Annotated in this window: 38 protein-coding genes and 1 tRNA gene; 18 read left to right on the top strand and 21 right to left on the bottom strand. The window is 65.6% G+C overall.

Annotated features, from left to right (window positions below; genetic code table 11):
- Nucleotides 1-1,556 (bottom strand): ATP-binding protein (locus V7Q53_RS13840; protein ID WP_333829187.1); only part of this gene is annotated, 1,556 nt, incomplete at its 3' end.
- Between the two features lie 164 nt (nucleotides 1,557-1,720).
- Here V7Q53_RS13840 and V7Q53_RS13835 point away from each other — a divergent pair.
- Nucleotides 1,721-4,093 (top strand): penicillin acylase family protein, encoded by a 2,373-nt coding sequence (locus tag V7Q53_RS13835; protein ID WP_333829186.1) that lies wholly within the window; start codon nucleotides 1,721-1,723, stop codon nucleotides 4,091-4,093.
- Between the two features lie 62 nt (nucleotides 4,094-4,155).
- Here V7Q53_RS13835 and V7Q53_RS13830 read toward each other — a convergent pair whose 3' ends face one another.
- From V7Q53_RS13830 to V7Q53_RS13810, 5 genes are all read right to left on the bottom strand, one after another.
- A complete protein-coding gene (locus V7Q53_RS13830) occupies nucleotides 4,156-6,264 on the bottom strand; it encodes a TonB-dependent receptor domain-containing protein (protein ID WP_333829184.1) in 2,109 nt (702 codons plus the stop codon).
- A gap of 72 nt (nucleotides 6,265-6,336) precedes the next feature.
- Complete coding sequence (locus tag V7Q53_RS13825) at nucleotides 6,337-7,119, bottom strand: heme ABC transporter ATP-binding protein (RefSeq protein WP_333829183.1); 783 nt, start codon at nucleotides 7,117-7,119, stop codon at nucleotides 6,337-6,339.
- 1 nt (nucleotide 7,120) lies between these two features.
- The gene (locus V7Q53_RS13820; RefSeq protein WP_333829181.1) at nucleotides 7,121-8,191 is read right to left on the bottom strand and encodes a FecCD family ABC transporter permease; all 1,071 of its coding nucleotides are present in this window, start codon (nucleotides 8,189-8,191) and stop codon (nucleotides 7,121-7,123) included.
- A gap of 5 nt (nucleotides 8,192-8,196) precedes the next feature.
- The gene (locus V7Q53_RS13815; protein WP_333829179.1) at nucleotides 8,197-9,048 is read right to left on the bottom strand and encodes a heme/hemin ABC transporter substrate-binding protein; all 852 of its coding nucleotides are present in this window, start codon (nucleotides 9,046-9,048) and stop codon (nucleotides 8,197-8,199) included.
- A 3-nt stretch (nucleotides 9,049-9,051) separates the two neighbouring features.
- Nucleotides 9,052-10,092: a hemin-degrading factor gene (locus V7Q53_RS13810; protein WP_333829178.1), complete on the bottom strand. Its 1,041-nt coding sequence runs from the start codon at nucleotides 10,090-10,092 to the stop codon at nucleotides 9,052-9,054.
- A gap of 362 nt (nucleotides 10,093-10,454) precedes the next feature.
- Between V7Q53_RS13810 and V7Q53_RS13805 the strand changes: the two genes are divergently transcribed.
- From V7Q53_RS13805 to V7Q53_RS13760, 10 genes are all read left to right on the top strand, one after another.
- Complete coding sequence (locus tag V7Q53_RS13805; protein WP_333829177.1) at nucleotides 10,455-10,934, top strand: hypothetical protein; 480 nt, start codon at nucleotides 10,455-10,457, stop codon at nucleotides 10,932-10,934.
- On the top strand, nucleotides 10,934-11,614 hold the full coding sequence (locus tag V7Q53_RS13800) for a MotA/TolQ/ExbB proton channel family protein (protein ID WP_333829176.1): 681 nt from the start codon (nucleotides 10,934-10,936) through the stop codon (nucleotides 11,612-11,614). The genes V7Q53_RS13805 and V7Q53_RS13800 overlap by 1 nt, the downstream gene beginning before the upstream one ends.
- Nucleotides 11,607-12,017, top strand: a complete 411-nt coding sequence (locus tag V7Q53_RS13795; RefSeq protein ID WP_333829175.1) for a biopolymer transporter ExbD — start codon at nucleotides 11,607-11,609, stop codon at nucleotides 12,015-12,017. The genes V7Q53_RS13800 and V7Q53_RS13795 overlap by 8 nt, the downstream gene beginning before the upstream one ends.
- Nucleotides 12,014-12,397, top strand: coding sequence for an ExbD/TolR family protein (locus V7Q53_RS13790; protein ID WP_333829174.1), 384 nt, complete (start codon nucleotides 12,014-12,016; stop codon nucleotides 12,395-12,397). Before V7Q53_RS13795 ends, V7Q53_RS13790 begins: the two co-directional genes overlap by 4 nt.
- 32 nt (nucleotides 12,398-12,429) lie before the next feature.
- Nucleotides 12,430-13,584 (top strand): energy transducer TonB family protein, encoded by a 1,155-nt coding sequence (locus V7Q53_RS13785; RefSeq protein WP_333829173.1) that lies wholly within the window; start codon nucleotides 12,430-12,432, stop codon nucleotides 13,582-13,584.
- 256 nt (nucleotides 13,585-13,840) lie between these two features.
- Nucleotides 13,841-14,788 carry a phosphate/phosphite/phosphonate ABC transporter substrate-binding protein gene (phnD, locus tag V7Q53_RS13780; protein WP_333829172.1) on the top strand — a complete coding sequence of 316 codons (948 nt, stop codon included), beginning with the start codon at nucleotides 13,841-13,843 and terminating at the stop codon, nucleotides 14,786-14,788.
- 58 nt (nucleotides 14,789-14,846) lie between these two features.
- Nucleotides 14,847-15,674, top strand: a complete 828-nt coding sequence (phnC, locus tag V7Q53_RS13775) for a phosphonate ABC transporter ATP-binding protein (RefSeq protein WP_333829171.1) — start codon at nucleotides 14,847-14,849, stop codon at nucleotides 15,672-15,674.
- 53 nt (nucleotides 15,675-15,727) lie between these two features.
- Complete coding sequence (phnE, locus tag V7Q53_RS13770) at nucleotides 15,728-16,489, top strand: phosphonate ABC transporter, permease protein PhnE (protein WP_333829191.1); 762 nt, start codon at nucleotides 15,728-15,730, stop codon at nucleotides 16,487-16,489.
- The gene (phnE, locus tag V7Q53_RS13765; protein WP_442954434.1) at nucleotides 16,486-17,292 is read left to right on the top strand and encodes a phosphonate ABC transporter, permease protein PhnE; all 807 of its coding nucleotides are present in this window, start codon (nucleotides 16,486-16,488) and stop codon (nucleotides 17,290-17,292) included. Before phnE (V7Q53_RS13770) ends, phnE (V7Q53_RS13765) begins: the two co-directional genes overlap by 4 nt.
- A gap of 236 nt (nucleotides 17,293-17,528) precedes the next feature.
- Nucleotides 17,529-18,059 carry a hypothetical protein gene (locus tag V7Q53_RS13760; RefSeq protein WP_333829170.1) on the top strand — a complete coding sequence of 177 codons (531 nt, stop codon included), beginning with the start codon at nucleotides 17,529-17,531 and terminating at the stop codon, nucleotides 18,057-18,059.
- A 556-nt stretch (nucleotides 18,060-18,615) separates the two neighbouring features.
- Here the strand turns inward: V7Q53_RS13760 and V7Q53_RS13755 are convergent.
- Nucleotides 18,616-18,690: transfer RNA gene (locus tag V7Q53_RS13755), tRNA-Gln, on the bottom strand.
- A 138-nt stretch (nucleotides 18,691-18,828) separates the two neighbouring features.
- Between V7Q53_RS13755 and V7Q53_RS13750 the strand changes: the two genes are divergently transcribed.
- Nucleotides 18,829-20,004: an NAD(P)/FAD-dependent oxidoreductase gene (locus V7Q53_RS13750; protein WP_333829169.1), complete on the top strand. Its 1,176-nt coding sequence runs from the start codon at nucleotides 18,829-18,831 to the stop codon at nucleotides 20,002-20,004.
- A 328-nt stretch (nucleotides 20,005-20,332) separates the two neighbouring features.
- On the opposite strand, the gene V7Q53_RS13745 is transcribed toward V7Q53_RS13750, so the two are convergent.
- The 8 genes from V7Q53_RS13745 to V7Q53_RS13710 all read right to left on the bottom strand — a co-directional run bounded on the left by V7Q53_RS13745 (nucleotide 20,333) and on the right by V7Q53_RS13710 (nucleotide 27,574).
- On the bottom strand, nucleotides 20,333-20,947 hold the full coding sequence (locus V7Q53_RS13745) for a nucleotidyltransferase family protein (protein ID WP_333829168.1): 615 nt from the start codon (nucleotides 20,945-20,947) through the stop codon (nucleotides 20,333-20,335).
- 1 nt (nucleotide 20,948) lies between these two features.
- On the bottom strand, nucleotides 20,949-22,253 hold the full coding sequence (locus V7Q53_RS13740) for a branched-chain amino acid ABC transporter permease (RefSeq protein WP_333829167.1): 1,305 nt from the start codon (nucleotides 22,251-22,253) through the stop codon (nucleotides 20,949-20,951).
- On the bottom strand, nucleotides 22,250-23,260 hold the full coding sequence (locus V7Q53_RS13735; RefSeq protein WP_333829166.1) for a branched-chain amino acid ABC transporter permease: 1,011 nt from the start codon (nucleotides 23,258-23,260) through the stop codon (nucleotides 22,250-22,252). Before V7Q53_RS13735 ends, V7Q53_RS13740 begins: the two co-directional genes overlap by 4 nt.
- Nucleotides 23,260-23,460: a hypothetical protein gene (locus tag V7Q53_RS13730; RefSeq protein WP_333829165.1), complete on the bottom strand. Its 201-nt coding sequence runs from the start codon at nucleotides 23,458-23,460 to the stop codon at nucleotides 23,260-23,262. The genes V7Q53_RS13735 and V7Q53_RS13730 overlap by 1 nt, the downstream gene beginning before the upstream one ends.
- Nucleotide 23,461: 1 nt before the next feature.
- Nucleotides 23,462-24,172, bottom strand: coding sequence for an ABC transporter ATP-binding protein (locus tag V7Q53_RS13725; RefSeq protein WP_333829164.1), 711 nt, complete (start codon nucleotides 24,170-24,172; stop codon nucleotides 23,462-23,464).
- Between the two features lie 72 nt (nucleotides 24,173-24,244).
- On the bottom strand, nucleotides 24,245-25,036 hold the full coding sequence (locus V7Q53_RS13720) for an ABC transporter ATP-binding protein (RefSeq protein ID WP_333829163.1): 792 nt from the start codon (nucleotides 25,034-25,036) through the stop codon (nucleotides 24,245-24,247).
- Nucleotides 25,037-25,150: 114 nt separating this feature from the next.
- Nucleotides 25,151-26,332, bottom strand: a complete 1,182-nt coding sequence (locus V7Q53_RS13715; RefSeq protein ID WP_333829162.1) for an ABC transporter substrate-binding protein — start codon at nucleotides 26,330-26,332, stop codon at nucleotides 25,151-25,153.
- 111 nt (nucleotides 26,333-26,443) lie between these two features.
- Nucleotides 26,444-27,574 carry a GlxA family transcriptional regulator gene (locus V7Q53_RS13710; RefSeq protein WP_442954433.1) on the bottom strand — a complete coding sequence of 377 codons (1,131 nt, stop codon included), beginning with the start codon at nucleotides 27,572-27,574 and terminating at the stop codon, nucleotides 26,444-26,446.
- A gap of 570 nt (nucleotides 27,575-28,144) precedes the next feature.
- Here V7Q53_RS13710 and V7Q53_RS13705 point away from each other — a divergent pair.
- A complete protein-coding gene (locus V7Q53_RS13705; protein ID WP_333829161.1) occupies nucleotides 28,145-29,518 on the top strand; it encodes a class II 3-deoxy-7-phosphoheptulonate synthase in 1,374 nt (457 codons plus the stop codon).
- Between the two features lie 33 nt (nucleotides 29,519-29,551).
- Here V7Q53_RS13705 and V7Q53_RS13700 read toward each other — a convergent pair whose 3' ends face one another.
- On the bottom strand, nucleotides 29,552-30,148 hold the full coding sequence (locus V7Q53_RS13700; RefSeq protein ID WP_333829160.1) for a hypothetical protein: 597 nt from the start codon (nucleotides 30,146-30,148) through the stop codon (nucleotides 29,552-29,554).
- A 175-nt stretch (nucleotides 30,149-30,323) separates the two neighbouring features.
- Between V7Q53_RS13700 and recA the strand changes: the two genes are divergently transcribed.
- The 5 genes from recA (at nucleotide 30,324) to V7Q53_RS13675 (ending at nucleotide 36,147) form a co-directional block, all read left to right on the top strand.
- Nucleotides 30,324-31,391: a recombinase RecA gene (recA, locus tag V7Q53_RS13695; RefSeq protein ID WP_333829159.1), complete on the top strand. Its 1,068-nt coding sequence runs from the start codon at nucleotides 30,324-30,326 to the stop codon at nucleotides 31,389-31,391.
- Between the two features lie 5 nt (nucleotides 31,392-31,396).
- A complete protein-coding gene (locus tag V7Q53_RS13690; protein WP_333829157.1) occupies nucleotides 31,397-31,954 on the top strand; it encodes a hypothetical protein in 558 nt (185 codons plus the stop codon).
- Nucleotides 31,955-32,150: 196 nt separating this feature from the next.
- Nucleotides 32,151-34,808 (top strand): alanine--tRNA ligase, encoded by a 2,658-nt coding sequence (gene alaS / locus V7Q53_RS13685; RefSeq protein WP_333829156.1) that lies wholly within the window; start codon nucleotides 32,151-32,153, stop codon nucleotides 34,806-34,808.
- Nucleotides 34,808-35,095, top strand: a complete 288-nt coding sequence (locus tag V7Q53_RS13680) for a DUF1330 domain-containing protein (RefSeq protein WP_333829188.1) — start codon at nucleotides 34,808-34,810, stop codon at nucleotides 35,093-35,095. Before alaS ends, V7Q53_RS13680 begins: the two co-directional genes overlap by 1 nt.
- 257 nt (nucleotides 35,096-35,352) lie before the next feature.
- Complete coding sequence (locus V7Q53_RS13675) at nucleotides 35,353-36,147, top strand: class II glutamine amidotransferase (protein WP_333829155.1); 795 nt, start codon at nucleotides 35,353-35,355, stop codon at nucleotides 36,145-36,147.
- A gap of 764 nt (nucleotides 36,148-36,911) precedes the next feature.
- On the opposite strand, the gene V7Q53_RS13670 is transcribed toward V7Q53_RS13675, so the two are convergent.
- From V7Q53_RS13670 to V7Q53_RS13650, 5 genes are all read right to left on the bottom strand, one after another.
- Nucleotides 36,912-37,286, bottom strand: coding sequence for a DUF4168 domain-containing protein (locus V7Q53_RS13670; protein WP_333829154.1), 375 nt, complete (start codon nucleotides 37,284-37,286; stop codon nucleotides 36,912-36,914).
- A 184-nt stretch (nucleotides 37,287-37,470) separates the two neighbouring features.
- Complete coding sequence (typA, locus tag V7Q53_RS13665) at nucleotides 37,471-39,291, bottom strand: translational GTPase TypA (RefSeq protein ID WP_333829153.1); 1,821 nt, start codon at nucleotides 39,289-39,291, stop codon at nucleotides 37,471-37,473.
- Nucleotides 39,292-39,502: 211 nt separating this feature from the next.
- Nucleotides 39,503-40,093, bottom strand: a complete 591-nt coding sequence (locus V7Q53_RS13660) for a YitT family protein (RefSeq protein ID WP_333829152.1) — start codon at nucleotides 40,091-40,093, stop codon at nucleotides 39,503-39,505.
- Nucleotides 40,094-40,110: 17 nt separating this feature from the next.
- Nucleotides 40,111-40,440 (bottom strand): DMT family transporter, encoded by a 330-nt coding sequence (locus V7Q53_RS13655; protein ID WP_333829151.1) that lies wholly within the window; start codon nucleotides 40,438-40,440, stop codon nucleotides 40,111-40,113.
- A 240-nt stretch (nucleotides 40,441-40,680) separates the two neighbouring features.
- A complete protein-coding gene (locus V7Q53_RS13650; RefSeq protein WP_333829150.1) occupies nucleotides 40,681-41,895 on the bottom strand; it encodes an NADP-dependent isocitrate dehydrogenase in 1,215 nt (404 codons plus the stop codon).
- Nucleotides 41,896-42,231: the final 336 nt, after the last annotated feature.

Here is a 42,231-nt window from a genome sequence, read left to right as displayed (position 1 = left end):
AGGATATCCCAGATCCGGCTGAGGACCAGCGACAGCTTGGTGCGGTCATCAGCCTGACGCGAGGCCACCTCGACCAGCGCCGCCACCCCGTCTGCGCTGACCGGGCGCAGCGCTTCCCGGCTGGCCACCCCGGCCACCAGCCGCGCAAACAGTGCCACGCTGCCGCCGTCGCGCGCGATATCGTCGCCGAATTCGGCCGAGACCGTGAAAAGCTGGCCGAAGGCCGGGTCATAGGCCTCCAGCAACCGGTGCAGCATCCGGTCCCCCACCAGCGCCACCCGCAGGTTGAGGGGGATCGGGTCAGGCTCCAGCGTGGTGGTGGCGCCAAGGCCCATCCGCTCCCCCGCGCCCATGATACGGACCTCGCCGGTTTCAAGGCAGCGCTTCAGCGCGTCCCAGGCGAAGGGTTCGGACAGAACCTGCGCGGCATCCAGCACCAGAAACCCGCCATTCGCCCGATGCAGCGCGCCCGGCCTGATCAGCGTGACATCGGTCACCAGCGCGCCCATCTGTTGCAGATATTCGATACGCCCGGTCAGATTGGCGAGTGTGGGCAGGCTTTCGTAGATCACCGGCGCCCCGCCGGTCGCATCAGCCTCGGGCGACACCATCACATTCACCCCGTAGCGGTGAAAGGCGGGCTGATCGTGCAGGCGCGTGGGGGTGATCGCAAAGGGGCCGTCACCGCCTGCGCTGCCCGCTTTCAGGAAAAGCTCGGCATTGTTGATCAGGTCGGTGCGCAGCGCGGTGAAATAGGCCTCCAGCGCGTCGATCCCGGCGAAGGCCTTGCGCAGATCGGTCAGGTTCAGATCGACCTGCTGCTCGGCCATCTCGCGGTGCAGCGCCCCCAGCGCCGCGCGGTGTTCCTTTTCGATGCGCGGCAGCGATTCCAGAAACTCGGCCAGTTCGGACTGGCTTTCGCTGATATGGCTGCGGATCGCCGCGCGCTCGGCCTCGGGCAGCTTGTCAATGACATCGGGCTTCTGCACCTCGCCATCCTTCACCGGCGCCAGTGCAAAGCCCATCGGCGTGCGCATGATGGCCACACCGCGTTCGCGCGCGCGGCCGGCCAGCGCCGTAAAGGCCTTTTCGCTGCGCCCGCCGTATTCCTCCTCAATCGCGGCGCGGCGGGACTGGTATTCTTCCGATTCAAACAGCGCCGGAATGCCCTGCGCCAGATCATCGACCAGTTCGGCCATTGCGCTGCGCAGCACCGGCCCCATGCCGCGCGGCAGTGACAGGGCGCGGGGTTTTTCGGGCATGTCGAAATTATGGACATAGACCCAGTCCGGCGGGGCAGGGCGCGTGGCGGCCTCGGCGTGCAGGATCGACAGGACAGCGGTATGCCTGCCGGTGCCCTCAGGCCCATGGACAAAGAGGTTGAACCGGCTGCTGCGGATACCCGCCGCCAGCCCGATCGCCTCGATCGCGCGGTCCTGACCCAGCAGATGCTCCAGCGGCTCCAGGTCAGTGGTGGAGGTGAAGCCCAGTTGGGCAGGGTCAAGGCTGTGGCGCAGCTCGGAGATGCCCAGTTCGGTGATCTGTCTGGAGTCCATTGTCGGTTTTCCGTTCCTGCCCGTTCCTGCCAGCCAACCATGGCACGCGCCCGCGCCAAGGTGAAGCCCGGCGCGGGTGTGGCGGGTAGTCGCTTGATCCTGCGGGCGGTTGGCGACATGATCGCCCTGGCCCCGACCGGGCAGAACCAGAACAGGAATGCCTCATGCCCTCAGATCAGGCCGCCGCTTCGCCCCTCCGTCACCGCCTTGCCGGGCTGACCGCTCCGGTCGAGATTGCGGTGGACCGCTTCGGGCTGGCCCATATCCGCGCTGAAAACCGCGATGATCTGTTCTTCGCACAGGGGTTCAACGCGGCGCGTGACCGGCTGTGGCAGATTGATCTGTGGCGCAAGCGCGGGCTGGGCCTGCTGGCGGCAGATTTCGGGCCGGGCTATCTGGCGCAGGATCACGCGGCGCGGCTGATGCTGTATCGCGGCGATATGGCTCCGGAATGGGCTGCCTATGCGCCCGATGCCGAGGAGATCTGCACCGCCTTCGCCGCCGGGATCAACGCCTATATCACCGAGGTGGAGGCCGGGCGCGCGCCCCTGCCGCTGGAGTTCGCGCGCATGGACACCCGCCCCGCGCGCTGGCAGGCCGCCGATGTGGTCCGCATCCGCAGCCATTGCCTGACCCGCAACGCTTTGTCCGAGGTGATCCGCGCGCGCATCCTTGGCCATGGTGGCGCGCAGGCGGCAAAGCTGGATGCCCTGCGCATGCAGGTTCTGCCGCCCGTGGACCCCGTCGGCGCGCCCGATCTGGATCTGGCCAGCATCCCGCTGGAGGTGCTGGAAACCTTCCGGCTGGCCACCGCCCCGGTCTCGTTCTCGCCTGAGCGGCTGGCGGCAAGGCTGGAGGATGCCGGGCGCTGGCGTGGCTTTGATGCGTTGGGCGATGTGGTGCAGCTGGCGCAGGCCGAGGGGTCCAACAACTGGGCGATTGGCCCGGAACGCAGCGCCACCGGCAGGGCGATCATGGCGCTGGACCCGCACCGCGTGCATGCGCTGCCCTCGGTGCGCTACCTCGTGCATCTGTCGATGCCCGGTTTCGATGCGATCGGCGCCGGCGAGGCGGCGGTGCCCGGCATCTCCATGGGTCATAACGGAAATATCGCCTTTTCGCTGACCATCTTCGGCGCTGATCAGGAGGATGTGCATGTCCATGACACCGCCCCCGATGACCCGCTGCGCTACCGCTTCGGTGAGGGCTGGCGCGAAATGACGGTGGTGGAAGAGCGCTTCAGGGTGCGCGGCTGCCCCGATCAGGTGGGTGAACTGCATTTCACCCATCTTGGCCCGGTCCTGCACCGCGATCCGGGGAACCAGCGCGCCTATGCTTTGCGCACCGTCTGGTCCGATCCGGGTGCCGCGCCCTATATGGCCAGCCTCTCGGTCATGCGCGCGCAGAACCACGATGACTACCGTGAGGCGCTGCGCGGCTGGGGCACACCCTCGATCAACCATGTCTATGCCGATACCTCGGGCAGCATCGCCTGGCAGGCGGTGGGGGCGACGCCGCTCAGGCACAACTGGAACGGGCTGGTGCCGGTGCCGGGCGACGGCCGCTATGAATGGGCGGGCTATCGCAGCCTTGAGGAACTGCCCGCCTCGGTGAACCCCGAAAGCGGTTTTGTCGCCACTGCCAACGAGATGAACCTGCCGCAGGGCTGGAACCATGACACGCCGGGCATCGGCTATGAATGGATCGATCACAGCCGCGCCGGGCGGATCAAGGCAGTGCTGGGGGCGGGGGAAAAGCTGGGGTTGCAGGATTGCTGTGCGCTGCAAAATGACCTTCATTCGCGCACGGCGGCGCGGGGATGCGCGGTGCTGGCCCGCTTGGCGCTGACCAGCCCGCAGGCGCGCGCAGCGCAGGCGCATCTGGCGGGCTGGGACCATGTGCTGGCGCCCGGCTCTTCCCCCGCCGCACTGCATGAGGTCTGGGTGACGCGGCACCTGTTCCCGGCGCTGGCAAAGGCGTTTGGGGCCAAGGGGGCATTTGCGGCGCTGCTGCTGCCCGGCGATGTTCAGTCGGTGACCGATGTGCTGGAACGGCCTGAGGCGTGGTTTGACAGCGATCCGCAGGCGCAGCTTGCCACGCTCATTGACCAGACGTTGGCGGCGGCATGGGAAGATTGCCGCGCCCGGCTGGGGGATGATCCGGCGGGCTGGGAATGGGGGGCGGTGCACAAGCTGGCCCTGACCCATCCGCTGGCCGCCGTCTGCCCCGATGTGCCCGCCTTCCGCCCCGCGCCGCTGGCGCTGGGTGGCAGTGGCTCAACGGTGGCGCTGGCGGCCTACCGCCCGTCAGATTTCGCGGCGGTGGTCGGCCCTTCGGTGCGGATGGTGATTGATGTGGGCGCGTGGGACAGCAGCCTTTTTGTCAACACGCCGGGCCAGTCGGGTGATCCGGAATCCAGCCATTACAACGACTTGCAGCAGGACTGGCTGAACGGCGGCTACAAGCCGCTGAGCTACAGCCGCGCGGCGGTCGATGCGGTGACCGAAACGCTGATCGTGCTCGAACCCGCCGCCTGACACATGCAAAAACCCCGCAGGAATAAACCTGCGGGGTGCATTTCCGACGCAAGGGCGCGGGGTTACCAGGTAAACGTCCGGCCTACCGTGATGCGCAGATCGCGCCCGCGCCGGGGCTCGGCCGTGGCCAGCGATCCGTCGAGGATGTTGTAATACTGCCGGTCAAAGACGTTGTTGACCGAAAGCTGCAGGGTCGCCCCGGCCAGCACACCCTGATCCGGCGTCCAGGCGACAAACAGGTCGTGCAGCCCGTAGCCCCCGAAGCGGTCGCCATTGGCGCGGGTGGCGCCATCCGCGAAGGTGCCGCGCCAGCCTGCCTCAAGCCCGTATTGCTGGAACCGGCGGCCATATTCCACCACCAGTTCATGCGCCGGGACCGAATCCAGCCGCGCGCCGGTGTTGGTATTCGTCCCCTCCATCGCGCTCAGCGCCACGCGGCCAAAGGCGGTTGCGCTGTCATACGAGGCTTCCAGTTCCACCCCCCGGATGCGCGCCCGCGCGATATTGCCGAACGAGGGCTGGCCGGCCACCATGATCCGCTCGATCCGGTCGCGGAAGCGGTTGTCAAAGCCGGTCAGTTTGACATCAAGCGAGTCGCCGCTGCTGACCAGTCCGGTCATCGAATAGGACAGGCCGATTTCGCGGGTGATCGCGGTTTCCGGGCGCAGGTCCAGCGATACCGTGCCGCCCTGGAAGCCGCTTTCAAAGATCTCGTCCAGCGTCGGCAGGCGCACGGTCCGCGCCACCGAGCCGAACACCGCCCAGTTGTCATTCAGCCGGTAATGCGCCGAGAGCGAGCCTGCGGTGCCCTGATGCGTGCGCGCCTGCATCGCGCTTGCGGGCACACCGGCGGTGGGGTTCAGCTCGGTCCGGTCAAAGCGCAGCCCGCCGATCAGCGTGAGGCTCTGGTTATAGATGAACTCGTTTTGCGCATAGAGGCCGAAGCGTGTGCTGGTCCCTTCCGGGTGCGCCAGACGCGAGCCGCCGCCTGCGCGGTGCGTGCGCTCCTGCCGCGAGGCCTGCGCGCCGAAGGTCAGGTGGTTATCCCAGTTCCCGCCCTGTGCGGTGATGGTGTTGCGCGCGTTGATCGACACGGTGCGGTAGCCGTAAACGCTGTCGGCAAAGAGATCGCTGGGGATTGTCGCGGTGCTGTTGCGCTGATCAACCTCGGTATCCGACACCGACAATTGTATCCGCGTATCCAGCCAGGGGTTGTCAGGCGCCGGGTTTTCCCAGGTGATCTGGGCGGTGTCATCGGTGATGGTGCGGTCGATCAGGCCAAAGACCGGGGCGTTGATATCGGCCGCGTAATTGGCGTCATCCTGATCGCTGTGCCAGCGGGTGAAGGAGAAGCGCAGGCGCTGGTCGCTGTTTTCCACCGGCCGCCATGTCGCGCTCAGCATCCCCGAGGCGGCATCCATCCCTGAACCCTGGACCACGCTGCCGTCGCCCGCGCGGAAATCGCCGTCGTGGCGGTAGGTGAGCGCGCCAAGCGCCTCGAACCGTTCCGAGAAGCGATGCGCCAGAATGGCTGAGCCCAGATAGCCGCCGCCGTTGCTGTTGAAGCCCGCCCGCAGGCGCAGCGCGGTATTCTCGCTTCCGGTCAGGAAATCGCTCGCCTCGCGGGTTTCAAACGCCACCACGCCGCCGATCGCGCCCGAACCATAGAGGATGGAAGAGCCCGGGCCGCGCAGCACCTCGACCCGGCGAAACAACTCAGGCTCCCCGAAGAACGATCCCATGCGGTATTGTTCGGCGTATTTCGGCACCCCGTCGATCGAGACGATGATGCGGTTTTCATCCGACGAGCTGCCGGTGCCGACGCCGCGCAGGTTGAAGAACTGCCCGGTCATCCGCCCGCTGCCATAGCCGGTGGCACCTGGCACCGTGCGCAGGAAATCACCGGGCACCCCGGCCTGTTCGCGGTCAAGGTCTTCTTCCTCAAGCGCGGTCACCGCCTGCGGCGTGTCGATGGCAACCCGCGCGCGGCCCGCGCCCAGAATGATGCGGCCCAGCAGGGTGAAGCCGCCTTCGCGCCCCGTATCAGCGGTGGTCTGGGCGAGAACGGGCGCGGTGGTGGCGGCCAGCGCCGCCAGCGCGAGGCCCGGGAAGGTGAGGCCCGAAAGGTTCAGTCCGGAAAGGGCGCCGGCGCGCCTTGGCAGTTCAGTCATGGTGTCCCCTATGCATCGGTTTGTTTCGGGGCTGGCTGTACTGCTGGCGTCCGTTTTGTGGTGGTTCGTCCGTCAGGCCACGGCCTGCGGCAGAATGAAGACCCCGCCGCCCGGCGGCGGGGTGCTGACACTGAGGTCGCAGTCATAGGCGGCGCTGAGCGTGGCGCTGGTGAAGACCTGGGCCACCGGCCCGGCGGCCAGCACCTGCCCGCCCATCATCAGTGTGACGGAATGCGCGAACATGGCGGTCAGGTTCAGATCATGCATGACCGCAATCACCCCGCCGCCCGCCTGCGCGAAACCGGCGGCAAGGCGCATGACCTGCAGCTGATGGCCGATATCAAGGCTGGCCACGGGTTCATCCAGAAACAGCCAGCGCGCGCGCCCCTCCATCACCGGCTGCCAGACCTGCACCAGCACGCGGGCCAGTTGCACGCGCTGCTGCTCGCCGCCCGACAGCTCCTGAAAGAAGCGCCCGCCAAAACCCTCAAGCCCGACGCGGTGCAGCGCGCGCTCAGGCAGGGTGTCGGCCCCCGGCAGGAGCGCGCTGTGCCCGGTCAGGCCCAGCCGCACAACCTCATGCACGGTGAACGGAAAGGCGAGTGTCGTGGCCTGCGCCAGCACGGCGCGCCGCGCGGCCAGCCGGGCAGGGGGCAGGGAGCGCAGGTCGTCACCATCCAGCGTGATCTGCCCGCGATACGCGATCTCGCCGGTCATGGCGCGCAGAAGCGTGGTCTTGCCTGAGCCGTTATGCCCCACAATCGCCGTCACTTCGCCGGGCCGGGCGGTGAAGCCCACACCGTGCAGGATGCGCTTGCGGCCCAGTTCAACGGTAATATCGCGTGCTTCCAGCATGTTACATATCCACCAGTCCGCGACGGCGCAGCAGGATCCACAGGAACACGGGCGCGCCCAGAACGGCGGTGACAATGCCGATGGGCAGCTCGGCAGGCGCGACGATCACCCGCGCAATCATGTCAGCCCCCAGCAGCAGCGTGGCGCCCAGAAGTGCTGCGGCGGGCAGCAGGTAGCGGTGGTCAGGCCCCATGGCGAGGCGCAGCAGATGCGGCACGACGATGCCGATAAACCCGATCCCGCCAGAAATCGCCACTGCCGCACCCGTCGCCCCGGCGACGGTCAGGATGGCGATGTTCTTCATCCGCTGCACCGGGATGCCCAGATGCGCGGCGGCGGCCTCGCCCAGCGTGAAGGCGTTCAAGGCGCGCGCCAGCGCCGGGGCGGCGATCAGCGCCAGAATGATGATCGGCGCGGCTGCCGCAATCTTGGTCCAGCTTGCCCCGGCGAGCGAGCCGAGGCCCCAGAAGGTCAGATCCCGCAACTGCTGGTCATCGGCAATATAGACCATCAGCCCGGTCAGCGCGCCCGCCAGCGCGCCCATGGCGATACCGGCCAGCAGCATGGTCGCCACCGATGTCCGCCCCTGCCGGGTGGAGACGCGATACAGCACCAGCGTGCTGCCCCAGCCGCCCAGAAAGGCCGCGATCGGCACCAGATGCGGGCCGGTGATCGCGGCCAGCGAGGCGGGCAGCATCGCACCCAGAACAATCGCCAGCACCGCGCCCAGCCCGGCACCCGCACCCACGCCGACAATGCCGGGGTCGGCCAGCGGGTTGCGGAACAGGCCCTGCATGACCGCGCCGGACACCGCCAGCGCCGCGCCCACCATGATCCCGGTCAGCAGGCGGGGCAGGCGGATATCCAGCAGCACCACGCGCTCGTGCATCGCCAGCGCCTCGCCGCCCAGCCAGCGCCCCAGTGCCGGGAACAGCGCCACGCCCGAGGCACCGACCATCATGCTGGCCACCGAGACACAGGCCAGCAGCAGCGCCAGCAGCACCAGCACCTGTCGCGCCCGCGATGAACGGTCGCCTGCTGCGGGCTGCGCGCGTATGCCTTCCGCCAACATCGGCCTCAGTTCCCGCCCGTGAGCGCGTCCATCAGCGCCAGCGCGGCATCGGGGGTGCGCGGGCCGAAGCCCAGCAGAAACAGCCCGTCCATCCGCACCACGCGCATCGCCTGCCCGGCCGGGGTGATCCCCAGTGCCGGATGGGCGATGATCTGCGCATCGCTCAGCGCATGATCGCCGCCCCGGTCCATCATGATGATGGCGTCGGGCGCGGCGGCGGCCACGGCCTCGTCGGTCAGCAGGCGATAGCCGTCAAAGCCGGTGACCGCGTTTTCCACCCCGGCCAGCGCCAGAATACCCGACGCCGCCGTGTTCCCGCCCGAGGCCATGATCCGCCCGCCCTGCGCCGAAAGGATGAACATCGCCCTGAGCGGGGTGTCGATGGCCTCGCGCGCCTGTGCCAGCGCCGCAAAGCGCGCGGCCACATCGGCTGCCAGCGCTTCGCCGCCCTCACTGATCTCAAGCGCTTCGGCAACGCCGTGGATGCGCGCCAGAACACCATCCTCGTCAAAGGCCGCGTCGATCTGGATGAACGGCACCTCGGCGCGCAGCATCAGATCGATGGTTTCGGGCGGGCCCGCGCCCTCATCGGCGATGATCAGGTCAGGCGCCAGCCGCAACAGCCCCTCGGGCGAGAGGGCGCGCATATAGCCGACATCGGGCAGTGCGGCGATCTCGGGCGGGTAGCTGGCGGTGGTGTCACGCCCGACCAGCCGGTCAGCCTGACCCAGCGCATACACGATCTCGGCCAGCGCGCCGCCGATCGCCACCACCCGCTCGCTTGCGTGAAGGGGCATGGCGGCGGCGGAGAGCGCCAGTGCCGCCAGCCCGATGCGCAGTGTTTTGGAACCGATCATCGCTCAGGCCCCGCGCGGCAGGGTTTCGGCCATCGCTTCCCAGCGCGCCGTGTCGGGGTTGCGCTTGCCGAACAATTGCAGGATCAGCCCGCCGTCCTTGTCGAACGCCTCAACCGACAGGGCGGTGCCGTGGCGGGTGGGCTTGTTCACCAGCCAGACCTCGGCAACATGGTCTGCGCGCAGATGCAGGTTGAAGCCCGGGTCCAGCACATTCAGCCAGGGGCCCATCGGCTCGATCCGGTGCACCAGCCCGCCGTGGATCTGGATGCAGCCCCGGTTGCCGACAAACAGCATCACCTCGATTGCCTGCTCGGCCGCATTGCGCAGCGCGGTTTCCAGCGCATCAGTGGTCAGCAGGCGCGCGTGGGGTTCACCGACGATGCGATAGGCGCCCAGCCGGTTCATCTTCAGCTTGGATGTCAGGCGCAGGAACTGGTGGGTATCGGTCATCGCCGCCCATTCCTTGCGCAGGAAATCGACGCGCGCGGCGTCGGCCTTGGCGGCTTCCACCGGCTCGCGCCCGGTCAGGGTGATGGCGTCGCCCTGATCGGGCAGGCGCAGCGCCTCAACCAGCTGCCCGAATGCCGCCACATCGGAGGCCTCGCGCAGATGCACCTTATGCACCGCATCCCCCGCCGCATCGAACACCTGAACCGAGCGCCGCTCGCCGCGCGTGACGGCAAAGGCATGGACCCAGTGGCGCGGGAACATGCGCAGGTCAATGTCCGGCCCCAGCACCATCGAGGCATGCGGGCCGCTGTGATACTCCAGATAGCTGCCGTCCCGCTCGTGCACCGCCGAGTCGTTGCGGGTCAGCGCCAGCACGGGGCCGAGCGCCTGAAAATGCGCGAAGAGCGGGTCAAGCGCCGGGTCGATCCGCACGATCTGCTGGCCGTCAACCTCGGCGGCGACCAGCGCCGCTTCGGTCACGCCAAGGCTGTCGGCCAGATCGCGGGCGCGCTTTTTGGGGTTTGCGGCGATGGCCTCGCGCAGCGCATGGGGGCTGGGAGACGTGCCTTGCGGGGTTTCAAGAAGTGTGGACATGCGCTTTCCAGTTCTGGCAGGGAATACGGGCAGGGGTGGCGCGTATCTGGCTGTCCGGCTGGATGGCGCGGCGGTTGCGGGCGGACCGCAGCCTTACTTGACCGATTCACTAGGATAAATTGCGGTCCGGGCGCAAGTGTAAAATTTTGTCTTGTCTGTCGAGGGTTGACCCTGCGCCTGTCACGGGCCCGTGACGCAGACAGAAGGGGGCGCTTTAATCTTGACAAATTTACTTGGGAGGAATAGCGCGAAAACGCCTGCGAAGGACTGGATTGCCGTCAATCCCTTTCGTTTCCGCCAGCGACGTGCCCCCTGGGTGCCAGCCAGCACAGATAAAGACAGCAGAGAAAACGGGGTGTCCCATGTCTGATCTTCTGCGCCGGTCTGGTGCTTTGTGTCGTTCACATTTTTCGCGCAACTTCGCGCCGCTTGCCCTTTCTTTCATCGCCGCCACCGCCGCCGCGCTTTCCGGTGCGCAGGCCCAGGAACAGGGTGAAGGCGCCGCGCTGCGTATCGAGCTGAACCGCACCGAACTGCGCGAGAATGCCTGCCAGCTGGTCTTCGTGGCCCAGAACGACACCGCCGAAGGGCTGAGCCAGCTGGTGCTGGAAATGGTCCTCTTCGACCGCTCGGGCGGGGTTGCGGCGCTGACGCTGCTGGATTTTCAGGAACTTCCCGCCGGGCGCATGCGGGTGCGCTCTTTCGATATGCCGGGGCTGGAATGCGATGCTCTGGGCCGGGTTCTGGTCAATGACACCGCCAGTTGCGCACCGCAGGGCGCGCCGGGCTGCACGGATTTCACGCTGTCTTCGCGCCTTGACGGGATCGAGGTGCTGCAATGATGGCTGTCGAGGCCCTTGCCGGAATCGCCGAAATGGGCGGCCCGGTTGTCATGCTGCTGATCGCGATGTCGCTGGTGGGCATGGCGCTGGTGCTGGCCAAGATATGGCATTTCATGCGCGCGGGCGTGGGGCGGCATGGTGCGCTGGAACGCGCGCTGGCGCGCTGGGATGCGGGCGAGCGTCAGCCCGCGCTGGAAGCGGCGGGCGCGGCCTCCAGCCATCTGGCGCTGCTGAGCGTCACCGCCATGCAGGCCGCCACGCAACCCGGCGCCGATACCCCGGCGCTGCGCGCGCGGCTGACGGGGCTGGCGGCCGAACGGATCGCCGCGCTTTCCGGCGGGCTGCGGGTGCTGGACAGCATCGCCCAGATCGCGCCGCTGCTGGGCCTTTTCGGCACCGTTCTGGGGATGATCGAGGCGTTTCAGGGCCTTCAGGCCGCAGGCAGCGCGGTGGATCCTTCGGCGCTGGCCGGGGGGATCTGGGTGGCGCTGCTGACCACGGCGGTGGGGCTGGCCGTGGCCATGCCCGCCTCGCTTCTGATGACATGGTTTGACGGGCGCATCGCGCGTGAGGCGCAGATGGCCGAGAAGGTCATTGATACCGTTCTCTGCGCCGGGCTGGGCGCACCGCAATGCGCCCTGCGCGCTGCGCGACTTTCTGCCGGGGTTGCCCATGCCTGAGACTGGCCGCAGTCTTGTTCCGCCGCGCAGGCGCTCGGTTTTGTCGCTCACCTCGCTGATCGACGTGATCTTCCTGTTGCTGCTGTTCTTCATGCTCAGCTCGACCTTTTCGCGTCAGGGTGAGGTGGAGCTGGCAGCGGCGGGCGGCGGGGCAGGGGCGGGCACCGCGCGCCCGGTTTTCCTGCAGCTTGGCCCGGAAGATCTGACACTGAACGCCACGCCCGTCACGCTGGAAGAGCTTGACGCCGCACTGGCGGCACTGGCCGCAGCGGCGGGCGAGGGGGCTGAGCAGGAACCGGCGCTGCTTCTGGTCGCGCTGCGCCCCGAGGTGACGGCGCAGCGGCTGATCGACCTGCTGGGCGCGCTGCGCCAGTCGGCCTACCGGGTGCAGGTGCTGTCATGAGCCTGCGCACCCCCGTCAAACGCAGTCAGGGCGAGCCGACGATCGGGCTGATCAATGTCGTCTTTCTGATGCTGATCTTCTTTCTGATCGCGGGCACCATCGCGCCATCCCCTGAGCAGGGGCTGGAACTGGTGCAGATATCGGACCCTGACCAGCGTCTGCCCGATCATGCGCTCGTGCTGGGGCCTGACGGGGCCGTGCGCTTTCAGGGCATCGAGACCGATGCCGCCACCTATGTTGAAACCCTGTCCGAGCCGCGTGTGGCCCGGATCATGCCTGACCGTAACGCCCCCGCCGCCGCCCTTGTGCGCCTGTCGCATGAGTTGCGCGCAGCCGGGGCGGAACGGGTGCTGGTGATGGGGGAAAGGGCCTTGCCATGACTGTTCCGAATCCTGCATCGAAGACTGTCGCAATGTCTGGTGCGACGGGGTTCCCGGTGAATGCCTGCTTCAGCCCGGATTGCGTGCGCTCTGCCACGCGCACCGCCAGCAAGCGGCTTGTGCGACCCAGCTGGCGCGCGATTGCGCTCAGTGCGGCGATCTCGCTTGTCGCGCATCTCTCGGCACTGGCGGCCCTGGCGCCCAGTCAGAGTGTCGAGATTGCGGGGGGCGCGCCCGCCACAATTGCCGCCCTTGGCAACAGCTTTGCCGATTTCACCCAAGGGGCCACGCCCGTGCAGCCCGCCGCCGCGCCGACCAGCACGGTTGACCCGGCTGTGACGCCGGAGACGGTCACCCAAAGCGCGCCGCCGGTGCAGCCCACTTCCACGGCCCAGAGCCCGCAGCCCGAGACGCTGGCCATGGCCGTGCCGGAAGCGTCCGAGCGCGCAGTGCCAGACGCCCCGCCGCTTACCGCCCCGGAAGCCGCCGATCCGGTGGTGGCGCTGGCCATTGACCCGGAAGCCCCGCGCCCTGAGATTATCGCGCCCACGCTGAGTGCCGTTGCCCCCACCGACCGCCCGCTGACCGAGCCTTCGCGCGTGACGCCGGTGCAGCCGCAGGCGCCCGTGGTGCAGGCCGCTCCGTCTCCGCCCCCCGCCGCCGTTACGCCTGAGCCTGAGGTGACGGTGCAGCAGGCCGATGCGAACACCCCCCGGGCCCCGCGCCGCCCTGAACCACGGCAGGAGCGCGCCCAGCCTCAGGCCCAACCTCAACCCCAGACCCAGCGCGCACAGGCCGCGCCAAGCGCGCCGCAGGCGGCGGGCAACAGCGATCAGGACGCAAGGCGCGGCAGTGCCGACGGCACGGCCAGCGCCAGCGCCGCCGCCGCCTCGGGCGCAGGCGGGGCCGCCGCGCAGGCGGGCAACGCCGCCGTGTCAAACTACCCCGGTCAGGTGATGGAGCGGATCCGCCGCACCCGGCAGCAGCGGGTTTCGGGGCGTGGCGTGGCGGTGGTATCGTTCAGCGTCAATGACAGCGGCGCGCTGGCGGCGGCATCCGTTCAGCGCAGCTCCGGCAGTGCGGTGATCGACGCGGCGGCGCTGGACCATATCCGCCGCGCCGGGCCATTCCCGGCGCCGCCTGCCGGGGCAGGGCGCAGCTTCTCGTTCGAATTCGTGGTGCGCTGAGGGGTGAGGGGCTGATCCGGCCCCTGCTGCCTGCCCTCTCTGACCCCTGTAACAGGCCCCGGATATGATCCGGGGCCTTCTTCGTTGCGGTGTCATCCCGTGGTGGTCACGCGGGGATGGAAGTCTGCCGGGCGCTGTCACAAAACCTTTTTGGGGCCGTCACCCGGCTGTCACAGGGCTGTATTAGGCGGGTTCAAGACCCCGGAAACAGCCCCCGACACAAAAGCCCCCGACACAAAAGCCGAGGACCAAGACCATGATTGCACGCTTCCTGACGACCGTCGCCTTCGCGGCCCTTGCTGCGGCCCCCGCCGTGGCGTTCCAGCTCGACGCCCGTTTCACCGACAATGACGGCGACCTGATCGCCGATATCCCGGAAGATGCCGGCCAGTGGCTTGACCCTTCGGTGCTGATCTTCGCCTATACCCCCGTCGAAGACCCCGCCGTCTATGCCGAAGTCTGGCAGCCCTTCCTTGACCATATGGCCGAGGTGACCGGGCGCGAAGTGCAGTTCTTCCCGGTTCAGTCGAACGCCGCCCAGATCGAGGCGATGCGCGCCGGGCGGCTGCATGTCGCGGGTTTCAACACCGGCTCGAACCCGCTTGCGGTGGCCTGCGCGGGCTTCCGGCCCTTCGCCATGATGGCGCGCGCCGACGGCACCTTTGGCTATGAGATGGAATTCATCACCTACCCCGGTTCGGGCATCTCCGAGATTGCCGATATCGCGGGCCGCACCATGGCCTTTACCGCTGAAACCTCCAACTCAGGCTTCAAGGCACCCTCGGCGCTGCTGGAATCCGAATTCGGGCTGATGGCCGAGCGTGATTTCACCCCGGCCTTTTCCGGCGCGCATGACAATTCGATCCTCGGTGTCGCCAATCAGGATTATGACGCTGCCGCCATCGCCAATTCGGTGCGCAAGCGGATGGAGGCGCGCGGCGTGATCGAGGCTGATCAGCTGGAAATCATCTATACCTCTGACACTTTCCCGACCACGGGTTACGGCACCGTCTATAACCTGCATCCGGACCTTCAGGAAAGCGTGCGCGAGGCGTTCTTCAGCTTTGACTGGGAAGGCACCTCGATGGAGGCCGAATTCCAGAATTCGGGCGAGGCGCAGTTCATCCCGATCAGCTTCCAGGACAACTGGTCGGTCATCCGCCAGATCGATGCGGCGATGGGCGTAAGCTATTCCTGCAACTGACCCCTGACACACGGCAGGCGCCTGACCCTGGCGCCTGCCGTTTTCCATCGGAGCGCGCATGCTGGCCGTTGAAAACCTCACCAAAGTTTACAAGACCGGCGACAAGGCGCTGACCGATGTCAGCTTTAGCGTGCCCAAGGGGCAGGTGGTGGGGCTGATCGGCCCGTCGGGCGCGGGTAAATCCACGCTGATCCGCTGCGTCAACCGGCTGGTGGAGCCCTCGTCGGGCAGTGTGCGGCTCAATGATCTGGATATCACCCGCCTGCGCGCCGGTGATCTGCGCCGCGCGCGCCGCCGGATCGGCATGATCTTTCAGGAATACGCGCTGGTGGAGCGGCTGACGGTCATGGAAAACGTGCTGTCAGGCCGCCTTGGCTATGTGCCCTTCTGGCGCAGCTTCACCCGCCGCTTTCCGCCCGCCGACATCGCCATGGCCTTTCGCCTGCTGGACCGGGTAGGCCTGTCGGCCCATGCCGACAAGCGCGCCGATGCGCTGTCAGGCGGGCAGCGCCAGCGGGTGGGGATTGCCCGCGCGCTGGAGCAGGACCCGGAGCTGCTGCTGATCGACGAGCCGACCGCCAGCCTTGACCCCAAGACCAGCCGCCAGATCATGCGCCTGATTGTCGAGATCTGCCGCGAAAGCGGCCTGCCCGCGATCATCAACATTCATGATGTGGTGCTGGCCCAGCAGTTCAGCGACCGCATCATCGGGCTGCAGGCCGGGCGCGTCGTGTTCGACGGCCCGCCCACGGCCCTGAGCGAAGAGGCGCTGACCCGCATCTATGGCGCCGAAGACTGGACCGCGATGCGTCAGGGCGCCAGCGATGACGCCCGCGCCGAGGATGAAGAGCGCGAACAGACCAAAGCGCTGATGAGGTCGCTGTGAACGCGCCCGCCGCCCCTGTTTCATGGCCCACAACATGGCGTCGCCCGCCACAGATGATCCGCGCGCCCCTTCTGCGCTGGGGGCTACTGATCGGCGCGGCGCTCTATCTGGTGCTGGCCATCGGCAGCGTGGAAATCAACTGGGCGCGCCTGGTGGTGGGGATGGAACGCGGGCAGCGCTTCGTCATGGGCTTTCTGCAACCTGATTTCTCAAGCCGCTGGCGCGATATCAGCACCGGGCTGGTGGAAAGCCTGACCATGACCTTCACCTCCACGGTGGTGGGGGTGCTGATCTCGGTGCCCATCGGTATCGGGGCGGCGCGCAATCTGGCGCCGCGCTGGGTTTATCTGGTCTGCCGCAGCATCATCGCCGCCAGCCGCGCGCTTCAGGAAATCATCGTGGCGATCTTCTTTGTCGCGCTCTTCGGCTTTGGCGCTTTCGCGGGCTTTCTGACGCTGAGCTTTGCCACCATCGGCTTTATCGGCAAGCTGCTGGCCGAAGATATCGAAGATATCGACGAGGCCCAGGCCGATGCGATCCGCGCCACCGGGGCAGGCTGGCTGCAATTGATCAACTATGCCATACAGCCGCAGGTGATGCCCCGTCTGATCGGCCTCAGTGTCTACCGGCTGGATATCAACTTCCGCGAATCCGCAGTGATCGGCATCGTCGGCGCGGGCGGGATCGGTGCCACGCTGAACACCGCGCTGTCGCGCTATGAATACAGCAGCGCAGGCGCGGTTCTGCTGATCATCATCGCCATCGTGATGGTTGCCGAATACAGCTCCAGCCATCTGCGGAGGTGGGTGAAATGACCGCGCAGGACATGCCGGTCTGGCACCACCGCAGCCTTTCCGGCCGCCTCACGCTTTATGCCTTCTGGCTGATCACCGTGGCCTTGTTCGTCTGGTGCTGGGAGATGATGACGCGGCGCACCATCTGGGGCTTCGTCTATGACGCGCCCACGGCCGCGCAGGACCTGCTGTCACGCGCATGGCCGCCGCGCTGGTCGTATATGGAACGCCTCTGGGCGCCGCTCTGGGACACGATCAACATCGCCACACTGGGAACCTTGCTGGGCATCGTGATCGCCGTGCCGCTGGCCTTTCTGGCGGCCTCCAACACCACGCCGTCGCGCCATGTGCTGCGGCCCTTCGCGCTGTTCTGCATCGTCGCCTCACGCTCGATCAACGCGTTGATCTGGGCACTGCTGCTGGTATCCATTCTGGGGCCGGGACTGCTGGCGGGGATTCTGGCGATCGGCTTCCGCTCGGTCGGGTTCATCGGCAAGCTGCTTTATGAGGCGATCGAGGAAACCGACGAGAAACAGACCGAGGCCATCACGGCCACCGGCGCCAGTCAGGCACAGGTCCTGAACTACGCGATCGTGCCGCAGGTGCTGCCCACCTTCTTCGGCATCAGCGTTTTCCGCTGGGATATCAACATCCGCGAAAGCGCCATACTGGGGCTGGTCGGCGCTGGCGGAATCGGCGCGCAGCTTCAGGCCAGCCTGAACGTGCTTGCCTGGCCGCAGGTGACGCTGATCATTCTGGTGGTGCTGGCGACAGTAGTTGTGAGCGAATGGGTCTCGGCCCGGGTGCGCCACGCCATAATCTGATCCCGCTGTCAGATTCTGAACGGTTTGGCTGGTGCAAATTGTGGCAGTCGGTGCTGCTGCGGTTGTTAGGAGATACCGGCGCAAGCGGTCGGTGCGCTGAGTGTGCCGAAAGGTGAGGGACGGAAAAGGGTAGCTTGATCCTGACTCGATATAACGTGCATCTGGTCCGCAACATGGCAGTTGCTCCGCTGCGTCCGCCCTGAGTATCATGCGCGTGAATCATCGGTAGGGACGACATGAGTAAAATTACATGGTTGAACAAATTTCTGACTGCTATTGCAGGAATCGCTGTTTCTGTCAGCTTGATCGGTGGAGCATACTATCGCCTGTTTGGCGTTCCCGCTGCTGCACAAGCAGCGCGCGTTGAGGTGTCTGTCGACATCATCTCTGCATTGCGTGATGCTGGAATTGATGTTTCGGATTCAGTTGATCCTAATAATATGAATCCGGACGAGATCGCCGGGAAAGTTGCGGAAGAAATCGTTCGGGGTGCGGCTGTCAGGGCGAGGGATGGCGAACTCTTCCAATCGAACCAGACTTATTATGTTACGGAGAACAGTATTGTTTTCCATATCAACCGGGTGGACTTTTCCGACAACACTGTAAACGCAAATATAGGAGCGCGATCTTCCTGGATTTATCAAGGCCAGGAGGTGGAGTTGCTTGAGCCGAACAGAGGCTGTTTTGTCTTGTTGCAAGAAGTTATGCCCGGCTCCGATAGAAATCGTCCCAATGATGGATCGGCCAGAATCCGATTCAGGTGTTAGTAATACTGAGCCACTCCTCGGTCCCGGGGCAAGTTTTCGGTTGATCAAGCAACAGCCTGTGCATGCTGATCCGTTTCAATCCTGGTCCAATAGCCCGCGGTGGGCGGTTGTAGCGTTAGCTAGTATGGGGACGACGATCGTTTTGGAAGGTTGTCCACTGTCCGATGGCGATTTTTCCCGGCAATCCGCTCTCCCAGGCATGTAGATAGACGCATTCATGCCTCAACGACTGCGGGGGGTGTTCGCTGAAGATAGTGTCGACGCAACGCCCCTTGCCATCCATCAAGATACGGGTGAACGCGCAGCGATCAGTCGGTGAGTGCGCGGACGGCAAAGCCGTTAACCCCGACGCGGCACGGCGGGTTAGCCTGTCCCGCGCGGTGCTGCACGTACTTGCTCTTGTGTGACCGGAGGGGGCGGGGCTATGGTCTCGCCCCTTTTTTGCTTCACCGTGACGAGTCGACCATGATGCTCCAAGCCGATGTGGAACCCCCCAAAGACTGCTACACTCACGTTTCGTGATGTGCGGCAAGACACTTGAGAATAAAAAATGAGATGGCTGGGGCGGTAGGATTCGAACCTACGGTACACGGTACCAAAAACCGATGCCTTACCACTTGGCCACGCCCCAACTGAGGCGCTGTTTACCCAAGGCTTCCGGGCCTCGCAAGGGCATTTCGCAAAATATTTTAGCCATCGCCCAAATCCCCCGCCCACTGGCGCGCGCGGGTCCGGCAGGGTAGAACGCGGCGATCACTTGGGGGTGCGGATGTCGGCCGAACACTGGGATGTGGTGGTGCTGGGCGCGGGGGCAGCAGGGCTGTTCTGCGCGATCGAGGCGGCACGACGTGGGCGGCGGGTGCTGGTGCTGGACCATGCGCGCGCGCCCGGCGAGAAGATCCGCATCTCCGGTGGCGGGCGGTGCAATTTCACCAATCTCCATATCGCGCCCGAGCGCTTCCTGTCGCAAAACCCCCGTTTCGCGCTCTCGGCACTGCGCCGCTATACCCAGCATGATTTCATCGCCCGGATCGATGGCGAGGGCATCACCTGGCATGAGAAAACGCTGGGCCAGCTGTTCTGCGACGGCTCGGCGCGGCAGATCGTGGATATGCTGGTGCGCGATCTGGCGCGGGCCGGGGGCACGCTGCGGTTGGGGGTGGAGCTGGGCGCGTTGCTGCCGGGCTTCACGGTGGAAACGGCGCAGGGGCCAGTGCGGGCCGACCGGGTGGTAGTGGCCACAGGCGGGCGCTCGATCCCGAAGATGGGCGCGACCGGCCATGCCTACCGGATCGCGCAGGATTTCGGGCTGGGCGTGGTGGCGCCGCGCCCGGGGCTGGTGCCGCTCACCTTCACCGATGCCCAACTGGAGGGGATCCGCCCGCTGGCCGGAATCGCGCTGCCCGCCCGGGTCGGGCTTCAGGGGGCAAAAATCAGCTTCGACGAGGGGCTTTTGTTCACCCACCGCGGGCTTTCGGGGCCTTCCATCCTGCAGATCTCCAGCTATTGGCGCGAGGGGCAGGCCGTGACGCTGGACCTTGCCCCGGGGCGCGACATCGCCGCCGAGTCACAGGCGGCGCGCGCGGGGCAGGGCGGGCGCGATCTGGTGAACACGCTCGATCTGCCGGAAAGGCTGGCGCGCGCGCTGGTGGCGCGGGCAGGGCTGGGGGGCAGACTGGCTGATCAGGGGAAGGCGGCACTGGCGGCACTGGCGGGGGCGGTGCATGACTGGCAACTGGTCCCGGCAGGAACCGAGGGTTGGCGCACCGCCGAGGTCACGCTGGGCGGCGTCGATACCCGCGATCTGGATGCGCGCAGCCTGGAGGCACGGCAGGTCCCCGGGCTGCATTTTGTCGGTGAGGCGGTGGATGTGACCGGCTGGCTTGGAGGGTATAACTTCCAATGGGCATGGTCCTCAGGCTGGGCGGCGGGACAGGTGGTCTGATGCTGTGCCGGAAGAAGGGCGCGTGCGCGCCCTTTTCTTTCAAAAAAAAGATCAGGGGGCTTTGCCCCCTCTGGGCCTGCGGCCCATTCTCCGGCCTCGCCACGGGCTCGGCGCTCAAAGCTGGGGCCTTCCACTGGAAGGCCCCCGAGACGCCGCTCACCCCCCGCGTATTTCCGGCAAGATGAAAGGGGCGCCGCGCCCCTGCTTCACCTGTTCAGAAATATCCCGGGGGAGTCCGGCCATCGCAGATGGACGGGCGGGGGCAGCGCCCCCTTTCTGAACAAATAGGCTTCTGCGTAAGCAGGCTATCAGGTCACGGATTGGGGGATTACGGGGCTTTGGTCTGGCGGCTGCGCCAGTCGGCCCAGTCTTCGGGGGTGTCGAGATCGGTTGTGGCGCGGTTTCCGGGCAGCGGGATCAGCCGGGGCGGGTGCCGGTGCAGCACGGGTTGTGCGCCGCGATCGCCGGTCAGGGCGGAAAACGCGCCAAGCAGCCTTGCCGGAAAGAGCACCGGGTGGCCCGGTGTGCCGTCCTGTGCGCAGGCGCGCAGTGGCGGGCCGTCAGGGTAGAAGGCATCGGCGAGGGTGATGAAATCCTGCGTGGTCAGTTCCGGCATATCGGCCGGGCAGATCATCAGCCCCTCAGCGCTCAGACCCTCAGTGTTCAGACCTTCAGCCCAGTCCGCAGCCACCTTCAGCGAGGCGGACATCCCCGCATCGGCATCGGCGACCGGCAGGAGGGTGACGCCAAGCCCCTCAAGCACCGCCACACGGGCGGGCGCATCGCTGCGCAGGGTCACCGCCACCGGCCCAAGCCCTGCCGCCAGCGCCTGCCGGGCGAGGTGGCGCAGCAGCGCCACCCCCTGCACCGTCTCCAGCAGTTTGTCGCGCCCGCGCATCCGGCTGCCGGCACCCGCCGCCAGCAGCGCCAGCGCCAGCGTCACCTCAACGCTCCGGGATCAGCCCGCGTGGGGCGAAGCGCAGCATCAGAAGCAGCGCCAGCCCCATCATGATCAGCCTCGTATGCGCCGCCTGCGTCATCAGGTGTGCACGCAAGGCGCTGTCCGCGCCCATGCCCGAAGTGATCGTATCCATCGCCCAACGCCCGGCCGGTTCGGCCTGCACCCAGAGGAACCAGATGATGAACCCGCCCAGCACCGCGCCCCAGTTGTTGCCCGATCCGCCGACAATCACCATCACCCAGATCAGGAAGGTATAGCGCAGCGGCTCATAGCTGCCCGGTGTCAGCTGGCCATCCAGCGTGACCATCATCGCGCCCGCCAGCCCGCAGACGCCGGAGCCCAGCACGAAGACCATCAGGTGGCGGCGTGTCACGTCCTTGCCCATGGCGCGGGCTGCGGTTTCATTGTCGCGGATCGCGCGCATCATCCGGCCCCAAGGGGAGTTCAGCGCCTTTTCCGACAGCCAGATCAGTACCCCCAGAACCGCCATGAACAACAGCGCATAGCCCAGCTTTTCAACGATTGAGGCCATCTCCGGAATGCTGAAGCCGAAACGGTCGGCCAGTTCCTGCACCCATTGGCGGCTTTGCAGATCGACCGGGCGCGGCACGGCGCGCGGAATGCCCGAGACATTGTTGACCCCGCGCGACAGCCAGCCCTCGAATTTCAGCACCGCGATGACGATTTCCGATATCCCCAGCGTGGCAATGGCCAGATAATCCGAGCGCAGGCCAAGCGCGATCTTTCCCACCACCCAGGCCAGCCCGGCGGCAAAGAGCGCGCCCACCGGCCAGGACAGCACCACCGGCAAGCCCAGCCCGCCCAGATAGCCCTCGGTCGCAGGGTTCACCCGCATGATGGCCGTGGCCGCCGGGGCAAAGATCATCCGGGTCAGCACATAGCCCAGCACCAGCACCGCGATCAGCGCCACGACACGCGCCTTGCCCGGCGCCATGCGTTTCCACACGATGATCGCCGCAAAGATCGAGGCCGCGCCCAGCATCAGCCCGAGCGCCACGCCAAAGCCGCCCGCCGCCCAGGCTGCATTCACCGGCGGCATGGCCACCAGCACCGCCGCCAGCCCGCCGAAAGCCGTGAAGCCCATCACGCCCACGTTGAACAGGCCCGCATAGCCCCACTGGATGTTCACCCCCAGTGCCATGACCGCCGAGATCAGGCACATGTTGAGGATGGTCAGTGACAGCGTCCAGCTCTGGAACATGCCGGTCAGGATCAGCGCCAGCGCCATGGCACCAAACAGGATCAGGTTACGGAAATTGATGCTCATATCGATTTCCCCTTGAAGATCCCGGTGGGCCGGAAAATCAGCACCACCACCAGAATGGCGAAGGTCACGGCGAATTTGTAATCGACCGGCAGCAGTTGCAGCAGCCCCTCGGGCGCCCAGTTCTCGGGCATGAGGTGCTGGAAGAAGCGCCGCCAGGCATAGGTGATGCCCATCTCGGAAAACGCCACCACATAGGCGCCGACGATGGCGCCCAGCGGGTTGCCCAGCCCGCCCAGAATGGCCGCCGCGAAGAAGGGCAGCAGCAGCTGGAAATAGGTGAAGGGCCGGAAGCTTTTGTCCAACCCGTAAAGCGTGCCTGCCAGCACCATCAGCGTGCCCGCGATGGCCCAGGTGATAATCACCACCCGCTCGGGGTTGATGCCGGACAGAAGCGCCAGATCCTCATTGTCGGAATAGGCGCGCATGGATTTGCCCGCCCGCGTGCGGTTCAGGAACCAGAACAGCAGCCCCATGGCGATCAGCGCCACCACAAGGGTCAGCGCCTGTGACGAGCGCAGCGCCAGCCCCTCGGCCAGCCCTGACCATTCGCGGAAATCGCGCACCGAAAAGACAAAGCGCTCGCCATCGTCAAAGCGCCGTTCACCCGGGCCGATGATCAGCCGGGTGATGCCGTTGGTGACGAACATCACCCCCAGTGAGGCCATGACAAAGATCATCGGCTTGGCGCGCACCTTGCGGTAGAAGCGATAGACGGTGCGGTCGGCGGCCAGCAGGTAAAGCACGGTCGCCGCAATCCCCACCGGAAGCGCCAGAAGTGCTGTGGGCAGAAAGCCAATGGTGATGCCAGCGCCCTGAAGCCACCATGTGGTCAGGATCACGATGGCGGTGCCGAAGGCCATGATATCGCCATGCGCGAAATGCGAAAAGCGCAGGATGCCGTAGATCAGCGTGACCCCCAGCGCACCAAGCGCAAGCTGGCTGCCATAGGCCAGCGCCGGGATGATCACGAAATTCGACAGGAGGACAATCGCGTTGACGGGGTCCATCAGCAGGCCTCCTGACATTGGCCGGTGGTGACGCCGTTGCGGAAGGCGGGGGTCGCCAGCGGGTTTGTCATGACGAATTCCAGTTTTTCGCCCGGCGTTGCCAGGAACATATCGCTCCCGGTTGCGGACGCCGATGTGCGGCGCGCCGGGTCGGTGGTGGTGTCCAGCCCGAAGAGGGCGGCGTTTGCGAAACTTCTCATCTCAGCCCCCCAGGAAGGATTTGCGCACCTCGGGGTCGGCCAGCAGGGCCTGTCCGGTATCGGTGAAACGGTTGGTTCCCTGCACAAGAACATAGCCTTTGTCAGCAATTTCAAGGGCCTGCCTGGCGTTCTGCTCGACCATCAGGATCGAGATGCCGGTGCGCGCAACTTCGATGATGCGGTCAAACAGCTCATCCATCACGATGGGCGAGACCCCGGCAGTGGGTTCATCAAGCATCAGCACCGAGGGTTTGGTCATCAGCGCGCGGCCCACGGCCACCTGCTGGCGCTGCCCGCCTGACAGCTCGCCCGCCGGCTGGCGGCGCTTGTCGCGCAGGATGGGGAACAGCTCGAACACCTGCTCCATGGTGGTGCGGAAATTGTCATGGCGGATGAAGGCGCCCATTTCCAGATTCTCCTCGACCGTCATCGAGGGGAAGATGTTGTTGGTCTGGGGCACAAAACCCATGCCCTTGGCCACGCGGGCCTGCGGCGTGAGGGCGGTGATGTCTTCGCCGCCCAGCCGCACATGCCCCTCGCGCAGCTTCAGCATGCCGAAAACCGCTTTCATCGCGGTGGATTTGCCCGCGCCGTTGGGGCCGACGATCACCGCGATCTGGCCCTTTTCCACGGCGATGGTACAGGAATGCAGGATATCGGCGCCGCCATAGCCGCCGGTCATCGCTTCGCCGATGAGTACGGGTTCTGCCATGCTCAACCCTCCTGCACGGGGTGGATCAGCGCGGTCATTGCCCCGCTCAGCACTGTCTTGTGCAGTCTGCGCTCAGACATGGCCCACCTCCTTCACCACCTTGTTTTTCAGCCCGGTGCCCAGATAGGCCTCGATCACGGCGTCATTGGCCTTGATCTGATCCAGCGTGCCCTGTGCCAGAACCTTGCCCTCGGCCATGCAGATCACCGGGTCGCAGATGCGACCGATGAAATCCATGTCATGCTCGATGACCACGAAGGTATAGCCGCGCTCCTTGTTCAGGCGCACGATGGCGTCGGCAATGGTGTTGAGAAGCGTACGGTTCACCCCCGCGCCGACCTCGTCCAGAAAGACGATCTTGGCATCGGTCATCATCGTGCGGCCCAGTTCCAGCAGCTTCTTCTGCCCGCCCGATATCTGGCCCGCCTTTTCATCGGCGATATGGTCGATGGTCAGGAACTCCAGCACCTCATTGGCGCGGCGGCGGATATCGGCATCCTCCAGCGCCACCTTGCGGCGGTGGAACCACGCCGACCACAGGTTCTCACCCGACTGGCGCGGCGGCACCATCATCAGGTTTTCTCGCACGGTCATCGAATGGAATTCATGCGCGATCTGGAAGGTGCGCAGCAGGCCCTTGTGGAACAACTCATGCGGCGGCAGGCCGGTGATATCCTCGCCCGCCATGATGACCCGGCCCGAGGTGGGCGGCAGGACACCGGCAATGACGTTGAACAAGGTTGTCTTGCCCGCGCCATTGGGCCCGATCAGCCCGGTGATGGAGCCCTCGGCAATTTCAAGTGATGCACCGTCAACGGCATGGAAGCCGCCGAAATGCTTGTGCAGTTCTTCGACGCGGATCATGAAATCCCCCTGTTTTTTTCGCGCCCCTTCTTGTTGTGATGTGGGGCTTCGAAAAGACCCGGGGAGCGCGAACCCCCCGGGCCGATACCTTCGGCTTACCGAAGTTTCAAGCGATCAGTGGAAAGTGACCGTAACGTAAGCGCCGTCTTCGACGATGTATTCACGGTAGGTTCCGGCAGCTTCGCCGTAACCGATCAGTTCCACATTGGTCGCGCCGACATAGTCGATCTCGCCGCCATTGGCGAGAATCTCCAGACCGCGGGCCAGATCACCGGCGTGGATCTGCTCGCCCGGCGCGTTGGCCACGTTCATCAGGTTGGCAGCGATCGCTGCAGGCGTTGCTTCGCCACCGGCCTGAGCGGCCAGAAGCAGCAGTGCCGCCGCGTCGTAGCTTTCCGACACGAACGAGCTGGTCCAGTTGATGCCGCTTGCCTCGCCGACACGCGCCCAGTTCTCGGCAGCATCGCCGGTGGCCGAGGGCAGGGTGCCGACAGTGCCTTCCAGCGCTTCGCCGACGGTTGCCAGCAGCTCGTCGCCATACATGCCATCGGGCATGAAGAACTGCTCGAACGCGCCCAGCTCATAGGCCGTGCGGATCATCGAGCCGCCGCCATCGACATAGCCCAGCACCACCAGCGCATCACCACCGGCCGAGGCAAGCGAACCCACTTCCGACGAGTAATCGCCACGGGCTTCCTCATGCGGGACGGTGATGGTGATGGTGCCGCCCATGGCGGTGTAGTTTTCGGCAAAAGCGTTGGCCAGGCCCGCGCCATAGTCGTTGTTGGTATGGGTCACGGCAACGGTGTCAAAGCCGCGCTCAAGCACGATCCCGGCAAGCACTTCGCCCTGACGGGCATCCGAGGGCGCGGTGCGGTAGAAGATGCCGCCCGAATCGAAGTCGGTGAAGCCCGGCGAGGTCGCCGAAGGCGAGACCATCGGCACCCCGTTGGACATGGCGACGTTTTCCAGCACGGCGCGCGTGACGCCCGAGCAATCCGCGCCCATGATGCCGATGATGCCGTCCGAATTGATCAGACGCTCGGCCGAGGCGGTGGCCAGCGCCGAATCGATGCAGCCCGAATCAGCGCGCACCGGGGCGACGGTTGTGCCACCCAGAAACAGGCCGCTTTCCGAGATTTCGCGGATCGCAAGTTCCGCCCCATCCGCCATATGCGGGGTGATCGATTCAAGCGGGCCGGTGAAGCCCAGCAGCACACCGATCTTGACCTCGTCGGCAAAGGCACCACCGGCGGCAAGGGCCGACACAGCGCTGGCGAGTAGCAGTTTTTTCATGGAGAGCTCCCTTTTGGTTTTTTGCTTCTGAACCAACCTTATCGCCCGTTTTTTCGTTTGAACAGACTCTTCGGGCAGGAAGCCGGGGTGCTGCGTTGCAGCACGGGCCGATCAATCCTCCGGAAACATTGCATCAGGATCATCGGGGTCTTCCGGGCCGCCGTCCTCGCCCGGCTCTGCCCCGGCCTCGTCGTCCATCCCGTGGCTGCCGCGTTCACGGTAAGGGGTGGTGCCATACTGGGCGCGGTAGCATTTCGAGAAATGCGAGGGCGAGGAAAAGCCGCAGGCCAGCGCCACGTTGATCACGCTCAGGTCGGTCTGCATCAGCAGATTGCGCGCCTTGGCCAGCCGCAGCTCCATATAATAGCGCTTCGGGCTGCGGTTGAGATAGCGGCGGAACAGCCGCTCCAGCTGGCGGGTGGACATGCCCACTTCTTCGGCCAGCTCCGCCGGTGAAAGGGGCTCCTCGATCGACGCCTCCATCCGCGCGATCACCTGTGCAAGGCGCGGGTGGCGCACACCAATGCGCGTGGGGATCGACAGGCGCTGGATGTCGCGGTCGGTGCGGATGGTGGAATAGATCAGCTGGTCGGCCACCGCATTGGCCAGATCCTTGCCATGGTCATCGGCGACCAGCGTCAGGATCAGGTCGATCGAGGCCGTGCCCCCCGCCGCCGTCAGCCGGTTGCCGTCAATGGTGAAAACCGTCTTCGTCAGGTCAACCTCGGCAAATTCCTCCAGAAAGCCGTCGCGGTTCTCCCAATGGATGGTGGCGCGCCGCCCGTCCAGAAGGCCCGCCTTGGCCAGCACATGCGCCCCGGTGCACAGCCCGCCGATGACCGAGCCCCGGCGCGAGGCGCGGCGCAGCCAGTTCAGAACGCCGGGCGTGGTATTGCTGCGCACATCCAGCCCGCCGCAGACCAGCACCACGTCATCGCGCGCGATCTCCTCCAGCCCCCGGTCCACCGCGATGCGCGCACCGTTCGAACAACTGGCCCCGGTGCCGCCCTCGGCCATCAGGGTCCAGCGATACAGCTCCTGCCCGCTCATCCGGTTGGCGATGCGCAGCGGTTCGATTGCCGCGGAAAAGGACAGAAGGGTGAACTGGTTGAGCAACAGAAACACGAAATGGCGCTGGCGCAGGGGCGGCGGCGCCATACGCGCCGAGGCCGGTGCCGCTTTCGAGGCCAGCGAATTGCCCGGGTTGCGCGACTGGCTGGCAGAGGGGGGGCGGACGGTCATGGCGCGGGTCGGTCCTGTGCGGGGCTGGCGGGCGTGCTGGCCTGTTCTGACCCTCCGCCATAGCGTCTCGCCGTTATCCGGGCAAGCATAACAGAATGCGTGCCGCATGCGGGAGGCGCGCCTTTGCCTGCGGCATGGGGCAGGAAAAAGAACGGGGGCGCTGCCCCCGCCGCCCTACGGGCGACTCCCCCGGGATATTTCTGCACAGGTGAGACGGGGCGCCGCGCCCCCCTTCATCTTGCCGGAAATACGCGGGGGTGAATGGGCCGCAGGCCCAGAGGGGGCAAAGCCCCCTGACTCCTGACAACGGAGCGGGGGCAAAGCCCCCTGATGCCGCGTGGCGCAGCCATGCGGCCCGGCCAAACGGGATGAGCGTTGCGGCGCAGCCGCGATGCGAAGACGGGCGGGAGCGCCTCCGGTCCCTCGTTTCTGTATGCAGCAGACCCGCACCGGTCCCGCCGGTTGTGGTTTGCATGCCTCGGCGCGCTTGTGTATGAGATCAGCGGGCCCCGGAAAGGGGCCGCCCGCCGCCGGGCAGGCTGTACCGGCGGGGAGTTTGCGGAGGATGAAATGACCGAAGGCTGGACCAAATCGAGCTGGCGGGCCATGCCGCGCATCCAGATGCCGGATTATCCCGATCCGGCGGCGCTGGCGGCTGTCGAGGCGCGGCTGTCGCAATTTCCGCCGCTGGTCTTTGCCGGCGAGGCCCGCGCGCTCAAGCGTCGTCTGGGTGAGGCCGCGAAGGGCCGCGCGTTCCTGCTGCAGGGGGGCGATTGCGCCGAAAGCTTTGCCGAGTTCAACGCCGACATCATCCGCGACACGTTCAAGGTGATGTTGCAGATGGCCATTGTCCTGACCTTCGGCGCCAAGGTTCCGGTGGTCAAGGTGGGCCGCATGGCCGGGCAATTCGCCAAGCCGCGCTCGGCGCCCACCGAGGTGATCGGCGGGCAGGAACTGCCCAGCTACCGGGGCGATATCATCAACGGGTTCGATTTCACCACCGAGGCCCGCCTGCCTGACCCCGACCGCATGCTGCAGGCCTATACCCAGGCCGCCGCCAGCCTCAACCTGTTGCGCGCCTTCTCGAAGGGTGGTTTTGCCGATATCCACCGGGTGCATAACTGGACGCTGGGCTTCACCTCAGGCGAGAACGCCGAGCGTTACCGCGCGCTTTCTGACCGGATCTCGGACGCGCTGGATTTCATGACCGCCGCGGGCATCACCAGCGAGACATCGAGCGCCATTTCCGAGGTGGATTTCTACACCTCGCACGAGGCCCTGCTGCTGGAATACGAAGAGGCGCTGTGCAGGGTCGACACCACCACCGGCCTGCCGGTCGCGGGTTCCGGCCATATGATCTGGATCGGTGACCGCACCCGCCAGCCCGATGGCGCGCATGTCGAGTTTGCGCGCGGGGTTCAGAACCCGGTCGGCCTGAAATGCGGCCCCAGCCTGAGCGCCGGGGATCTCAAGGTGCTGATGGCGCGGCTCAATCCCGGCAACGAGGCCGGGCGCCTGACACTGATCGCGCGCTTCGGGGCGGGCAAGGCGGGTGAACATCTGCCCCGGCTGATCCGCGCGGTGAGAGAAGAGGGGGCCGATGTGCTCTGGGTCTGTGATCCGATGCATGGCAACACGATCAAGGCGGCCTCGGGCTACAAGACCCGGCCCTTTGAGCGCGTGTTGCAGGAGGTGCGTGATTTCTTCGCCGTCCACAAGGCCGAGGGCACCATCCCCGGCGGCGTGCATTTCGAGATGACGGGCAAGGATGTGACCGAATGCACCGGCGGGCTGCGCGCGGTCTCTGACGAGAACCTGTCAGACCGCTATCACACCGCCTGCGACCCGCGCCTGAACGCCAGCCAGTCGCTGGAACTGGCGTTTCTGGTCGCCGAAGAGCTGTCGCAGCGCCGCGACGATCTGGGGCGCCGTGCGGTTGTCTGAGAAGGGGGCGGGGGGCTTCGGCCTCCCGCGCCGCTATCCGATCGCGTTGTAAAGCGCGTATTCTGGGGCGAGATGGGCGCGCAGGCTGGCGGCCAGATCGCCGGGCAGCGCCAGATCACCGGCGGGCGAGACATTTTCGCGCGGCAGCTCAATGGCGAAATCCAGCCGCTCTTCGAGGAAGGCCACGAAGGCCGCAAGGTCTTCGTAGCGGAAGAGTTTATCAACCCCCAGCGGCGCATCATTCATCCCGGACAGAAATTTCGCCTGCCCGCCGACATCGGCAAACGCGGGGCGCGGATCGCTGACATAGCCGCGCACGAAATCGGCGAAATCCATGCCGCGCGTGGATTTTTCCGGCGCCATCACCTCATCGCGGCGGCGGTAGCGGAACCAGGAACCCAGCCAGTCCACCGGTTCGCGCATCAGCGCGACAGCCGTGAAATCACCGCCCGCCGAGGCGCGCAGATAGGGCCGGATGAAGCGCTGGTAGCGGTAGGCGGGGGTGTGCTTCAGCTCAGGCGGCCGGGTGACCGAGAGCGCGGAAAGCGATTCAAGCGCGATCTCGATCGAGGTGGAGCCGGTTTTCGGCGTCGCCAGGACAACCAGCCGCGGTTTCCAGAACACCAGCATGCGCACCGCCTTCTTTCTGTTTGCTTGGAAACCATTTCTTAACCAACTGTACGACAAGATGGAATGCGAAAAGGGGCTTGTAATGTTCCCGCTTTGTGCGCATCTTGCTGAGAACAGGATGCGAACAAATCCCTATTGCTGCCCAGAACGGGCTATGAAATAAGAGGCTGAAATCATGGCAACCGCGAGCCTTCTCGATATGACCGACAAGCGTGCCCAGGAAAAGCAGAAAGCGCTCGATTCAGCGCTGGCCCAGATCGAACGGCAGTTCGGCAAGGGCTCTATCATGCGCCTTGGCGTCGACAATCCGGTGGCCGAGATCGAGTCTACCTCGACCGGCTCGCTGGGCCTCGATATTGCGCTGGGGATCGGCGGGTTGCCCAAAGGCCGGATCATCGAGGTTTATGGCCCCGAAAGCTCCGGCAAGACGACGCTGGCCCTGCATGTCATCGCCGAAGAGCAGAAAAAAGGCGGGATCTGCGCCTTTGTCGATGCCGAACACGCGCTTGACCCGCAATATGCGCGGCGGCTGGGTGTGAATCTGGATGAGTTGCTGATCAGCCAGCCCGATACGGGCGAGCAGGGGCTTGAGATCGTCGATACGCTGGTGCGCTCAGGCGCGGTTTCGCTGGTGGTGGTCGATTCGGTTGCCGCGCTGACGCCCAAGTCCGAACTTGAGGGCGATATGGGTGATTCGAGCGTGGGTGTGCATGCAAGGCTGATGAGCCAGGCGATGCGCAAGCTCACCGGGTCGATTTCGCGCTCGAAATGCATGGTGATCTTCATCAACCAGATCCGCATGAAGATCGGCGTCATGTTCGGCTCGCCCGAAACCACGACCGGCGGCAATGCGCTGAAGTTCTACGCGTCCGTCCGGCTCGACATCCGCCGCATCGGCGCGATCAAGGACCGTGACGAGGTGGTCGGCAATGCCACGCGGGTGAAGGTGGTCAAGAACAAGGTCGCCCCCCCGTTCAAGCAGGTCGAATTCGACATCATGTATGGCGAGGGCATCTCGAAAACCGGCGAATTGCTGGATATCGGGGTCAAGGCCGGGGTCGTCGAGAAATCGGGCGCCTGGTATTCCTATGGTGATGAGCGGATCGGGCAGGGGCGTGAGAATGCCAAGACCTACCTGAAATCCAACCCCTCCATCGCGCTTGAGATCGAGGACAAGATCCGCGCTGCGAACGGGCTTGATTTCCACATGGCGCAGGAAGACAGCGAAATCGTCGAGGACTGACAGGCATGGCGCAGCCGACGCGGGAAGAACTGGATGCGGCCATCCCCCATATCCTGGCCGCACCCGGGGACCGTGCCCCTGTCAGCTGGCTTTGCTTCCGCCCCGGCTATAACCAGCGGCTATTTCCTGACAGCCTCACCCTGACCCGTGCGCGCGGCATTCCGGGTGAGCGCTGGGAAACCAGCCCCTGGCTGCGCGTGGCAGACGGGCGCGGGCATCCGGGGATACAGGTGTCGATCCTGCCGCAACGTGTTCTGGATCTTGTCTGGCGCGACCGGGAGACTGTGCCGTACCCGGGCGATACCTTCGTGGTGGATATGAACCTGAGCGAGGCCAATCTGCCGGTCGGCCAGCTTTTGCGGGTCGGCAGCGCGGTTCTGCGGGTCTCGGATGTGTTCAACGACGGCTGCGTCAAATGGAAAGCCCGCTACGGCGCCGCGGCGAAAGACTGGATCACCGCGCCCGGCCACCCGCCGTTGCGGCTTCGCGGGGTGCTGTGCAGCATTGAGCAGGATGGCGAGATTGCTGCGGGCGACCTGCTGCAGAAGATCGCGGCGGTGTGACACCGGGTCTGTAGGCGGCGGGTCCGGGCGTCTGCCGGGAACGCCGGAGCGTTCTGCATGACCGCCCCGGAGCCTGTCATCTGCGCCCCGCTGCACGGAACGGGCGCGCGAGACGATTCGGGCTTTGAACCGGGGCGCATAATCCAGTAGAAACCGCCGGACTCTGCCACTTCATCAAGCAAGGGCCCCTCCGCCGATGGCAAGCCTCAACGATATCCGCTCGACCTTCCTCGATTATTTCCGCCGTCAGGGCCATACGGTTGTCGACAGCTCGCCCCTTGTGCCGCGCAATGATCCGACACTGATGTTCACCAATTCGGGCATGGTGCAGTTCAAGAATGTCTTCACCGGGCTTGAACACCGGGAATACAACCGCGCAACCTCGTCGCAGAAATGCGTGCGGGCGGGGGGCAAGCACAATGACCTTGATAATGTGGGCTATACCGCGCGCCACCATACCTTCTTTGAAATGCTGGGGAATTTCAGCTTTGGCGATTACTTCAAATCCGAAGCGATCCCCTTTGCATGGGAATTGCTGACCAGGGATTTCGATATCCCGAAGGATCGACTGCTGGTCACCGTCTATCACACCGATGATGAGGCGGCAGAGATGTGGAAGAAGGTGGCGGGCCTGCCCGACAGCCGGATCATCCGCATTCCCACCGATGACAATTTCTGGCGCATGGGCCCCACCGGCCCCTGTGGCCCCTGCACCGAGATTTTCTTTGACCATGGCGAGCATATCTGGGGCGGCCCGCCGGGCAGCCCTGAGGAAGATGGCGACCGCTTTATCGAGATCTGGAATCTGGTGTTCATGCAGAATGAGCAGCATGAGGACGGCCGCCTGACCGACCTGCCGCGCCAGTCGATCGACACCGGCATGGGGTTGGAACGGATCGGCGCGCTGTTGCAGGGCAAGCACGACAATTACGACACCGATCTGATGCGCTCGCTGATCGAGGCATCGGCCCATGCCACCCATTCCGACCCCGACGGCAAGGGCAAGATCCACCACCGGGTGATCGCTGATCACCTGCGCTCGACCGCGTTTCTGATCGCCGACGGGGTCATGCCCTCGAACGAGGGGCGCGGCTATGTGCTGCGCCGGATCATGCGCCGCGCGATGCGCCATGCGCATATGCTGGGCGCGCAGGACCCGGTGATGTTCACGCTGGTGCCCGCGCTGGTGCGCGCCATGGGCGGGCATTACACCGAGCTGCGGCAGGCCGAGGCGCTGATCGCCGAGACGCTGAAGCTGGAGGAGACGCGCTTCCGCACCACGCTGGACCGTGGCCTGAAGCTGCTGGATGCCGAACTGGAAAGGTTGCCTGAGGGTGCCGAGCTGCCCGGCGCGGCGGCGTTCCGCCTTTATGACACCTTCGGCTTTCCGCTGGACCTGACGCAGGACGCCCTGCGCGAAAAGGGCCGGGCGGTGGATACTGCCGGCTTTGATGAAGCGATGGCCGAGCAGAAGGCCAAGGCGCGCGCCTCCTGGGCAGGGTCCGGCGATGCGGCGGATCAGGCGATCTGGTATGAGCTGGCCGATGCCCATGGCGGCACCGAGTTTCTGGGCTATGACACCGAGACTGCCGAGGGTCAGGTGCTGGCGCTGGTGGTCGACGGGCTGGCGGCGGACAGCGCCACCGGCGCGGTGCAGGTGGTGGTCAATCAGACGCCCTTCTATGCCGAATCCGGCGGGCAGGTGGGCGATGCCGGGTTCATCCGCTGGGACGGCGGCGAGGCCGAGGTGCGCGACACCCGCAAGATGGCGGGCCTTTTCGTGCATATCGCCGAGGTGACCGAGGGCAGCCTGCGCAAGGGGCAGCCGGTGAAGCTGGAGGTGTCGCATGCGCGGCGCGGGGCGATCCGGGCCAACCATTCGGCCACGCATCTGCTGCACGAGGCGCTGCGCCGCGCGCTTGGCGATCATGTATCGCAGAAGGGATCGCTGAACGCGCCCGACCGGCTGCGGTTTGATTTCAGCCATTCCACGGCGCTGGACAGCGCGCAACTGGCCGCTGTAGAGGCCGAGGTGAACGCCTATATCCGCCAGAACACCCCTGTCGAGACGCGGATCATGACCCCCGATGACGCACGCGCCATCGGGGCGCAGGCGCTTTTCGGCGAGAAATACGGCGATGAGGTGCGGGTGGTGTCGATGGGCCGTCTGGCGGGCTCGGGCAAGGGCGCTGACGGCAAGACCTATTCGCTGGAGCTGTGCGGCGGCACGCATGTGGCGCGCACCGGCGAGATCGGCGCCTGCGTGATACTGGGCGATCAGGCCTCGTCTGCCGGGGTGCGGCGGATCGAGGCGCTGACCGGGCAGGCGGCGCTGGCCTATCTGCGCGCACAGGAGGCGCGGCTGGCCGAGGTGGCGCAACTGCTGAAAACGCCCATGGCCGAGGTGGTGGAGCGGGTGCGCGTGCTGACCGAGGAGCGCCGGGCGCTGGCCAATGACGTGGCGCAACTCAAGCGCGAGCTGGCGATGGGCGGCGGCGGTCAGGGCGGGTTCGAGGCCCGCGATGTCAGTGGCGTACCCTTTGTGGCGCAGGTTCTGACCGGGGTTTCGGGCAAGGATCTGCCCGCGATGATCGACGAGATCAAGGCGCGGATCGGCACCGGCGTGGTGCTGCTGATCGCCGATACCGGGGCGAAACCGGCGGTGGCGGCGGGCGTGACGGCGGATCTGACGGCGCGGCTGTCGGCGGTGGATGTGCTGCGCGCGGCGGTGGTGGCTCTGGGCGGCAAAGGGGGCGGTGGTCGCCCGGATATGGCGCAGGGCGGCGGCGCGGATATTGGCGGCGCCGAGGCCGCCATCACGGCGGCCGAAGCCGCGATCGGAGGGATGAAATGATCGGTGCTTTGTGGATTGCCCATGTCGAGGTGACCGATCCTGAGGCCTATGGCCGCTATGCCGCGCTGGCAGGCCCGGCGATTGCCCAACATGGCGGGGCGTTCATCGCCCGCGCGGCGCGCTATGTGACGCTGGAGGGCAAGGAGCGCGCGCGCCATGTGGTCGCGCGCTTTCCCTCGCTGGAGGCGGCGGAGGCCTGCTATCGCTCGCCCGAATATCAGGCGGCGCTTGAACATGCGCGCGGGGCGTCCGAGCGTGATCTGGTGATTGTCGAGCTTACCGAATAGCCGTCAGCGGAGAACCGGCATCAGAGATGCCGGGCCCTGCGGGGGCGGGGAAGCGGGGGCGCTGCCCCCGCACCCCCGGCAGGGGGCCGCGCCCCCTGCACCCGCGAACCGGGCGCGGGGTGGCAGGCGGGGGATTCCGCTCTGATTTTCCGGCTGACCTCTGGTTGTTTATGCTTTGTTTCTCTTTGTGTTTCACACTGGATTCGTGACACTTTCCGCCGCCTGCTTTGGGCGCGGGTCAGACAGGGGATGCATGTATGTGCCGTTGGGCTGCCTATATCGGGGCGCCGATCTTTCTGGAGGAGATCGTCAGCAGGCCGGGCCATTCGCTGATCCGCCAGAGCCATGGGGCGACACAATGCGCCAGTGCCATCAATGCCGACGGCTTCGGCCTTGCCTGGTATGGCGAGCGCCGCGAGCCGGGGCTGTACCGCGATGTCTATCCGGCCTGGTCTGACCCCAATCTGCGGGCGCTCACCGCGCAGGTGCGCTCAGGTCTGTTCATGGCGCATGTGCGCGCCTCGACCGGCACGGCGATCAGCCGGAACAACTGCCATCCCTTCGTGGTGGGCCGCTGGTCGTTCATGCATAATGGTCAGATCGGCGGCTATGACGGGTTTCGCCGGGATGCTGATATGATGATCCCCGAAGCGCTGTATCCATATCGCAAGGGCGCGACGGACAGCGAAGCGCTGTTTCTTCTGGCGCTGGCCGAGGGGCTGGAGGAGGACCCCTATGGCGCCATGATGCGCGCGGTGGCGCGGCTGGTTGCGCTGAGCCGCGCAAAGGGATGCGCGCCGCATCTGCGGCTGACGGCGGCGCTGTCGGACGGGCAGGTGCTCTATGCGATGCGCTGTGCCTCCGACGCGGCTGCGCCCTCGCTCTGGCATCGCTGGTCGGCGGTGCATGGCGGGCGGGCGGTTGTTTCGGAACCGCTGGAGGCGGATGAAGAGGGTTGGGAGGCGATTCCCCCGGGATCGTTCTGCGCTTTCCGGGGGGAAGAGGTGGAGATCCGGCCGTTCGATCCACTGGATGTCCCCTTGGCGGCTTAAGGGGGCGCTGGCCCCTTTACCTGGCCATGGGAAAATTCGTGCCTGCGTATTTCAGGCAAGATGAAAGCGCCGGATTCTGTGGGGTTGGCGGGGCGGGGCGAACGTTTCTGGCTGGGCCGGTTGTTCCGGTGGCATCTGCTTTGGTGAGCGCTGTTCCGGCCCGGCGCCGCGATGAGCGCATTTGCTGGGCACCGCAGCGGGTGACTTGTTTGCAGAGCGCGCGCGGTGGAACGGAGGGCAGGCGAAAAAGGGCGGTGACGGTCTTTGGGTTGCTCAAGGCGCGCCACAGGTGCAGGGAGGGCTGAGACCGGGCTGATGCGAGCGCCGACCTCGGCGCGGCGATAGTGTGGAGCGATTGTCAACCGGGTGGCGGAGAGGACCGCTTTGGCCATTGCCTGGTGTCGTGCTCGGCACCAGGCTGCGGGTGTCTATAACGCCGGGATGCGGCAAACGCGGGCTCGGCGTGACGACATTGTGGCACATCTGATAGGCGGGTGACGGGAGGCGGGCAGCAACAGCCGCGCGCATAGAGCCTGTTCTGTCAGGGCGTTCTCACCGCGTCCGCTCTGCACTGTGACCGCTGCCTTCCTGACCGTACAGTGTCAGCGCCACGGATCGCGCGACGCTCACGGGAAACCGCGGGTTTCGGTCCGCCGCGCGCGGAGGCAGCGCGCGGTGGTTATTCCCCGCTTGTCCAGAACTCATCTTGCCGGGCTCCTTGGGTTGAGCCCGGCAGGATATGGCGGGTTGTTGGGGCGCTGTGCTCAGCCCTGCAGCATTTCCATGATGCGGGCGTTCAGCTCCGGATCGGCCTGGGCCTGCTGCAGAACTTCAAGATATTCCTGCACCGTGATACCCGGCGTTTCCTCGATGGCCGAGACCATGGCCTCGTTCGCCTCGGTGATCACCGCCTGGCGTTCCTCTTCGCTGTCCGCCTCGTTCAGCGACGCGCCATAGCGCTGCTCGATCGCGTCAACCTCGCGCAGGGCAGCCACGAAGGCCTGAAGCTGCTCGTCGTTGATCGACGGCCCCGGTGCCTCCTGCGTGGCTTCCTGCGCCATGGCCGGAAGGGCAAGCGGCGCGGACAGGGCGAGGGCGAGAGCCGTGAAGGGGACGGCGAGGGGTTTGGTAAACAGCATGATCTGCTCCTTATTTCGGTTTGCTTGCGACGGCCGGGCATGGAGGCACCCGCCTGCATGAGCAACCTAGGCATCCCCGCGGCCCCGTGCAAATCGCCCGGCGGCAGACCGCTGATCGCAACGCCGCCGGGCATGCGGCGGGGACATTGACAGCAAAGAAAAGGGGGGCACATGGCCCCCCGGTTCAGTCTTTCGATCTGGCGTTGCGCTTGCGCTCATGCGGGTCAAGATGGCGTTTGCGCAGGCGGATGGCCTTTGGCGTGACCTCAACCAGCTCATCATCGTCGATATAGGCGATGGCCTGTTCCAGCGACATGATCACCGGGGTGGTCAGGCGCACGGCCTCATCGGTGCCCGAGGCGCGCACGTTGGTCAGCTTCTTGCCCTTGAGGGGGTTCACTTCCAGATCATTGTCGCGCGAGTGCTCGCCGATGATCATGCCCTCATAGATCGGCTCCTGCGCGCCGATGAACATCTTGCCGCGCTCTTCAAGGTTCCACAGCGCATAGGCGACCGAGGTGCCGTTCTCCATCGAGATCAGCACGCCCTGACGGCGGCCCTGAATGGGGCCCTTGTGCGGCGCCCATTCATGAAACACGCGGTTGAGCACGCCGGAGCCGCGGGTATCGGTCATGAACTCGCCGTGATAGCCGATCAGGCCGCGTGCGGGGACATGGGCGATGATCCGGGTCTTGCCCGCACCCGCCGGTTTCATCTCGACCAGCTCGCCCTTGCGCGGGCCGGTCAGTTTTTCGATCACGGCGCCGGTGTATTCATCATCGACATCGATGGTGACTTCTTCGATCGGCTCCAGCTTCTTGCCGTCCTCCTCGCGCAGAATCACGCGCGGGCGGCTGATGCTCAGCTCGAATCCTTCGCGGCGCATGTTTTCGATCAGCACGCCCATCTGAAGCTCGCCCCGCCCGGCAACATCGAACGCGTCGCCGCCCGGGGTGTCAGCGATCTTGATCGCCACATTGATCTCGGCCTCCTTCATCAGCCGCTCGCGAATCACGCGGGACTGAACCTTGGAGCCGTCGCGCCCGGCCAGCGGGCTGTCGTTGATGCCGAAGGTGACCGAGATGGTGGGCGGGTCAATCGGCTGGGCGGGCAGGGCGGTGTCAACCTCCAGCGCGCAGAGCGTGTCGGCAACCGTGGCCTTGGACATGCCCGCGATGGTGACGATATCGCCCGCTTCGGCCAGCTCAATGGGCTGCTGACCAAGGCCGCGGAACGCCAGAATCTTGGAGACGCGGAACTGCTCCAGCTTCTCGCCGGTGCGTGTCAGGGCCTTGATGGTCTCACCGGCTTTCAGTGTGCCCGATTCAACGCGCCCGGTCAGGATGCGGCCGATGAACGCGTCCGCCGACAGGGTGGTGGCCAGCATGCGGAAGGGTTCAGACTTGCGGGCGATCTGGGCCGGGGCGGGGACATGCTTCAGGATCAGGTCGAACAGATCGGCCATATCCTTGCGCGGGCCATCCAGCTCAGTATCGGCCCAGCCGTTGATGCCAGAGGCGTAAAGCACAGGAAAATCAAGCTGATGGTCATCGGCGCCGAGGTTGGCGAACAGGTCGAACACTTCGTTGAGCGCGCGGTCCGGCTCAGCGGCGGGCTTGTCCACCTTGTTGAGCACGACGATGGGGCGCAGGTTCAGCGCCAGCGCCTTGGCGAGCACGAACTTGGTCTGCGGCATCGGCCCTTCGGCGGCATCGACCAGCAGGCAGACGCCGTCAACCATGCTGAGAATGCGCTCCACCTCACCGCCGAAATCGGCGTGGCCGGGCGTGTCAACGATGTTGATGCGCGTGCCCTTCCATTCAACCGAGGTGGCCTTGGCCAGAATGGTGATGCCGCGCTCACGCTCGATATCGTTGGAATCCATCGCGCGTTCGGTGGTCGCCTGACCCTCGCGGTAGACGCCGGATTGTTTCAGTAGCTCGTCCACCAGCGTCGTCTTGCCGTGGTCGACATGCGCGATGATCGCGATATTGCGAAGGTCCATGAATTCTGCCTTTAATGCTGCGCCGCCGCGATACAAGAAAGCGCGACCAATTACCAGCCCGTTGCGGCCAACAGCGGTTTCGCGCGCGCCGCCCCCTTTCACCTGTTCAGAAATATCCCGGGGGAGGCGCCCGGCACGGGCGACGGGGGCAGCGCCCCCGCACGGCGCGCAGCGCCAGACAAACAGGGGTCTGCGTCAGCAGGCAATCAGGTCAGGTGCCGATATAGCGGTCGCGGCGGTGGTTGATGCCGAGGATCGTGTTGACCACCACCGCGCCCAGCAGCGACCAGCCGACCAGAATGGGGTCAAGCACCAGCAGCGCGGCGGCAAAAAGCAGCGCATCAAAACCCAGCTGCACCCAGCCCGCTTGCATGCCCAGCTTTTCCTGCGCGTAAAGCGCCACGATCCCCACGCCGCCAAGGCTTGCGCCGTGGCGGAAGATCGCCAGAAGGCCTGCGCCGGTGACCGCACCAAAAAGCAGCGCCGCCAGCGCCGGATGCAGCACATCGAACGACACGAATCGTGGCAGCAGCGCGGCAAAGCCTGACAGCAGCGCCACCGCGACAAAGGTCTTGAGGGTGAAGCGCGCACCCATCCGGGCGAAGGCCAGCGCATAGAAGGGGATGTTGATCACGAAGAAGACCGGCGCAAAACCCCAGCCCGTCATGTAGGAGATCAGCACCGCCAGCCCCGCCGTCTGCCCCGTCACCAGACCCGCCGAGGTCAGAATCACCAGGCCGAAGGCGCACATCAGGGTGCCGATGAACAAGGCCTGTGCATCTTCCAGCGGGCTGTGTCGCATGGGGGCGGGCCTGTCGTTCAATGGGTTGCGCTGTTAGAAAAGAGCTGGATCACCACGATCCCCGCGATGATCATGCTGAGGCCGATCACGGCGGGCAGGTCCAGCCGCTGGCCAAAGACCACATAGCCGATCACGGCAATGAAGCAGATTCCCAGCCCCGACCAGATCGCATAGGCCACGCCCACCGGGATGGTCTTCAGCACGATGGCCAGCAGGTAGAACGACGCCCCATAGGCCATCACCACCAGCACCGAGGGCCAGAGACGGCTGAACTGCTGGCTGGCGTTCAGGGCGGTGGTGCCGATGGTCTCAAACAGGATTGCGGCGCCCAGAAAAAGCCAGTGCATGGGAAACCTCATGGGATCGAATGGCATCGCTTTGGCAGGTTTTCGGAAGGGGGGCAAGGCGCTGAACCGGGGATTCCCGGCCGGGGCGCCGGGCCTCGGGGGCATCGAGCCCCCTCGGCCCGGCGGTGGGCTGCGCCCCCCGCAAGGCCAGCGCGCTTGCCGTGCCTCCCGGAGCGGCGGAAACGAAAAACGGCGGGGCAATGCGCCCCGCCGCCCGGATGTTCGTAGCTCAGGCCATTATCAGCCCTTGAGCGCCTTGTTCAGGTATTCGTCAACCTTTTCCAGATAGCCCATGGTGGTAAGCCATTTCTGGTCCGGCCCCACCAGCAGCGCCAGATCCTTGGTCATGAACCCGTCTTCCACGGCCTGCACGGTGACCTGTTCCAGCGTTTCGGCAAAGCGCTGCAGCGCGTTGTTGCCGTCCAGCTTCGCGCGGTGCTTCAGACCGCCGGTCCAGGCGTAGATCGACGCGATGGAGTTGGTCGAGGTTTCCTTGCCCGCCTGATGCTGGCGGTAATGGCGCGTCACGGTGCCATGCGCGGCCTCGGCCTCGACAGTCTGGCCATCGGGGGTCATCAGCACCGAGGTCATCAGGCCCAGTGAGCCGAAGCCCTGCGCCACGGTATCCGACTGCACATCGCCGTCATAGTTCTTGCAGGCCCAGATATAGCCGCCCGACCATTTCATCGCGCAGGCCACCATATCGTCGATCAGGCGGTGCTCATAGGTGATGCCGGCCGCCTTGAACTTCTCTTCGAATTCTTCCTCATAGACCTTCTGGAACAGATCCTTGAAGCGGCCGTCATAGGCCTTGAGGATGGTGTTCTTGGTCGACAGGTACACCGGCCAGCCCTTGACGAGGCCATAGTTCATGCTGGAGCGGGCGAAGTCGATGATCGAGGCATCGAGGTTATACATCGCCATGGTCACACCGGCACCCGGCGCATCGAACACTTCCTTTTCAATCACCGTGCCGTCGTCGCCGACGAATTTGATGGTCAGTTTCCCCTTGCCGGGGAACAGGAAGTCGGTGGCGCGGTACTGGTCGCCAAAGGCGTGGCGGCCCACGACGATCGGCTGGGTCCAGCCCGGCACAAGGCGCGGCACGTTGGAGCAGATGATCGGCTCACGGAAGATCACGCCGCCGAGGATGTTGCGGATCGTGCCGTTGGGCGAGCGCCACATCTGCTTGAGGCCGAATTCCTCGACGCGCTGCTCATCGGGGGTGATGGTCGCGCATTTGACGCCGACGCCGTATTTCTTGATCGCATGCGCCGCGTCGATGGTGATCTGATCGTCGGTGCGGTCACGCTCCTCGATGCCAAGATCGTAGTATTTCAGGTCGATGTCGAGATAGGGCAGGATCAGCTTTTGCTTGATGAAATCCCAGATAATGCGGGTCATCTCGTCGCCGTCGAGTTCGACAACGGGGTTATCAACCTTGATCTTGGTCATGGGGCCTCCGGTCTGGTGTGAGTCGTTGGCCGCGTCTTAGACCAAATCGGGGCGCAGGGGAAGCGTAGTATGCAATTGCATACCGCAAACGGGCGCGAATCTGCACCCACTTCCCGCCCCGGTGCAGGGTTGCGCGCCGGGGCGGGGGGCATCAGGGCATCGGGCGCGGATCAGGGGCCCCAGTAGGGCTCTTGCCGCAGCGGATCTTGCGGCCGGATCGGCGGCTCGGGGCGCGGCGGGCGGACCGGGTGCGGCGGGCGCTCAGGGTGGGGCGGATAGACCGGGAACACGGGATGCGGCGGGCGCACCGGCTGTGGCGGGCGGACAGGCTGCGGG

Source organism: Pararhodobacter sp., from assembly GCF_036802785.1.
Classification (GTDB): domain Bacteria; phylum Pseudomonadota; class Alphaproteobacteria; order Rhodobacterales; family Rhodobacteraceae; genus Pararhodobacter.
This window is presented reverse-complemented; position numbering and strand designations above follow the sequence as displayed.

What these genes read in the sequence shown, in the direction of transcription:
- V7Q53_RS13690 (WP_333829157.1), top strand. Translation starts at nt 31,397, where the DNA reads ATGGCGCAGCCGACGCGGGAAGAACTGGATGCGGCCATCCCCCATATC.
- V7Q53_RS13715 (WP_333829162.1), bottom strand. Translation starts at nt 26,332, where the DNA reads ATGAAAAAACTGCTACTCGCCAGCGCTGTGTCGGCCCTTGCCGCCGGT.
- V7Q53_RS13820 (WP_333829181.1), bottom strand. Translation starts at nt 8,191, where the DNA reads ATGTTGGCGGAAGGCATACGCGCGCAGCCCGCAGCAGGCGACCGTTCA.
- V7Q53_RS13740 (WP_333829167.1), bottom strand. Translation starts at nt 22,253, where the DNA reads ATGAGCATCAATTTCCGTAACCTGATCCTGTTTGGTGCCATGGCGCTG.
- V7Q53_RS13730 (WP_333829165.1), bottom strand. Translation starts at nt 23,460, where the DNA reads ATGAGAAGTTTCGCAAACGCCGCCCTCTTCGGGCTGGACACCACCACC.
- V7Q53_RS13710 (WP_442954433.1), bottom strand. Translation starts at nt 27,574, where the DNA reads ATGACCGTCCGCCCCCCCTCTGCCAGCCAGTCGCGCAACCCGGGCAAT.
- V7Q53_RS13705 (WP_333829161.1), top strand. Translation starts at nt 28,145, where the DNA reads ATGACCGAAGGCTGGACCAAATCGAGCTGGCGGGCCATGCCGCGCATC.
- V7Q53_RS13650 (WP_333829150.1), bottom strand. Translation starts at nt 41,895, where the DNA reads ATGACCAAGATCAAGGTTGATAACCCCGTTGTCGAACTCGACGGCGAC.
- V7Q53_RS13725 (WP_333829164.1), bottom strand. Translation starts at nt 24,172, where the DNA reads ATGGCAGAACCCGTACTCATCGGCGAAGCGATGACCGGCGGCTATGGC.
- V7Q53_RS13660 (WP_333829152.1), bottom strand. Translation starts at nt 40,093, where the DNA reads ATGCGACACAGCCCGCTGGAAGATGCACAGGCCTTGTTCATCGGCACC.
- recA (WP_333829159.1), top strand. Translation starts at nt 30,324, where the DNA reads ATGGCAACCGCGAGCCTTCTCGATATGACCGACAAGCGTGCCCAGGAA.
- V7Q53_RS13655 (WP_333829151.1), bottom strand. Translation starts at nt 40,440, where the DNA reads ATGCACTGGCTTTTTCTGGGCGCCGCAATCCTGTTTGAGACCATCGGC.
- V7Q53_RS13675 (WP_333829155.1), top strand. Translation starts at nt 35,353, where the DNA reads ATGTGCCGTTGGGCTGCCTATATCGGGGCGCCGATCTTTCTGGAGGAG.
- typA (WP_333829153.1), bottom strand. Translation starts at nt 39,291, where the DNA reads ATGGACCTTCGCAATATCGCGATCATCGCGCATGTCGACCACGGCAAG.
- phnE (WP_442954434.1), top strand. Translation starts at nt 16,486, where the DNA reads ATGACCGCGCAGGACATGCCGGTCTGGCACCACCGCAGCCTTTCCGGC.
- V7Q53_RS13825 (WP_333829183.1), bottom strand. Translation starts at nt 7,119, where the DNA reads ATGCTGGAAGCACGCGATATTACCGTTGAACTGGGCCGCAAGCGCATC.
- V7Q53_RS13735 (WP_333829166.1), bottom strand. Translation starts at nt 23,260, where the DNA reads ATGGACCCCGTCAACGCGATTGTCCTCCTGTCGAATTTCGTGATCATC.
- V7Q53_RS13835 (WP_333829186.1), top strand. Translation starts at nt 1,721, where the DNA reads ATGCCCTCAGATCAGGCCGCCGCTTCGCCCCTCCGTCACCGCCTTGCC.
- V7Q53_RS13815 (WP_333829179.1), bottom strand. Translation starts at nt 9,048, where the DNA reads ATGATCGGTTCCAAAACACTGCGCATCGGGCTGGCGGCACTGGCGCTC.
- V7Q53_RS13795 (WP_333829175.1), top strand. Translation starts at nt 11,607, where the DNA reads ATGCCTGAGACTGGCCGCAGTCTTGTTCCGCCGCGCAGGCGCTCGGTT.
- V7Q53_RS13805 (WP_333829177.1), top strand. Translation starts at nt 10,455, where the DNA reads ATGTCTGATCTTCTGCGCCGGTCTGGTGCTTTGTGTCGTTCACATTTT.
- V7Q53_RS13785 (WP_333829173.1), top strand. Translation starts at nt 12,430, where the DNA reads ATGTCTGGTGCGACGGGGTTCCCGGTGAATGCCTGCTTCAGCCCGGAT.
- V7Q53_RS13790 (WP_333829174.1), top strand. Translation starts at nt 12,014, where the DNA reads ATGAGCCTGCGCACCCCCGTCAAACGCAGTCAGGGCGAGCCGACGATC.
- V7Q53_RS13810 (WP_333829178.1), bottom strand. Translation starts at nt 10,092, where the DNA reads ATGTCCACACTTCTTGAAACCCCGCAAGGCACGTCTCCCAGCCCCCAT.
- V7Q53_RS13700 (WP_333829160.1), bottom strand. Translation starts at nt 30,148, where the DNA reads ATGCTGGTGTTCTGGAAACCGCGGCTGGTTGTCCTGGCGACGCCGAAA.
- phnC (WP_333829171.1), top strand. Translation starts at nt 14,847, where the DNA reads ATGCTGGCCGTTGAAAACCTCACCAAAGTTTACAAGACCGGCGACAAG.
- V7Q53_RS13720 (WP_333829163.1), bottom strand. Translation starts at nt 25,036, where the DNA reads ATGATCCGCGTCGAAGAACTGCACAAGCATTTCGGCGGCTTCCATGCC.
- phnD (WP_333829172.1), top strand. Translation starts at nt 13,841, where the DNA reads ATGATTGCACGCTTCCTGACGACCGTCGCCTTCGCGGCCCTTGCTGCG.
- V7Q53_RS13800 (WP_333829176.1), top strand. Translation starts at nt 10,934, where the DNA reads ATGGCTGTCGAGGCCCTTGCCGGAATCGCCGAAATGGGCGGCCCGGTT.
- V7Q53_RS13830 (WP_333829184.1), bottom strand. Translation starts at nt 6,264, where the DNA reads ATGACTGAACTGCCAAGGCGCGCCGGCGCCCTTTCCGGACTGAACCTT.
- alaS (WP_333829156.1), top strand. Translation starts at nt 32,151, where the DNA reads ATGGCAAGCCTCAACGATATCCGCTCGACCTTCCTCGATTATTTCCGC.
- V7Q53_RS13760 (WP_333829170.1), top strand. Translation starts at nt 17,529, where the DNA reads ATGAGTAAAATTACATGGTTGAACAAATTTCTGACTGCTATTGCAGGA.
- V7Q53_RS13750 (WP_333829169.1), top strand. Translation starts at nt 18,829, where the DNA reads ATGTCGGCCGAACACTGGGATGTGGTGGTGCTGGGCGCGGGGGCAGCA.
- V7Q53_RS13670 (WP_333829154.1), bottom strand. Translation starts at nt 37,286, where the DNA reads ATGCTGTTTACCAAACCCCTCGCCGTCCCCTTCACGGCTCTCGCCCTC.
- phnE (WP_333829191.1), top strand. Translation starts at nt 15,728, where the DNA reads ATGATCCGCGCGCCCCTTCTGCGCTGGGGGCTACTGATCGGCGCGGCG.